Raw genomic sequence first — 57,671 nt, 5'->3', positions numbered from 1 at the left:
TCAAATATCCCCTTAAATTGCCCTCTAGGGTACTACTATATTTGAGATAAACGGTTTACAGTAGAGTTAATTAACTCAAGCAAACGCGAGAGTTCTAGTAGTTCTAAATAAGTTTACTCTGGTAGCAACGCAAACTGGAACATGCATCGGTTCCAGAAAAGACCGAATGATTTTGCCATGCCTGTATAGCCCCATACAGCAGCATTGAATCGAATTTACAGCTTAGATCGACATTGCTACATCTGACTGGATCAGCGAGTATTGGGCTGTTCAATGGGTGTGCAACCACCTGGGGCTCTTACCCCGCGGTACGCACGGATGCAAAGCAGATCCGCAGCAAACCCTGGCTAAAGCCAGTTGCACGTTATAGAACCTGACTTTCTCTATCTACCTCCAGCATCTATACAGAAAGCTCAGCGATCGAAATATTGAACGAAAATTGGCGTTGCTGCACGACGCGATGAAGCGGTGCGTTCATTCCTGCTATAGGGGCAATCCCATGCCTTTATAGACACTTGTACATCAAAGCAGCAACACCGAAACATTGGCTGCAACTGCGGTTTCAATTAACGCTAACGTGCTGCTCCATCTTTGGCAGTCTCATCCTAATTTTCTAAAAACTGAACCTGACGGTATCGGTAATGGTAGCGATCGCATTTCATCACTGCGTTATTTCATGTTCGTTAATTTCCTGAATGGAGAGAAACCATGACACAGGCCATACTGGTTCAAAGCAGCAAGAGCCAACGGGATGTAAGGTTTGACATTCTTAAAGCAATTGGCCTCTTCTGCATTATCCTGGCTCATGCCGAGCCTCCAGCCTATATTGCTCAATTGCGAAATTTTGATGTTCCTCTCATGGTTCTTGTTTCGGGGGCTCTGTTTTATTGCACTGCTCAAAACAAGACCTATCTATTTTTCACGTACATTCAAAAACGAATACCTCGGTTAATACTACCCGTATGGTGCTTCTTGACGATTTTCTTTCTGTCAACCTTCATTGTCCATTCAGTTTGGATAGAGAACACCACACCCTCTCTATCAACCATATTGCAGACCTTTCTTCTGGTGGGCGGCATCAAATACTTTTGGATTATTCGAGTATTTGTTTTGATTGCGATCGCTTCACCCCTGTTGCTCAAACTGTACAGAGCAGTGGAGACTCCAAAGCGGTTTTTGCTCACATTGCTGTTCATTTACCTGTGCTATGAAGCCATCCTGACCGTATTGGGAGATGTCAATATCCCTATCATTGGCAGCTTAATTCACGAAAAGGTGTTGATGTACGTGATTCCCTATGGCTGTCTCTTTGGCCTGGGAATGATGTTGCCCCAGTTGAATAAGCGATCGACTGTAGCCATTTTATTGGTTACATTTGCGCTGTTTTCTAGCCTGCTCATTGGCTATAGTCTCCGCAACGGAGAGATTGTTTTAACCCAGGCATACAAATATCCACCCCGGTTATTTTATTTGTCGTACGGCATTTTTGCTTGTATGCTGCTGAGCCTGCTGATTCGCAAGCTGAAAAACGCCAGTGGTATCTTGACCAACTTTGTAGTCTTCGTTAGCCAATCCTCTCTGTGGATTTATCTCTGGCACGTTTTTTTCTTGTATTATCTCGATCTGGCTTCGTATCGCTTACCTGGAATGGATGACTATTTTGTGGCTACCTTTTTAGGAATTGCATTCATATCCATTCTGGTCACTTATGGGCAAAAGCAACTGGTTTCAACCCTCATTCAAAAAACACAGTTCGGACAGAATTACTCTGAACTCCTGACCACCATGTTTTTGAGATGACCGTCAGAGATTGTTTGAACTGTATCGAATGTTCTGCATTAACCCCTGAATGACCTCAGTTCTGGTGTAACAGTTGTCGTTCAAGCTCACGGCTGGAGGCGCAGTTCCCGTTGAGCTTCGTCAAAGCAAGCTCTGAGGAGTAGAGGGCGAAGGCTATTCGCCCTTTGTTCCGCTCAACTAATCCTGAGCCGAATACCTCGATTCGACAACGCTAAAAATGTCTGCAAGATGTAGACGTTTTTTAACCAGGCACTTGAACTGTATTCCATGATGACGTTGGTCTTTGTCCGATACAAACCACTTAGTTTGTATCGGATATTGCTGTGAAGTATAAATGGGTATTCAACTGTCTGCTGTAGCGGGCTTCATTGCAATATCCCAAATGCGTACCTGTATTCGGCAACGCCCGAAGGAACGGCTCCAATAACTGAGCCGTAATGATGCCAGGTTCGAGACATCGTTACGGCTCAAAGACGTAAACAGTAGCAATAGAGCGTATTAAAACAGGGATTGAAGCGACTTCTGCTAAACTCTCTTACCCTTCTTTAAGAAGGTGAGGAAGGGAATGGCGCGATCGCCGTTCTCATCTGCCGGATTGCTCACTGTCTCGCTTTCATTCGGCACATCCTGAACGTAATACCGCTGGTAATTGCCGTACAGACTGGTGACCACATGCCCCCTGGCACCATTCGCCACTGCACCCAAAATAGGAGTACCTGCCACTCTCAGTTCCTCCAGCGCTTGCTCCAGCAGAGGCCGCTTGATTTTGCCCAACCCACTGACAAACAGCGTGCCATCAGCATGTCCCGCCATCAAGAATACGTCTGCAAATCCCAGGATAGGAGGCGCATCATAAATCACCAAATCAAAGGCATCTTGCAATTGCCCCATCAGTGCTTGCATCCGGTTGGACGACAGCAGACGGGTGGGGTCGGGTGGAATATGTCCCGCCGTCAGAACAAACAAATTGTCTTCAATGGGCGATTGCTGAATAGCGTTTAGCAAACAATCTGTGTAGAAATCGAGGTCGCTGGAGATAACGTTGGTTAAGCCCTGAATGTTCATCAACCCCAGGCGATCGTGGATTTGCGGACGACGCATATCAGCATCCACCAGCAAAACTCGCTGCCCCATAGCGGCTGCCGCTTGTGCCAGGTTTAAGGAAACGGTTGATTTACCTTCACTGGCGATCGCAGAACTGACCACAATTGAGCGAATGGCTGTATCCGACCCCAACAGGCGAATGTTGGCAAACAGCGATCGGAACGATTCAAAGAATGGCGTAATCCGATACGAGCCTCGCCCATTGGAAGACGCTCCCAGATGTTGGTTCGCCTGCTGCACCCAATCCGATGCATCAATTGCGTCGGCTGCTTCTCGGAGTTCCTCACGGAATGGAACAATGCCAAGCAACGGCAAGCGGGTAATGTCTTTGAGTTCTTTGGACGTGTGAACCACATTGCTGAGGCGGTCAACCATCAGAGCTGCTCCCATGCCTAGCAACAAGCCAAGCATACTTCCCAAGGCGACATTGCGCTTGACACTGGCCGCCGACGGCTTAGGGCTAGAGGGCGGAGACAACAGTTGCCAGGGTGTTTCTCGCTGAGCCGCATCAATTCTCAACGCTTCTCGCTTTTCCAAAAACTGATTCAGGTTAGCGGTGGCAATCTGCAAATCGCGCTGGATGCTGGCAAACTGACGCGCATAACCGGGGAAAAGCCGCAGTTTGGTGTCGAGCGAACCAACAGCATCATCCAGGGCGCGATCGCGTGCCTGCAACTCTCGGATGCGGCCAGCTACTTCTTCCTGAACACGCTGTGCTTCCCGCGTTAGTAGAGGCAACAAGTTTTGCCGCTGCTCGCGCAGCACATCAATGTTGGGAGAGGTGTCAAAAAAGATAGCGGACTCTTGGGCAATCTGGCTATCAATTTCAAGCAACTGGCTGAGTAGCTGCTGATAACGAGCATTATCACTCAAGGCACTGGAGGCAGCCGATTCAGTCGTGTCACTAAATTGCGACGAAATCTGACGTTGCAAATCAGCATAGAGCGCCTGTGCTTGCCGCAATTCAACCTGCGTCGTTAGCTGCTGTTCCGAGAAGCCTGTTAATTGGTCAGAGATCTGCTGTCCCTGGGTTTCAGGATCAATCAAACTAAACTGCTGCCGAAAGTTTTGCAGCTGATCTTCCAGCGTTCTCACTCGTTGTTGCAGCCCCGGAAGCTGTTCTTCCACAAAGCTAATGCCCTGTCGCACATCAGCTTGCCGCTCATCTAAACTGTAGTTTAGATACGCCTCAGACAGTTGCATCAGCACCGCTCTCACCATCTCTGGATCACCGCTTTGGTAGCTGATGGTTAGAATATTTTGCCCATCCGATTCAACGGTTAGATTGCTGGCGATCGTCCCATAGTTGACATTGGGATACTCAGCCTCCAAGCTTTCAATCACCGGATTGATCACTTTTGGGCTTTTTAGCACCCTAACTTTAGTTTCAGCATCATCTAAAACCGTTCTGGTTTGGCCGTTGCTGCCGCTCAAACTTTCAGGAATAGACGAAAGCACTTGAGACTCTGCGGTAACGGGCTGAGTCAAAATTTCAAAGTTGGCCTGATAAACGGGGCGGTCGGTCATCGCTTTGAAGCCCGCTGCTGCCGCAACAACCGTCGTGACTCCCGCAATGAGTAAAACCCTGCGGCGCAGTGCAGATAACGCCTGACCTAAATCTAGTCCCCCTTCTTCGCCCTCATCAAACTGAATCATTCGAGTCGGCGGCATTACTTGAGATTGCTGTCCAGCCTTCATTTTGATCCCCAACAACTTGGTTGACTGGTGCTCTAAGAGCAGTAACGGGTTAAAGTCGTAGCCGATGATAGATGCTGTGTATACAAGCGTGTTTCGCTTTGATGTAACCTTGACGTGACCCTGATTCAACCGACATTAAAACACGTGAAGCAACCGTCAGCGATCGCTTCAATCAAACAGTCCGAAGATTCGGAATGGAAGGCTCAAGATACTGAAGAAACTGCCGAGCGGACGTAAAACGGTGTCTAGCGTATCGGATGTCGCTGCGATACCCGAACGGCCAACCACCAGCACATCGTTATTTCGCAGGATTGGATTGGATTCTTCATTGATGCCCTGAGCAAAGTCAACAGGAACCTCACGTTCGGATACCGTACCGTTTGGGTTGAGCCGAACCAGATTCACTTCTCCCCGTCGCGCCCGTGTGTTGAAGCCTCCTGCGGCCAACAACGCTTGATTCAACGGAGTGTTAGGCGGAACTTCAATAATTCCAGGACTGTCTACCTCGCCCACCACGTTCACTCGGATGGTATCGGGAGAGAAACTGGCCGAAGCAATCTGAGTGGCTTCTTCTGGGGTGATGTCTGCGGCTAGCGGCACGCTAATTGTATCTCCCTCCTGCAAAATGATGTCTTGCCGCAAATCACCTGAGGCAATCAACTCTTGCAGGTTGATGTTGATGACTTGCTCGGTTCCGGTGCGGGTCGGGCGACGAATTTGAATGTTGCGAATGTCGGCTAGCGGTTTAATGCCGCCCGCCCGTTGAATCGCCTGGGTAACGGTGGATAGGTTGCCACCGCTCTGCCCGCTGCCTGGCACGCCTGCTTCTCCGGTTCTGGGAGTGCCACCAGTCAGGGTATATGGTCCAGGTCGAAAGACTTCGCCAACAACGGCTACATTAATGGGTTGGTTGAAGCTGGCAAAGAAACTGGCGGCAGCAATCTGGCTGGTTTCTTCTAAGCTGATGGTTTCGGCGGTTGGGATAAAGATGTTATCTCCGTCACGCAACACCAGGTCATACCGTGGATCGCCCGTTTGAATGAGCTGCCAGAGATTCACCGTCAGGACTTGCTCGGCACCTTGCCCTTGCATTCGTCGAACTTGAACCTGGCGCAGGTTGGCCGATAGTCTAATTCCTCCGGCGGCTTGTAGCACCTGGGTTAGCGTTGGAAACTGGGCGTTTTGTACCGGAACCGCATAGGAACCGGGACGCTCTACTTCCCCGGCAATACCAATCTCTAGAGGACGCGGAGCCAGCAAGCTCACTGTAACCAGCGGACGACGGAGTAAGCGGGAATAACGAGAGGAGATAGCATTGGCCGCTTGTTCCAGGGTGAGTCCTTCAACCTGGACCGCACCAATTTGCGGCAGGTTAAGGGTGCCGTCAATCAGGACTTCATTTTCGCCGCTAAACTGCTCCACGCGAAAGACATCAATGCGAATGCGATCGCCAGCTCCCAGGATGTAAGAATTAGGTACCTGCGCTTGACCGGATGCTGGAGCCGTTGGGGTAATTTGAATCGGTGTCTGAGCAGCAGCAATAGGTGGGGATGCGATCGCAACTAAGCTGAGTAACGTCAATCCGGCAATGGGCTGCTTCAGTTGTCTGTGGAATTTGGCTAAGCCTTGATAAAGCATAACGTCCAGTTCTAATGCATGATGAGGAGAATCGCTGCGACAGGCACCCTACTCAATTGTGCTGCGTATACCTATATCTCTTCAGAGAAATCCCTTACTCATCCATACGTTTTACACAAACTTTTTAAAAGGGTTGTGGGTGTAAAGCCGTAGCAAAGGACAAACGCACACACTGATCGAGTTCTACAGAGATGGATTCCCCTTTGTCTTCCAATGTTCCATTCCTAATTCCGTAAATTTGCGGTTCCCGGCTAAATTCGAGAATGTTTCAGCATAGCAGACAATTAAAGTTGACCAAAAATGCAAATTAATTTGCGTTTTTTCCTGAAAAAGATAGTGTGGATTGAAGATTAATTAATGCCTATTTTTAAGAGATTATTTGAAACATCCTGAGTACCGTTCGAACCCTTTCCTGAATCCTCTAATCGGGGACTTCAAAACCAGCAACGGCTCGGAAGTGCCCCAGATATGGCAACCAGTTAGCTTATCTTGGCTGAAGCTTGCTTGATGGGAATCCACCGTTACTAATCTTTCTGTTGGCAAACCCTGACGTTTATGAAAGCACTCATTCTTTCGGGTGGAAAAGGGAAACGGCTGCGACCGCTCACCTACACGGGGGCGAAACAGTTGGTGCCGATCGCCAACCAACCCATTCTTTGGTACGGCATTGAAGCGATCGCCGCCGCCGGAATTACCGACATTGGTATTATTATTAATCCAGAAACAGGCGAAGAAATTGAAGCCAAAACGGGCAATGGCGATCGCTTTGGTGTCACAATTACTTACCTGTTACAAGCCAACCCCGATGGGTTAGCGCACGCTGTTAAAACGGCTCAACCGTTTTTGGGTGAATCGCCTTTTCTTCTATATCTTGGAGACAACTTAATTGAGGCCGATTTGCGTCTCGTTTTAGACGAGTTTACCGTTAACCAATTTGATGCGCTCACCCTACTGGCTCCGATCGCCAACCCATCCGCCTATGGTGTAGCCGACTTAGATGCAGAAGGCCGCTTAATTCGGTTTGTGGAAAAGCCAGCCGTGCCGCCCTCTAACTTAGCGCTGGTGGGCATTTACTGCTTCTCTGCCGCAGTCCATGCAGCCATCGCTACTCTGCGCCCATCGGCCAGGGGAGAACTAGAGATTACCGAAGCAATTCAAGCCTTAATTGATGCAGGCAAAGCTGTGGAAGCACGGCATCTGGCTGGATGGTGGATTGATACGGGTAAAAAAGATGACTTGCTGGAGGCCAACCGCATTGTTTTGGACGATCGCCTCCATCCGCAAAACCTGGGAGATGTGGATAAGCAAAGCCGCATCATTGGCCGGGTGGGGATTGGGGCTGGCACTCAGGTCACAAACTGTACTATCCGAGGTCCGGTGGTAATTGGCGAAAACTGTCGGTTAGAAAACTGCTATGTCGGCCCCTACAGCAGCATTGGGAATCAGGTAACGCTCATTGATGTTGACCTGGAGTACAGTGTTGTTTTACAGGGAGCAACGGTGATTCATATTCACCAGCGCATTATTGATAGTGTAATTGGTCAACGGGCTTACATTTGCTCGGCACCGCCACGCCCAAAGGCCATGCGCTTCATGATTGGAGATGACTGCCAGATTGAACTATGCCATTAACCGACACGGTACACTCTGCATTGGGCACAACCGATCGCCCACCCCGTCGGTTGTTAGTGACCGGGGGAGCTGGGTTTATTGGCTCTAATTTTGTTCATTACTGGTGCGATCGCTACCCTCAAGATCGGCTGGTCGTGCTGGATGCCCTAACCTATGCGGGCAACCGCAACAACTTGGCAGGGCTAGAGCAACAGGCTCGAATTCGGTTTGTGCATGGCAATATTAGCGATCGCCCGCTGCTGAATCGGCTTCTAAATACAGAATCGATTGATACCATTGCCCATTTTGCGGCGGAGTCCCATGTCGATCGTTCTATTCTCGAACCGGATGCCTTTGTTCAAACCAATGTTGTTGGTACATTCACCCTGCTGGAAGCGTTTCGGCATCATTGGCAACGGCGCGGCCAACCCGCAGGCGATCGCTTCTTGCACGTTTCAACAGATGAGGTCTACGGCAGTTTAGAACCAACCGATCCGCCGTTTACAGAGTCAACGCCTTACGCTCCCAACAGTCCTTATTCCGCGTCGAAGGCGGGCGGCGACCATCTGGTGCGTGCCTATCACCATACCTATCACCTGCCCACGTTGATTGGGCACAGTTCCAATAACTATGGCCCGTATCATTTTCCTGAAAAGCTAATTCCGCTGTTGTGCGTCAACATTTTGTTGGGGAAGCCGCTGCCCATTTATGGTGATGGTCAACAAGTTCGAGACTGGCTGCACGTGAGCGACCATTGCAGCGCTCTTGATGCGTTAATTCACCGGGGGCAACCGGGACAGACCTACAACATTGGCAGCAACCATGAGGTGAAAAATATCGACCTGGTTTATCAGATCTGTGACCTCATGAACGAACTGGCTCCAACTCTCTCTGTTGCCCCGTGTCAACAGCTCATTACGTTTGTTCGCGATCGCCCAGGGCACGATCGCCGCTATGCCACCGACTCCAACAAACTCAAAACCCAGGTAGGATGGTCGCCAGCCTACACGCTAGAGAGCGGGTTGCGTCAGACCATACAGTGGTACTTAGACCATCCACATTGGTGGATACCATTACTGTCACCGACCTATCAGCAATATTACGCCAAGCTATATGGTGAGTAAGGGATGCTGAGCGGGTTGCCTGCCAAAGCTCTCAAAAAGGTGAATTTTTGCCTTGGTTGGCCTGACGCTAGCACATCCCAACAAAACCTGGATGAATGCATAAGTGTTGTAGTGTTCAATCCAACCTGCAACAGCAGATTGATTAGCCAACCAGGCTGGTGAGAGACTGCGCTAAAAGGATTAAAAGTAGCCATTTGCAGCTTTTCAAACAACCCACAAAGGTGGTCGGTACTGATTACGGGCATTGTATTAGAAATTGCTCCCCCGCGATCGGTCATAACAGACTACACTGAAGGGAGAAGAAAAAAATATCTTCTGATGCTTCATACAAGCAAGAATTGAATCGAGTTCAAGTCTTTAAGTCTTTATGTAGTTCTTCTCTAGTGCGGTGAATCCTGTGCTAGTGTCTCTATGTAAGGTTTATTCGGTTGTGTAATGCGTTTTTTAAGCGTTTCTCCGAATCTAACTCTCTACACTCGCTGATTCTGGAGATATTCCATGTCAATTTACGTCGGTAACTTATCTTTTGAGGTCACACAGGATGACCTTACCCAAGTCTTTTCAGAGTACGGAACGGTTAAGCGGGCGCAGTTGCCTACAGACAGAGAAACCGGTCGCCCCCGTGGATTTGCCTTTGTCGAGATGGGATCAGAAGCCGAAGAAGCGGCTGCGATTGAAGCCTTAGATGGTGCCGAATGGATGGGGCGCGATCTGCGGGTTAACAAGGCTAAGCCCCGTGAGGAAAGAGGTTCCTCCGGCGGTGGAAGCTGGGGCAACAGAGGTGGCGGTGGCGGTGGCGGTGGTTCCCGACGCTACTAGAGCTTGAACCCCAAAGAGTTAAGTCTGCGGTAGAAAGGGTAGACACTATGTCTACCCTTTTTACTGATGGCTTGCTGAATAATTCACCGTTATTCAGCTTAAGTTGAGTCCACTTATGAGGAAACAGGATGACCCAAGTAATTCTTGGCGAAAATGAAGGAATTGAGTCAGCGTTGCGGCGATTCAAGCGGAAAGTGTCCCAGGCTGGTATCTTTCCAGATATGCGAAAAAATCGCCAGTTTGAAACACCCATTGAAAAGCGGAAGCGCAAGGCGATCGCCAGACAAAAACAGCGTCGTCGCCGCTCTCGCTACTAAACTTGATAGCACGTTGCTATTAGACTCGTTGGTTGAACCCGCTGGTTTAAAAGCGCTGAAGCAAGGCGCAGGTGTTGAGGGAACTCTTTGAACTCACTAGCAAAGGTTTCCTGTTGCCAGATTGGGTCTATCAACCCTGATTCGGTAGGATATTGCTCAACATTTCTTTTCTAACCGAAAGCTCTTAGCACTTACCTATCACCTGCCGCTAAAGAATTGAGACTGGGTTGTGGTATGTCTTTAGCCTTCTCAAGTAACCCCACAACTGTTAAAGGACTCGTAAGCCGATAGTGGCAGGGTACCGAATCGTTAGAAATTGGCTCTGCTTACACGGGTTGGTCATGGAGCCGCTGTTCTGACCACCATTTGATTAGCCTGATCTGTGTAGTTGACATAGGCGAGTGTGATCAACAATTGGGTTAGCGCTAGATTTAAGCCCTTTGTGTATGACTAAGGGCTAGATGAGTCATTTCAACATTAGCGATGCCATCCGTTGTAAGGGGATGGCATCATTTTTGCAGTTTAAAATCTGCGGCTGGTAAAACGTGAGGCCAATGCTGGGGCGATCGCTTGTTTCCCATCGGTTTCCAATTTTAATTGATACTAAATAGCACCTTGCTTTAGATAGATATCATCTATTCTTTCTTCTGCAACACTGTTCAAACGTCACGAAACGTTGATGAGATGCGGCATTCATTGGGTTTTAAGGTGGAGTTCAAGTCGCGGCAATAGACGGGTCTAATCCGTCACCGTTGGGTAGGACATGGCCTGTGAATGACACCGTTGATTGTGACGACAAACCAGTTACAACATCAAGATTGAGAATCACGCTGATGCAAACGACTAATGGTGATAGTCTGACCTCCCAGCCTATGGCTGAACTGTTTGCCTTTGGAGACAGTCTGGTTGATACTGGAAACCTTTTCGCAGCGACGATTGGTCTAGTTCCTCCCAGTCCGCCTTACTTTGATGGACGTTTTTCCAATGGGCCGCTGGCGGTTGAACGACTGGCCGCACAACTGGGGTTGCCCCTGTCCGATCGTACTAATTTTGCCGTTGGTGGAGCCAGAACCGATCGCACCAACAACCTTGATAATCCACTGTTAAAACCTGGCGGCTTACTCGATCAGCTTGATCGGTTCACCAGTCAGGCCGCTGAGTTGGGAGCCGGGGCAGAGGATTTGTACTTTATCTGGGCAGGCGGTAATGACTTTTTGAACCAGCCAACCGACCCAGGTGCAGCTGTGAATGCGGCTGTGAATAACATTGCCACTGTAGTATCAACCCTGGCACAGGCTGGAGCCAGAAACATTGTGGTTGCTAAAACCCCTAACCTGGGGCGAACGCCTCGTAGTCTTGAAGCGGGACTGTTGCAACCTTTAACTGTTTTGAGCACCACGTTTAACGCCGCTCTGGAGTCTACACTGACTCAACTAGAGGCCACATTTCCGGGTACCAATGTAATTTTGACCGATCTGTTTTCTCTGGGTGAAAGCATTGCTCAAGACCCTTCTGCGTTTGGCTTTTCTAATACAACTTCCCCCTTCTTGAATGGCCTGACTCCTGCCGATCCGGCTGCCGACCCCAACCAGTTCTTCTTTTGGGATGAGGTGCATCCCACCGCACGCAGCCATAGCCTCTTTGCCAATGCGTTTCGCAGTAGCGTTATTTCTGGCATTACAGACGATGTGACTCGCATCGGGACGCTGGAGGACGATCGGCTGGTGGGCTTCAGCGGCAACGATCGCCTCAGTGGCCGGGGAGGCAGCGATTTTCTTCAGGGTAATGCAGGGAATGATGTTTTGCTGGGTGGCGAGCAAGCAGACACGCTGGTGGGTGGCGGCGGTCGGGATGACCTGACTGGTGCAGAAGGCGCAGATCTGCTGCGAGGCGGGTTAGGGCGCGATCGCTTTCTCTATGGCAACCCTAACCACGGTAGAGACATCATTGCCGACTTCCAGATCGGTCAAGACCTGATCGACCTGACGACGATTTTCAACAAACCAGAGTACGGTGACTCAAATCGGTTTGCGGCGTATATCCGCGTGGCACAGGTGAGCGAGGGCGCTGTCGTCCGCATTGATGCGAATGGGGATATTGCAGGCGGGTTCAAGCCCCTGGCCGTTTTGTCCAATATCAGTGCGGGCGATTTAACCGCTGCCAGTTTTCTTGTGGCCTGAACCACCGCTTGCAGCAGTACCAGACCTCTGGTTTGATGAACGGTTGTCTCTTGCTGAGCGGATACAGATGTTGAGCAAATACAGAGCGCCGATCACACTCATTGATGCCAACAAAAAGAGAGAGTTTCTGAGATGAAACTCCCTCTTCTTGCAGTGAAACCATAAGAAGGGCGAACGAGGGGACTCGAACCCCCGAGTGGCGGAACCACAATCCGCTGCCTTAACCACTTGGCTACGCTCGCCATAGCGTTTCTGACTATATCACATTCTATCTAAGGGTGAACACTACTGGCAATTGGAATTGTGGCAAATCTGGTAATTGCTCGACGGGTTGGTAATCGAAGGTCTGCCAACTAATATTCCAGGGATGGTGGCTGAAATAGCTGGCTATCATCAAACTTACAGCAGTTCTTAATCGAGTCAGCTATGGTCTCGCCAAGATGGATGTGGGGTGTATGGGTTGAGGTGTGGTGAATGCAAATAAAAATAGCTGTAAATAGCCTGCGGCATAGGGAAACGTCGCCCTACCCAGGGTTTTTGTCGGGTTCAGCGGGACGGCTCTCGCTGTGTGGGTACCTCGGCTAAGCTTCTTCATCCATGACAGCGGCGCGATCGAGCAACAGCAGGTTTCGCAGTTGTTCGGTATCAAAATCGGTGAGCCAGTTTTCCCCGGCTCCTACAACCTGCTCAGACAGAGCTTTTTTGCTCTCGATCAATTCGTGGATGCGTTCTTCCAGGGTTCCGGTACAGACAAATTTGTGAACCTGAACGTTGCGAGTTTGACCGATGCGAAAGACGCGATCGGTTGCCTGATTTTCAACCGCCGGATTCCACCAGCGATCGAAGTGAAAGACATGATTGGCGCGGGTGAGGTTAAGGCCAACACCGCCTGCTTTCAGCGAGAGGATAAAGATTCGTGGCCCTTGCGGGTCGTTTTGGAAGCGATCGATCATTTCTTCTCGCTGCTTCTTAGACGTGCTGCCATACAGAAACAGCACTTGCCGCTCAAACTTGTGTTGCAGGTAAGCTTGCAGCAGTTTGCCCCACTCCGCAAACTGGGTAAAGATCAAGCAGCGATCGCCCTCTGCCAGCACCTCTTCTAGCATTTCCTCTAGCCGTTGCAGTTTGCCCGACAGGTTGCGAAAGGATGGAGCCTGGGGACCTTCTCCCTGCTCAATGGAGGGTAGGGTTGAGACCTCGCTCGAGCTGTTGTGATCGGCGGCGTTGGTTTTACCCGGTTTGAACAGCGTTGGATGGTTGCACACCTGCTTGAGCTTGGTCAGCAGTGCCAAAATCATGCCGTGTCGCTGAATGCCTTCAGCCGACTCGATTTCGCTCAGGGAGTGGTCTACTAGCTTTTGATACAGTGCGGCCTGCTCGGCTGAGAGGCCGCAGAACACCGTCATCTCCTGTTTCTCGGGCAAGTCCTGGATGATGTCGCGATCGGTTTTTAACCGACGCAGGATAAAGGGTTGAACCAGCGATCGCAGCGTGTGCAGCGAAGCGGTATCGCCATACCGTTCAATCGGCACGGCAAAACGCCGCTGAAAGAAGTTGCGTGGTCCCAAATATCCAGGGTTGAGGAAGTCGAGAATCGACCATAGCTCCGACAGGCGATTTTCGATTGGGGTGCCGGTTAGGGCAATGTGAAATTGGGCATCCAGTTCTCGCACCGCTTGCGACTGTTTTGCCTCTGGATTTTTAATATTTTGCGCTTCGTCCACAACCACGCCCTGCCAGGAAACACTTTTTAGATCCTTGGCATCTCGATATACCAGCGCATAACTGGTAATCACCAGATGCAGTCCTTTCACCGTTTTGGCGAAGGCTTTGCCCTGCGATCGCTTATCACCGTGATGCACCAACACCTTAAGACTGGGGCCAAAGCGTTTTACCTCCCGCTCCCAGTTTCCCAGCACCGATGTGGGGCAGATCAAGAGCGTCGGTTGGTCTAACCCTTCCTTTTCTTGCAGATGCAGCAATAGGGCAATGAGCTGAATCGTTTTACCCAGACCCATATCATCTGCCAGACAGGCTCCTAAGCCCCATCGCTCCAGAAACGCCAACCACGACACGCCCCGCACCTGATAAGGACGCAGTTCGCCGCGAAAACCCTGGGGAATCTCAATCGATTCCACGCTCTGGTTGCCCGTGGTGAGGGTGTTGATCAGCTCTTGCAGCGAGCCGGATGCCTCAAAGTTCAGTACGGGCAGTTTTTCAATCATCTGCGTATCGCCCGTGCTGATCCGCAGCGCATCTTCCAGGGAGAGCGATCGCTGGTCTTTGCGGTTTTCAAAAAACGCCTGAGCCGCTTTGATATCTTGCGGGCGCAGTTCCACCCACTCGCCGTTAATTTCGACCAGCGGTGTATTGAGCGCAACAAGGCGATCGAACTCGGCTTTCGACAATCGCTGCCCGCCAATGGTGAGTTCCCATTTAAAGTTCAGCAAGCTTTGCAAACCCAACCGCTGCTTTTTGTTGGCGGGTGGCTCGGCTTTGATTCGCAACCCCAGGCGATTTGCCCACCCTTGCTGGTTGGCTAAGCTCGGCGGCAACACAACACCAAAACCGCTGTCTTGCAGTTTCCAGGCCGTTGTCCGAATAAATTCGTAAACCTGGAGCGGTGACAGGTAGCACGACTCTGGTTGTTGCGTTTGCAGGCTGGGTTCCAGCACGGGATAAAGGCGAGAGGCCAGCCCTAATCCAGCCAGAAGCGTTTCCTGAGGATGATCGATCGATCGCCCCTGATACATCAGCCGATCCACCGGATTGCTCCAGATCGTGCGGGCACCAACCAGAAAATCAGGATCGTAGGTGGCTTGCAGATAATATTCCAACGTCCAGTCGGCCTGTTTGGCAACAGCCGGTGGCTGCAAAACAAAGCACGTCCGAAACGAGACTAACTGCTGGGTAAGCTGATGCTGTAGCGGTGCAATCCAGACAGACAGCGTTGCTTCAAGGTGTTCCAACGGTTCCGGGGGGGCAACCAGTTCGGTCGAACGGTTTTGCGGCAAAGCGCTGGCTTCTGCCCCCAATGCCTGTAGCCACTCGCGCAGCGGCACATCCTTGGGAAATTGGGTGGGTGGAATCGGGCTAGAGGCGATCGCTGCTCGAATTTGGGCATCGGTGGTGTGATGCAAAAAGTCGAGCAGCAGGGCAGGTGGGCTTAGAAAACTGGCCTGCTCCGAATCGGCCACCGCCACCGGGTCGATCGCGTTTTGATAGGTGCGACAGGCGGCAGGCATATGGCGGGCAAAGTACTCTAACCGCGTTTGGTCGGTAGCACTGTCCATTAAGGCTTGCCAATGGGCGATCGTGCTGTCTGGGGTTGGATGCTCCAGCACGGGCAAAAACTTGGCTCGCGCTAATAAATCTAGCTGCCACCGCGACACATGCGACCAGAAGCGCAGATCACCCCCCAGCCACGAATCTTCGGCGGTCACTGAACTCAGGGGTAATGCTTGCAATAATTGAGTGGCCTCAAGCGGGGTGAGGCAAATGCCGTAAACTTGCCAGGGTTGCAGCGCCAGCGATGACGCAGACGCCTCATTGGACGGTTCTAATACTTGAGCGGCAGAATGTTGGGGAATCGCCATCACGGGCGACTCTGCGCTGGAGTCGCCGTCTGTGGTTGCAACCGGGCTGTTTGCTGTATCCGCCGAGTCCTCGTTCATCAGGCTGGAGGGCAAACGGTACGTGGGCAGCGTTAACGTGAGCGATCGCCAGCGGGCTAACGGCCTGGTAGACGAATGGGTTGAGGTCGCTTCAACCTCCAGGGTCTGGCTAGATGCCCCTCGCTGTGACGATTTGCCCTTGCTGGCACGTTTGGCTGATGCTCTGGACGCATTGGCTGCCACCAGCGGCAGGTCGGCAACCGCCCATTTGATTTGACCGGCCTGCTGTAATGGGTACAGAAAAGCAGTCAGTTCCTCCAGCGTCATCGCAAAGGGATGGGGCAGGACGGCATTTGGTTGAGCAATATCGTTAACGGCATCAATCCTGCGCCATGTTTCACCCCAGATAAAGAAGCAACGGTCTGTACCGTTTACGCTACCGTTTACGCTGGTGTATCCATCTGGTTGAGATGCACCGTTGGCGCGATCGTGGGGATGAAGAAGCCAGCTACCGTGTAGAATTGCCATGCAAGTTACAATCTCTCAACTTCGCTGCAACAAAAACGATTGGAGAAACAGGCTCACGCTTTTGCATCTTTAGCGTTGGGAGCAGCCATGCCGCTAAACGATGGGGTTCTGCAAAGCCTGCTCGGGTGATTACAAGCGCAAAGCACGCCTCGTTGGTACGGTGCCAAGAAATTTTGTGCCCGCTTACTCCAGCAAACAAAGCCTATTCGCAGATGCAGACCGTCCCATTAGAGAAATAGATGAATGTCTCGATCGGTCAAAATTCATGTGCGGTTTGGGTAGTTAACAGTCTGTTGAAGACAACACAGAGTGTTACTAGCAGCAGAAAAAGCCTGGTCTTGAAAGCTTGGCACCTCTGGACAGTGCCGTTCTGAACCTTATTGTACAACCTACCTCATTGGCGGTGAGAATAGACCTGCCCATACAACGGAAGCCAACTACTGAGTACCGTGAGGTTAATGCAGCAAGGTCATTCGACAAAATGGACTGATTGGCTAGCCACTGACTCAGAAAGGAGCCTAGGAGTAGGGATGAATTTTGAAGGTGGAGGGTTAGAGGTGGAATACCCAACGCTCAACCGGGCAAAATCCGCGCTAATTTCCCTAACTCCTAATGCAGGGTACTAATGCAGTGTGGCTAACAACTGATCAGGTTGCGGCTGCTTCACGGGCAGCAGCGGCTTCGTCTGGGTGAATGCCCAAACGGGTCAGGTTAATTCGTCCTCGACCGTCGATTTCTCGGACTTTAACAATCACTTCATCGCCGATCGCGACTTCATCTTCAACCTTGCCCACTCGATAGTCGGCCAGTTGCGAGATGTGGATCATGCCTTCCTTGCCGGGAAGAAACTCAACAAACGCGCCGATGGGAATAATGCGCGTCACGCGACCCGCAAACACATCGCCAGCGCTGAGTTTTTTCGTCATGCCTTCGATAATGGCACGCGCTTGCTTGGCTTTTTCACCTTCAACGGCTGAGATCGTCACCGTACCGTCATCTTCGATGTCAACCTTGGCTCCGGTTTGTTCTGTAATCCCCTTGATGGTTTTACCACCGGGACCAATGATCATGCCAATCAAGTCGGGGTCGATCTTGATGGTCAGCAGGCGCGGCGCGTAGGGAGACAGGTCTGGATTGGGCTGGTCGATGGTCGCCAACATCTTTTCGAGGATGTGCATCCGAGCCGATTTGGCTTGATGAATCGCATCCGCGATTACCTTAATTGGCAATCCGGTGATTTTCATATCCATCTGAAGCGCCGTGATGCCGCTGTCGGTGCCAGCGACTTTGAAATCCATGTCGCCCAGAAAGTCCTCAATGCCCTGGATGTCGGTCAGAATGCGAACTTCATCGCCTTCCTTGATTAACCCCATTGCAGCACCGCTCACGGGCTTCAGGATAGGTACACCCGCATCCATCAGAGAGAGGGTAGAACCGCAAACGGAACCCATTGAGGTGGAACCGTTGGAGGACAGCACTTCAGAAACCACCCGAATTACGTAAGGGAAGGTTTCTTTGGGAGGCAAGACGGGAACGATCGCCCGTTCAGCCAGCGCCCCGTGACCAATTTCTCGACGACCGGGCGATCGCATTGGTCGGGTTTCCCCAACCGAGTAAGGCGGGAAGTTGTAATGATGCAGATACCGTTTTTGTTCGTCAGGATGCAGGTCATCCAACGCCTGAGCATCGCCGGGAGTTCCTAACGTCACCACCGACAGCACCTGGGTCAGCTCGCGCTGAAACAGGCCGCTACCGTGGACGCGAGATGGCAAAACCTTGGTGCGGCAAGTAATTTTCCGTACCTCATCCAGTTTGCGACCATCTACCCGCACACCATCTTCGACAATTTGGCGGCGCATTAGCTTTTTGGTGATGCTCTTAAACGTATTGCCGAGGGCTTTAGGGTCAGCCGCTGCCGCCATATGAGCCGGATCGGTTTCGGGACGCTCGGCAATCTCTGCGGCGATCGCCTCTTTAATTTCGTCTAAAGCCGCATCCCGTTCGCCCTTGGTGTACTCAAAGTGAGCCAGCACTTTTTTAACCGAGTCGGTTACCCGTTCGCTGATGAACTGCTCCAGTGTCGTATCGACTTCTGGTGGTGCTTCTTGCACCATTTCAATTCCTAATTCGGCGATTAAATCTTGCTGTGCTTTGATTAGATCTCGTACGGCTTCGTAACCAAAGTCGATCGCTTCAATGATGTCTTGCTCAGGCAGTTGATTTGCTCCGGCTTCCACCATAATGACCCCATCCGGGGAACCAGCCACCACCAGATCCAGATCACCCGATTCGATTTCGCTGTAGGTGGGGTTAATGATGAAATCATCGCCAACCAAACCGACGCGCACGGCTGCCATTGGTCCTTGAAATGGAATCTTTGCTAACAATGTAGCGATCGATGCACCCGTTACCGCCAGAACATCTGGGGGTACCTGTTCATCCATCGATAGCGTTGTCGCTACGATTTGAATGTCGTCTCGCAACCAGGATGGAAATAGCGGTCTCATCGGGCGGTCGATCAAGCGGCTCACCAGCGTGGCCTTCTCAGGCGGACGCCCTTCTCGTCGCAGAAATCCTCCTGGAATTCGTCCTGCTGCATAGAGTCTTTCTTCGTAATCTACTAGCAGGGGTAAAAAATCAATGCCTTCCCGTCCAGAGGCTCGTGTCGCGGTGACAAAAACAGCGGTGTCTCCTGATTGAACTAACACCGAACCGCCTGCTTGGGGTGCAAGCAGACCCACTTTCAGCCTAATATCCCGTCCATCAAAGGATATTGACTTATCAATTTCCTCTACCATGTAGTGCTTCGTCCTTAAACTATTTCCTCTTTTTTCTTCTGTGGCAATCGTAGCATTGATACACTTGTGCTGTTGTGGCTACCAGTTACCTAAAGAAACCGCACGGGTCTGTTTTTAAACTAGTTTTTAGATTTCGGGATCAAGTGCTTGATCAAGGCCGTTGCAACTTGTTTCTCTCGCAGAATCACTCCTCAAATTCACCGACAAACTAGCGTTAGTGCTGATTAAGCTAACCCGAAAACGTCAACCCGTGCCTTATTACAGCACAAACTTAGTAGCAATGCTTAGCAAACGTTTGAGCTTTTGCAACTGCCGTAAAGATATTTAACGTCCTATCTAACGGATAGTTTACATCAGTTGCTTCGGTTCAATCGGGCAGCATTTTGCGGAATAGTCGTGGAACAACAGGTGGTTAACTTACTGTTTTATAGGGTTGAGATGATGCAAATTGCGTTGCAGTAACTTACCTCTGTTAAGCAAAACCGATGGTGAGTAATGCCGGGCTTGACGATGGACATTGGGTGCAGTTTCAGGTTGGCATTCCTTATGTCGGTTCATCCCGTGGGGGGATTCCGTCCTCTGGAAAAACCCACTGGGGCGGCTGCGTTGCTTTTTTACGAATGGCTTCTTCTGCGATCGCCAGCATGTCATCTAATGATGTTTCTGAAATGAACTTGGACGCTTGCGCTCCATATTCTTTCTTGGGGCACTGGTCGCCCAACATGCAGCCATTAACGCAATCAACCGCACAATTTACATCAGCCGGATTCATTGAATTGGTCTCCTCTCTCGTTAAAACTTGCATTACAAAGCAGATGAAACCATAACCTTCAGCGCTATTGGGCTTAAAGTTAGTTACCTGTCTTGAATGTCATGGTTTCACGTGAAAAACTCAACCCAGATCGTAACGCAATCCTTCCACTGTGATTCAGCACCAGAGGAAAGGGAAAGACTGGGCATCGGTCAGATTTTTAGTTCGGCTAAGCCCAAATAGCGAAGCCCAGTGGGGGTAACGTCGAAGCGGCAGGGCAGCACTGTTAAACCGAGAGCGATCGCCTCTCGCAGTAAACGGGCATAAACTGGGTCGGCGCTTTCGCCAGGGGCAAAATAGGCGCAGTCTCCCCGATTGATGAAGTACAGCATGACCGATCGCGCTGTCGGTAGCAGGGCGGTCAGTTCCAGAAGATGCTTTTGGCCGCGAGTGGTGACGGTATCTGGAAACAAAGCAACTGCGCCCTGTACCCAGGTCGTGTTCTTCACCTCTACATAGGTGAGAGCCTGGTTGTCGGCTTGCAGTAAAAAATCGACCCGGCACTTTTCGCCATAGCAAACTTCTCCCCGCACCTGGCTATAGGCTCCCAATTCGGGAAACAGGTTTGCTTCTAACGCCGATTTGATCACCCGATTGGGCAAGGCTGTGTTGACTCCAGCCCATGTGGGTTCGTTGTCGTTAACTTCAATCAGTTCCCAGGTGTAAGCCAGTTTGCGCTTTGGGTTATTGCTGCGCGACACCCAAACGCGGCTCCCCAGGGTGCAAATGCCAGTCATAGGGCCAGTGTTAGGGCAGTGGGCTGTAATTAGCTCGCCTGTGTCGAGGGTGATATCGGCAAAGAAGCGTTTATAGCGGTTGACCAGCACACCGGGATAAAGCGTTGGGTAGGGATAAAACCAATCAGACATTAGGGGCGTTTTAGACTGGGTAGCCGGAGTGTGTGAAAAAATTGAAGCGCACTTGACCGTTTGACTTGACCGTTTGTTAGTTTAGCGTGATTCGGCTCTTTGGCTGTGTTTTGGATTTATGGTGTCCAATTCTGAACCATCCAGGGTTAAATAGTGAAGCTTAGATTGTGTATTCAGCCATGATTTGTCTGATCAATCACTGGTTGCGAATGCCGGTTGAGGCAACATTAACGTGCTGGTGATTCTGTGGCTAAACCGTCTAATTCACAAAAGCCGACTCGCTCCCTGGCTGGCATTGCTGGCATTGTGGCCGCCGCCACGCTGATCAGTAAAATCTTTGGGCTGGTGCGGCAGCAGGCGATCGCCGCTGCCTTTGGTGTTGGCCCGGTAGTGGATGCCTATAATGCTGCGTCGATTATTCCAGGGTTCTTCTTGATCATCCTGGGGGGCATCAATGGCCCCTTCCATAGCGCGATCGTCAGTGTGGTGTCAAGGCGCAAAAAAGAAGAGATTGCGCCGCTGGTTGAAACCATTACAACGCTGGTGGGCTTACTGCTGCTGCTGGTGACGGTGCTGTTGGTGGTCTTTGCGGCTCCGCTGATTGACCTGGTGGCTCGCGGATTTAGCGAAACGCCGGAAGGGTTGGTGAGTCGGGCGATCGCCATCCAGCAGTTTCGCATCATGGCACCGATGGCGCTGTTTGCCGGACTGATCGGTATTGGTTTTGGCAGCCTCAATGCGGCAGATCACTACTGGTTGCCGTCCATCAGTCCGCTGCTGTCTAGCGTTACAGTATTGATTGGCTTAGTGGTGCTGGCGCTGCAACTGGGGCCAGAAATTACCGCACCAGAGTATGCGCTGCTCGGTGGCCTGGTTTTAGCGTGGGGCACGTTGGCTGGAGCGGTGCTGCAATGGTTGGTGCAAATTCCGGCACAGTGGCGATCGGGCTTAGGAACATTGCGATTGCGGTTCAACTTCCGCCGTCCCGGTGTGCAAGAAGTAGTGCGGATTATGGGGCCAGCCACGCTGTCGTCGGGAATGTTGCAGGTCAATGTCTATACTGACTTGTTTTTTGCTTCAGCGATTCCGGGGGCAATCTCAGCGCTAACCTACGCCAATCTACTGGTGCAAACGCCGCTGGGTATTGTCTCTAATGTGATTTTGGTGCCCTTTTTGCCCATTTTTTCGCGTCTGGCCGAGCCAGCCCAATGGGACGAGTTAAAGGTGCGGATTCGGCAGGGGCTATTTTTAACGGCGCTCACCATGCTGCCGCTCAGTGCCATCATGATCACGCTTGCCTTTCCGATTGTGCGAGTCATCTATGAGCGGTTTGCATTCGATGAAGATGCGTCTCAAATTGTGACCCCTGTGTTGATCGCCTACGGCATTGGCATGTTTTTCTACTTGGGGCGGGATGTTTTGGTGCGGGTTTTTTATGCCTTGGGCGACGGTGAAACGCCGTTTCGCATCAGCATCATCAACATTGTGATTAATGGGGTGCTGGATTATGTGCTGGTTGGGCCGCTGGGTGCCCCCGGTTTGGTGCTGGCTACGGTGGGGGTCAATCTTATTTCAACGATCGCCCTTCTGGTGTTGCTCGATCGCAAACTCAACGGCCTCCCGTGGCGAGACTGGAGCCTGCCAACGCTGCAACTGACGGGAATTAGCGTCCTGGCAGGAATTGCCTGTTGGGGAACGCTGCAAGGCTGCGAACGGCTTTTGGGAACGGAAGGGTTTCTGGTGCAACTCCTTCAGTTGGGCGCATCGAGCCTGGTGGGTCTGGCTGTTTTTGCTCTCTTATCGACCCGGCTTAACTTACCGGAGGTTGATATGCTGGTCGGTCGTTTGCGTCAGCGCTTCTTCAGACGAGAGGGCTAAATGTAGACCAATTGTGGTCAACCATCGCTAGTCTTTGCTGCGGGAATCGCTTTTAAGGAATAATTGCCCTCTCGATGCGGCGATCGGGGATGAGCCACATCACCGCAACAAGAGTGTATAACAGACAGGCCAACCACGAGTTGGCAAAGGAAAGCAGAATGGCTACGGCATAAATGACCACTGATACTTTGCCTTTAAAGTCTCGACCCAGGGCGATCGCCAACGCAGAATCCTTGCCGTGGCAAGCAATCAGCCTGCGCGCCAGGATGAAGTAAGCGATCGCATTGCACAACAGCACTGTGCCATAGAGGGCAACTGGCAAGGCTGCGAAGCGGTTTTCGCCCATCCATGCCGTGACAAACGGAATCAGCGACAGCCAGAACAGCAGATGCAGATTAGCCCACAAGACGGAACCATTGACATGCCGAGCCGCCTGTAGCAGGTGATGGTGGTTATTCCAATAGATACCGAGATAAATAAAACTCAATACGTAACTTAGAAATACTGGAATGAGCGGACGCAGTGCCGCTAAAGCCGCTTCGTGAGGCGCTCTCAACTCCAGCACCATGATGGTGATGATGATGGCGATCACGCCATCGCTGAACGCCTCTAACCTCCCCTTGACCATTGATGTGTATGCTCCTTGTTGGCTGTCTTCAAGCGGGTTTGGATATGCGGTACTGTACTGCACCCAGCCATCGTTAACACGTTTGGCTATGACCCTGTGTCCTTGACTAAACCACCGATATCTAGACCGAACAATCGACTGCAAGCTGTATAGATCCGCGATCGCCTGAAAACCACAGGCATCGGAAACGGTGAAGCCAGTCTCAAACGGAATGAGGTAATGACATGCATTACCTCACAGACGATGAAAGAGATTGTAGTAGATAGACGAGGAACGGCTAATGCAGTGCTACATTCACGATCAGACTTTAGAGATACTTTAGAGATTGCGTTGATACTCTTCGATCGTATCCATTAAGTGAACCTGGGACTGCATCGGCAACAAATCCACCAGCGGCACTTCACGTTTGCCGCCGCCCAATTTCACGGAAATCCCCTTTAAAACACCTTCGACCTGATCTTCATTGAGCGTGCCTTTCCCCAACAGAGGGTAAAGTTTTTCGGCCAGAGCCGTATGCAGGTGGGCATCTCGTAGATACAGATGCCACTTGGCAATGTCCATGTAAACGTTATCGCCAATCTCCGCCGCCAGGGCTTCGATCGCTTCTGATGTAGAGGAGTACGTCATAATTGGCTTGTTAAGGTACTAAAAAAGTTTTTTACAAAGGGCTGAATGCAAACAGGCGATGCCCAGCCAACTTAGTTTGAGCCAGTTGTAGCCGTGCGATCGCCCTACTCAAGACAGAGTTACGTTGATTTGTTGGGCAATTTGCCCGATGCCGTTACAGGCGAGTAGTCGGCGATCGCAAAAATATAAACGGCATGAGCCAGCAAAGCTCCTAACCAGACCCCAGTGACCCAAACCGTCCAGGTCCAGTCGTGGTACTGAAATAACCGAAAGAACCAAAGTCCAGAGTTGGTTGCCGCAAAAATAGCGACATGCATGGCAAAATTCATCCGGTCGTCGAGCTTACGGTAAGCAGGGTCGTTGCGATCGGGTTGACGAGGCCAACGAGGAGGCATAGGGCATTCAGTGAGGATACAGTGTACAGACCAGTGGTAGACGGTTTCACCCGTTTCACCTGGATCAAAGGCGGTTTCGCGCTCGAACGAGCCTTTCTTCAATTCTAGAATCAGTTGAGGATCGTCGCTTGACGGTTCAGAGCCAGCCGCAGCATAGACAAGCTCAAAATCAACAAAAACAGCACCAGGCCAATGGAACAGGCGTAGCTAATTTCCAACTCCTGAAAGGCAAGCTCGTAGACGTAGTACACAATGGTTTTGGAGCTGTTGAGCGGCCCCCCTTGCGTCATGATGTAAACTTCTTCAAACACCTTGGTGGCTGAAATAGAAGAGATCACCGCCACCAAAAATAGATAGGGACTCATTAATGGCACGGTGATATCTAAATGCTTTTGCCAGCCGTCTGAGCCGTCGATCGCCGCAGCCTCATATAAATCGGCAGGAATAGCTTGCAGCCCCGCCAAATAGATCACCATGTAGTAGCCCAATCCCTTCCAAATGGTGACCACCATCACGCTGTAGAGGGAGAGACTGGGGCTGGTAAGCCAGGGAATGCCGTCTGAGGACAGGTGCAGCCAGCGCAGCAGTTGGTTTAGCAATCCGGTTTCGGCATAGAGCCACCGCCACGCAATGCCAGCCACCACCATTGAAATGACAACAGGGGTATAGTACGCCGCCCGGAACCAGCGAACGCCTGGCAAAGCCTGGTTAACCAGAATAGCTAACCCTAGCGGCAGTACTACCAGTACCGGCACAACGCCAATCAGGTAAAGCACCGTATTACCCAGGGTTTTCCAAAATACCTGATCGGCCAGCAACCGCTGAAAGTTATCCAGCCCAATCCACTGCGGGGGTTGCGTAATGTCGTACTCGTACTCGGTAAAGCTCAGGAAAAAGGCTTGCAGGGCAGGGTAAAAGACGGTTAACCCCAGGATGAGCAAAGCGGGAAACAGAAACAAATAGGGCGTTGCCCCTTGACGAAGCCCTGCCCAATGCGGAAAACGACTCTGCATTTATACGCTCCGGCGATCGCCACCAAAAAGGATTTCTAAAAACATTAAGAAAACGGTTAAGAACGACGTGACGTTTTTTCCAACTTGCTTTATAGTACATGTGTACCAATAAGATAGTACACCTATCAGCCAAACAGCGGATAACGGCAGAGCTTGCCGAGTTCAGCTTCAGTTTTTGCTGGGTTCCACTCTTATAGCGTGATTCAGCCTCGTTACGAACAGCAGAATATCACCTTTCCATCCCTTTAACCCCTATCTTGAACAGGCTTCAGATGGTGTTTGGCGGCGACTGCATGGCTCAAGGCAGTCAGGCCAGGCCGATCGAAGTTTGCGTTTGCGTATCCATGCGTATCTATTTGCCTATCCAGGAGTAAAACCGACATGTACACCAGACAAGCTCCCTCCAGCAAGATTCAGTCCAATCGGGTTGATAGAACCACTGATTCGTTCAAGACAGATTGGCAGGGATGGCTGCATCCCCCATCTGGATTTGTTAATGCCCTTGCCGAGGCGATCGCCTGGATGGGAGCCGCTGCCGCGGTTCGCCTCAGCCTTGGTGTGTTGTTAACGGCTTCCTCCCCCTTCTGGCTGCCCGTTGTGCTGTTGCTAATTGCACCAGCGATCGCCGCCGCCTATCTCTCCACATTGATGCCGCAGATGAGCTTGATTTTGGGATATCGCTCTGTCTTGCTGATGCTGGGGTTGCTAATAGGAGGTCGGCTATGACCATCATGCTAGGCGTTGGCTGGCTCGGAGTGGTTGCGTTCTGTCTATGGCTAGCCCGGAGGGAGTGCTGAGATGAATCGTCCTAATTCATATTCTTCCCCGTCTCGTCCGTCTCGATCGTCTCGCCCGTCTCGCCGCAGGGCTGCTGGTCATCCTCCCAGTGCCACCTACTTGATTGCAGGCGGATCGATGCTGGCGATCGTGGGGTTGCTGGTTGATTTGCGAACCGTTTTTCGACCAGAACCCGTTGCTGATGTGTGTCAAACAATAGTGCAGCGGCAATCGGTTCTATCCCGTTCGGAATTGTCTCGGTTGCTCGATATTCCAGAACGCAGCAGCAAGGCCACCGTGCAGAACGTAGTGAGTGAGCCTTACTGCGTGTTGCCCAGCGTCGAGGTACGAGCCAATGTGATGGCCGAACGGGAGGCGTATCCGCTGGAGTTTGACCCCCAAACCTGGTTCATTATTCTCTACGAGAATGGCGAATACGCCGGATATGACTTCAGCTTTAAGCGATAGGCGCATCCCATTTGCTACCTGCCGCTGTTTTGTACTGGTTTGGCCAATGAAACGCCGAGCAAATCTGGGTTGGGCGATCGCACTCTTGCTGACCAGCATGGGGTGTACGCAAGCCCAACCGAACCATCCACCCCGCACGCTTCAGATTGAACAAACCTGGCAACTGCAACCGGGACACTCGATCGCAGGCCACCGAATTGTGAGCGGCTTGGGCGACATTTCCGTTCAGGTCAAAGGGAACCGTGTCTATGCCCCGTTTGACGGCACAGTAGAACCGCACGCAACGGACTGCGTTTTTTTTTCCAGTTCGCAGGTTCCGGCCTATTTGATCAGGCTTTGCGGCATTCAACGATCTCGGTTTGGCGATGTGCGTGAAGGCGAAGCGATTGGAAACAGCACATTGCTTCAGGTGGCTGTCTTGCGCCGACAGCCCAGCGGCCAGTGGGCATTGGTAGAACCTTCAACCAGCATTTTAGAACGAACCTTGAGGAAGCCATGATTGATTTAAAACACTATTATTGGGTCGCGGTTGGTTTTGTTGCGATCGCCCTGGGCGTTGCCCCTGCCGCTAAAGCAACAGACGCTAGTTCGATGGCGCTTAGCTTCGATTTATCATCCAGTTCATCGGCTGATGCGGTGGATGATGCGATCGCCCCGGCATCGAACTCTTTAGCGCAAGATGGCTCCGGGACGGCCTCGCTAGCTAATATCAAACCGTTAGAAATTCCGTCCACGGCTGGCAACATTCCCAAAGGCTCGTCTGATGCGCGAGCGTTAGCGGAATTGCCCCCGCCCCCTACCGTAAAAGCAACGGCTGCGGCTCTGCCCGATGCTGAACCAGAACGGCGCATTGCGGCAGTAGAACCACCTGCTTCTTCAGGCTCTTCAGACTCTTCAGGCTCTTCAGACATTTTGAATTTTGATCCGGGGGCGATCGCCGCCTCGGTTTCATCTCCCTCGCCCCACCAGGCCGCAGCCCCACCTGCCGTTCTGCCGTCCTCCCCACTGCTACCCGTTCCAGCCGACCTGGAAGCCATGTTCGTGGGTAATTCTGATTCGCTAGTGGCAAGGGCGGTTGGCAGTGCTGAAGGCACACGCACACCGGATGGTGGCAAAACACAAGCCTATGGCGGACATGTTGATCCGGGAAACCGAGCCTGGAACTTAGGCACCTTCTCCTATCAGCACGGGGCGCGATCGCCCGAAGACGCGGATGTGAAACAGTTGATGCGTCTACGTCAGCAGGCGCAAACGCTGCGGCAAAAAGCAGCGGCGCAGGGTGTTACCATGACGGTAGAAGAGGAGCTGAACGGCATTGACCTGGCCAACCAATCGCCTCGGGCGGCACTGAGCCGAGGTGGGTATGTCGATCGGCTGAAGCAAGCGCGTGATATGGGACTCAGCGGTACTGATGCGGTATTGTGGGCGCGGACTCGCTCGTATCTTAATCCTGATACCGGACGGTGGAACGCTCCTGGATTGGGCAACACAACCTCTGGCATTACCCACGATCAATCGAGACGGTTACGGGCGATCGCCCAGGCAATAGAAGCGCAACCGATACCCCAGGCGAACGATCTGCCGCTGGATGCGCTGCCGGAGATGCAATCGCCATTTCCCACCAGCGATTCTTCAATTGCCCCATCTCCACCCCCGGCAGACGCTAACGCTGCGGTTCAGGAGGCCATGATCGATCAAATGTTGTCCCTTGATTTGCCGCCAAACTAACGGCAGAGAGTAGGGCATCCAGCGCATGGTTCTAATAGCAATATTTTCCGTCGGCCTCGGGCGTTGGCCGATTAGCGGCTTTTCGCAATGTTCCTAAAATAGTAGAAACATAGACACAGCGTCGCATTCCGCCTCCATTCTCCACTTGAAGCGTGAGCCGCCCAATTTGGCCGTTGCTTTGGCCTTTGGAGTTGAATTGAATGCGATACACTCCATTGGTTTGAGCCAACGTTGTTTCTGCGGGATCGATCTGGATGCCGCTTGCCAATGATGTCCAGGCCGCGTGAACCGGAAGAGTATTGGCCGAAAAAGTGGCGACTTCCACGATGCCATTGTTTTCGCGAAAGCCTGCCTCCCAGTCGATAGAGCGATTGCTGGCTTCAATTTGTGCCTGCCGCATGACCTGATAAACCCGGTCTTGTGCCGAATTGAGGCGTTGTGCATTGAGCATGGCTAACCAACTGGGAGCGGCGATCGCCGCCAATGCGCCAACAACCGTGACGACCGTAAGCAGTTCAATTAAGGTAAATCCCTGGACTCTAATGGGTATGGCGATCGCGCGAGGTTTTAAGCGGTGACGAAGGCTGTGTTTTGCTGTCCACATAGCGTCTGCACCCTAAACTTCCTGATAATTCTGTGGCTAGGATGCCCTTAGAAATTTTGCTTAGCATCGACAGTTTCACTGAAATGGGGTGAAGAGGCTGAAGCAAGAGACAATGATGCATGGTGATGAGTGGCAGTGAAGCTATGCGGTTAGAATTTGTTCCGGTTGAAGAGTTTTATTTTGCGCTGACGTTAGCCGTCAGAACGTTGGAGGATGTGGGGAATCCCGATCTGGTCGAACAAATGCGATCGCGCCTTGCTGCAAAGTTGGGTCAACCGTCAACGGTGGCAGCGGCGAAACAAAACACGTTTAACTATGTGTTTCGTGTTCACGAGTATGACAACAGCCCTGCACCGCAACTGGTGGTGTCGATTGCCGATTGGCAGAACAAACTGCGCCTCAGCAGCGATTATGGCTGGACGCTAGATGAAGAACGCAAACCGACTCGTACGGAACGATTTAGCCAGCGAGATCAGTTTACACAGGAGTTGCGATCGTATTTAACAGAATGGCTGGGTGTGGTGATTGAGTGAAGGGCGATCGCTAAAGTGCTAGAGGGTTCGGGGCATTTTTACAGCAGTTCTCAATCAAGTAAGCCACAGTCTCGCCAGGATGGGGGTGGGCTGTAGGGTTTGGAGTGTGGTGAATGCAAATGAAAATGGCTGTAAGAAACGCCCCGACGGCTCAGTTACGAATTCAAGGTTTGGGTGGCAACATCCAACTGTGCTACATCTTCGGCATCAAGCCGCCAACCGATCGCACCGGCGTTTTGTTTAGCCTGACTCGCGTTTTTGGCTCCTGGAATCGGAATCACATTTCCTTGCGCCACCAACCAGTTAAGCGCAACCTGGGCAGGTGTGCGGCCATGCTTTTGGCCAATCTGGGTTAGGAGGTTAACAACAGGTGCGATCTTCTCTAAACCGCTGCGGCTAAAGCGAGGGTCAATTTGGCGGGCACCTGTGGGAGCCGTGTAATTTTCTGGCGTATATTTTCCGGTGAGCAAGCCTTGAGAGAGGGGACTGTAGGCCAGGATGGTAATGCCCAATTCACGGGCGGCATCCATTACCCCATTTTTCTCAATGCTTCGCCCCAGCAAGGAGTATTGCATCTGGTTGACCGCTAAAGGAACGCCTCGTTTTGCTAGCAGGTCATAGGCTTTTCGCATTTGCTCTGCTGAGTAGTTGCTAACGCCGATCGCCCCGATTCGGCCTTGCTGGACTTCATCGGCCAGGGCGTTCATTAGCGTTTCTTGCCCCATAAAAAAGTCGAAGGGCATGTGAACTTGATACAGCGGCACGCTGGGCAATTGCAGCCGTTTGAGGCTGGCGGAGAGCGCTTCGGCAACGGCATCGCCCGAAAACCGCCACGGTAATGGAATGTATTTGGTTGCAATTTGAACGGGCTGATTGACCTCTTTGATGAATTGGCCGAGTAGCTTCTCGGATTCGCCAAATCCGTAGATCTCGGCGGTATCGAAAAAGTTGACTCCAGCCGCTAGAGCAGCATTAAATGCGTCTCGAAGCTGCGCCTCGTCGTAGTCTTTGCCGTAGTTCCAAAACAGTTTGTCGCCCCATGCCCATGTTCCAATTCCCAAAGGAGGGACGGCAGGGCCATTGGAGCCGAGTTTGATTGTTTCGGGTTGAGAAATGGTTTCCATTTAATCTCTTAACTTAACTTCATATTTCTTCCAGTTTATCGTTAGCAATTAAGATGCACAGTGCAGCAGGGTAGATTTTACATGGCTGGGTTGGTGCCGTAATTGGATGCAGGGGTGTAGATGGCAGTGGGGTTCAGCAGAAAGGGGGTATAACGGTCGAATGATGCGATCGCCCCCTCTGATATGAGCAATGCGGAACCAGTAGATCCGAAGAACTTTTTCATCAGCTACAACAGAGCCGATCGCCAGTGGGCGGAGTGGGTGGCGTGGACGCTGGAAGCTGCCGGATATTCGCTGATCATCCAAGCCTGGGATTTTCGTCCGGGTGGCAACTTTGTTTTGGATATGCACCGTGCTGCAAGAGAAACGGAAAAGACGATCGCCATTCTGTCCCATGCTTATCTCAATGCAGAATACACACAACCTGAGTGGGCAGCGGCTTTTGTGGACGATCCGCAAGGCTTACAGCGCAAACTGATTCCGATTCGGGTAGAAGAGTGTACGCCGGAAGGGTTATTGAAGCCGATCGTTTATGTGGATTTGGTCGGGCGTTCAGAAGCAGAGGCGCAGCAGGACATCTTAAGTGCGCTGAAAGACCGGGCGAAGCCTGCTCAAAAAACTATTTTTCCGGGCGATGCGAAACCAGCAGACTCTAATCCCATTGCATTCCCAACAGAGCCGAACGTTTGGGCAGTACCGCACGATCGCAATCCCTTTTTTACGGGACGAGACGCGGTGTTGCAGGACATCCAGGAGACATTTGCTAAAAGCAGGACAGCGGCGTTATGCGGAATGCGTGGGGTGGGCAAAACCCAAACGGCGATCGAATTTGCCCATCGCTATCGCTATGACTATGGGTTTGTGTTCTGGGTCAGAGCCGAGACGCGAGAGGAGTTGATTTCGGGGTGGGTGGAGATCGCCTCAGAATTACAGTTGTCCATTAGCCGAGAACCAGACCATAACGTGATTGTGGCGACCGTAAGGCAGTGGTTGGCAACGCATTCGGACTGGTTGTTGATTCTGGATAATGCGGATGATTTGAAACTCGTCCAGGAGTTTTTGCCAAAGGGCAATCGAGGACATATTCTGTTGACGAGTACGGCTCAGGCTACGGGAAGGATGCCTCAAATTGAGCTAAACAGAATGTCGCTGGAAGAAGGCGCACTGTTTCTGCTGCGACGTGCCAAGTTAGTTTCGGAGCAAGTGGCTTTTGCGGAAACCGATCAGGGCGATCGCACTCTAGCAGAAACCATTTGCCGAGAAATGGACGGATTGCCGCTGGCGCTGGATCAGGCGGGTGCCTACATTGAGGAAACGCCGTCTAGCCTGGATGGATATCTGGAGCTATATCGAGACGAGAAAACGGCTCTGCTGACCGATCGGGGCGAGTTGGTGGTGGATGACCATCCCTGCGTCACGGTGACGTTCTCATTGGCCTTTAGCCGAGTCGAAGAACGCAGTTTGGCGGCGGCGGATTTAATTCGAGTGTGCGCGTTTTTGGCACCCGATGCGATTCCTGAAGAGATTTTTACGGCAGGTGCCGCAGAATTGGGCGATCGCCTCAGTGCCTCTGCCAGCCGCCGCCTGGAATTTGACAAAGTGATCAAAGAAGCAACCCGCTTTTCCTTAATGGCCTACAAGCCCCAAACCAAGACGTTCAACATTCATCGCCTGGTGCAAGAGGTGCTGAAGGCAGAAATGGATGAAGCGACTCAACGGGTGTGGGTGGATCGATCGATCAACACACTGGCAAAGGTATTTCCTAATCCTCAAGAGTTTGAGAACTGGGGACGGTGCGATCGATTCTTGAACCATATCCTGATGGCTTTAGATGCCTCCGATGCTGTTGAGTCTGAAAATAAAGCATTCTTGTTGAATCGAACAGGTGTTTTGCTAAAGGAACAGGGGCTTTATCGTGAAGCAGAACCGCTCTTGGTGCAAGCGTTGGACTTGAGACGTGGCCTGTTAGGGGAGGAGCATCCCGATGTCGCTGCCAGTATGAATAATCTGGCAGGGTTATACGAGTCGCAAGGGCGATATGGAGAAGCAGAACCGCTGTATGTGCAAGCGTTGGACTTGAGACGTGGCCTGTTAGGGGAGGAGCATCCCGATGTCGCTGCCAGTATGAATAATCTGGCAGGGTTATACGAGTCGCAAGGGCGATATGGAGAAGCAGAACCGCTGTATGTGCAAGCGTTGGACTTAAATCGTGGCCTGTTAGGGGAGGAGCATCCCGATGTCGCCACCAGTATGAATGATCTGGCAGTGTTATACGAGTCGCAAGGGCGATATGGAGAAGCAGAACCGCTGTATGTGCAAGCGTTGGACTTATATCGTCGCCTGTTAGGGGAGGAGCATCCCTATGTCGCCACCAGTATGAATAGTCTGGCAGTGTTATACAAGTCGCAAGGGCGATATGGAGAAGCAGAACCGCTCTATGTGCAAGCGTTGGACTTGAGACGTGGCCTGTTAGGGGAGGAGCATCCCGATGTCGCCACCAGTATGAATAATCTGGCAGGGTTATACGGGTCGCAAGGGCGATATGGAGAAGCAGAACCGCTCTATGTGCAAGCGTTGGACTTATATCGTGGCCTGTTAGGGGAGGAGCATCCCGATGTCGCCACCAGTATGAATAATCTGGCAGGGTTATACGGGTCGCAAGGGCGATATGGAGAAGCAGAACCGCTCTATGTGCAAGCGTTGGACTTGAGACGTGGCCTGTTAGGGGAGGAGCATCCCGCTGTCGCTGCCAGTATGAATAATCTGGCAGTGCTTTATTGCTACCAGCACCGTTTTGCCGAAGCGGAGCCTTTATTGATTCAGGCTTTAGAGATGTGCGATCGCCTTCTAGGAGCCAATCATCCGGATACAATTAGCACCCGCCAAAGTCTGGAATATTTGAGAAAAGTCATGAACAGCGATGATCACGAATGATTGCCCCTTATTGTATTAAGGGGGCGATCGCCCCTCACGGTAATTGAATACGCCACAATAAAACTATCCCAAATCGAGATTCGGGGCATGGAAGAACTACTCGACCTCAAATCGTTGTTGTTGCAAGGCGATGTTGTTGGAGCATTGGCGATCGTCGAAGAATTAGAAGAGATGAGTCGGGATGACAAAATCAATAACATTCGCAGTTATGCGGTCGTTCTACTGCTGCATCTAATCAAACAGCAAGCTGAAAAGCGTACAACTCGTTCTTGGGAAATCTCCATTCGTAATTCAGCCCTGGAAATTAAAAACAAGAACAAGCGCCGTCGAGCTGGTGGCGTATATCTCCCAGCAGAAGAATTGAGATTGACGTTAGAAGAAGCCTTTCCGTTAGCGATTAACTCTGCATCCCTAGACGTTGAAGAAGGGCGATACACACCCGAAGAGTTAGAACAGCTCGTTGATCAAAACGATATCATCCGTCAAGCAATGGTGCTGATTTCACCCGATAGTTGAACGGTATCCGGCAGAACGCGATCGCCCCGCTTCTACTGTTGTTGTAGACCTCGCAGCACCCGTTCTAAATAGGCTGCTCTCCATTGCTCGCGTTCCTGATCGGCTTGAGGATCGGGTTGGTAGGATTCAATGTCGTCTTTTAAGATCAGCCCTTTGGCTTCTGCCAATCGTTCGATGGTATCGAGGCGATCGCGCAACACCGAGACTTCTTCCATCAAGGCAATGGCGATCGTCAGCAATTGATCGGTTTGCTGGCTTCCCAGATAAATCGGGCGCTTTCCCTTGGCGGTTTTAAGCATAGAGATGTCCTCATTCATTTGCGTGCTGCCAGCACATACCAGCTTCCTCGACTGCCAAACCCCTGCTTTGCTTGCCCTGCTGGTTGCACGATCGCAGAAATAGCGGTGGGGGTGATGCGCTCGGTGGCAAATCCGGCATCGGTGGCGATCGCTTCCAAATCCAAATCCCGCATGGCGCTCCAAAAGGGTTCGTTATTGTTGGCGGTTTCCCAGTCAAACAAAAATGCCCGGAAGGGGTCCATGTGTTTGTAGAGAGACGCTTCTAGATGCGCCATGAGGCCACCCGGTTTCAGCAAGCGATGACACTCCTTCATCACATTTTGAATGGCAAAACCGGGCATTTCGTGCAGCAAGATGTGAGACACAATCAGGTCAAACGAGGCATCGGCAAAGTCGGTTTGTTCAGCGTTCTGCTGAGCAAAATGAACTCGTTTGCCCAAGGCTTCTGCTCGCGCATGAGCATAGCGCAACAGGGATGCCCCGACATCGATCGCATGAACTTCGGCATTGGGATAGGCATCGACGTAGGGCAGGGTGCTGTGCCCCACAGAGCAGCCCAAATCGAGAATGCGAATCGGTTGCCAGTCTGGATCATTGGGTTTGAGGTAATTGTGAATTAGCGCTTGCCCCAGGCCATCATTGAGTGGCCCCAGCCGACCCTGTACATAAAGATAGACACCGCGATCGTACACCGCACCTGCCGCCACATCATCATTGCCCAATTCGTGATGGTAGCTTCCCGGCATACAGTGAATGTCTACGGCTCGCTGATAGGCAGGCAGCTCAAAGTCTGGATGGAGAGTTAGTGAGCCGAGCCGATGGGGATGCTGTAACTGAGTGTAGCGGCTGTTCAGTTCAGCGAGTTGGCGATCGACGCTGGTCATTACCGACTCCCACATTACTTCTTGCGTGGTGCGCCGCAGCGCTCCCCACCAGTGGTAGTCTGGGTTGTCTTGCATCAGTTGCCGCACTTCGTGGCGATCGTGGGGCGGACGCTGATGCTGTTGCTCAAATTGGGGTTTGGCTCGTTCGTAAATGCCCTGCAATTTAGGCGAAACCTGGCTACCAATGTAGGCTTGCAAGCTGTTGACAAATTTCTGACGAGCTAGCTCATCGTGCGTGGTTTGCGGTAGCATTGCGTGCTGAAATTGTTGAGTCATAGCCCCATACCAATCAACCCATTGATTAGAAATTAGCGACTTTTTCGCTATTGCTGCAATCTCCTGCAACATAGCTTGAACTATCGCTGCTTAATGTCTCAGCGTAACGGGTTTCAATCCAAAAGGGGGACGCGATCGCGTCCCCCTTCTTACCTAACTGGACTGTACTAACTGGACTGTTGCTTCAGCAGAGGTTTTGGTTTTTTAATTGCAATCCGCATCTCACACTTTTTGAGCTGCTGAAGTAATGCCATGACTCTGGAATCGACTTGGGCGAGTTGCGAGGGCAAACACAGCGTTTGACGTTGACAAGAATCGCAAAGCATAAAAGAAATAGGATGATTGCAGTGGTGTTGCAATGGCTGAAGGGGTGACTCACCCCTATGTTGCGGTATCGGCAACCGGGTTAGCCGAATTGATACTAGCCTTCTTTTTCTTTATATTTTGTTAACTTAGCTTCACTTTTCTTTACCTGCTCAGGGAAAAGGCCACTTGTTGATCGCGCAAAAATGAAGAATAACGGATTTCAATTCGGTTCATTCCCCTTAGTGGCTGGAAGACACGATAATTCAAACAGGCTGGCAAGCAGGTTTGCAATGCAGCAAGCACGTTTTGGAGTTGAGTTGAATGGCGATCGGCGATTTTTCAGATTCACAGGTACCGAGCAAAGCACTGCCCAAAGTCACTCTGTTTACTATGTTTCGGCTGGGGTTGTTTCAAATGGGATTGGGCATTATGTCTATCCTGACCCTGGGTGTGCTGAACCGCGTTTTGATCGATGGCTTAGCGGTTCCGGCGATCATTGCAGCGGGTATTTTGGCTATGCACCAGTTTGTTGCACCGGCTCGCGTCTGGTTTGGGCAACTGTCCGATTCCAGGCCAGTTTTGGGGCTGCACCGCAGCGGTTATGTATGGTTGGGTGCCATTACATTTGCGGTTGTCTCGTTTTTAGCGGTGCAAATCTCCTGGCAACTGGGTGGCACCATTGAGGCGATCGGCAGTTGGTCATGGACGCTGCAAACCGCTGGCTGGGCGGCACTGTTGGCTTTACTGTTTGCCATCTATGGGTTAGCGCTTAGCTCTAGCTCAACGCCCTTTGCGGCTCTGCTGGTCGATGTGTCGGACGAAGAAGACCGCTCCAAACTGGTGGGTGTGGTTTGGTCGATGCTGATGGTTGGCATTGTAGTGGGTGCTATTATCAGCGGCGGGTTGCTGCGGCAACTGGAAGCCGATGCCCCAATTGAACTGTTGCAAGCGGCCATCAATCGACTGTTTTTGATTGTGCCGCTGATGGTGATTGGGCTGGCGTTTTTGGCGACCCTTGGCGTTGAGAAAAAATATTCGCGCTACTCTACCCGTTCTACCCTGGCCGATCGCGAAGATAAAATTACCCTGGGGCGATCGCTGCGAGTGTTAACGGCCAATCGCCAAACCGGAATATTCTTCACCTTTTTGCTGGTGATGACCGTGAGCCTGTTTATGCAGGAACCCGTGCTGGAACCCTATGGCGGGCAGGTATTTGGCATGAGTTACTCTGAAACAACGCTGCTGAATGCTTTTTGGGGCATGGGAACGCTGATTGGATTAAGCAGCACCGGATTTTTAGTGGTTCCCCGGTTGGGTAAACAAGCCACGACTAAAATTGGCTGTTTCCTGGTGTCGTTTTGTTTTTTGCTCATTATTCTGTCTGGTTTAACCCAGACTCCAGCGTTGCTCAAAGGGGCGCTGTTTCTGTTTGGGTTAGCGTCGGGCTGGACGACCACAGGAGCCATTAGTATGATGCTGGATCTAACGGCGGCAGAAACCGCAGGCACATTTATTGGGGCATGGGGGTTGTCGCAGGCCATTGCCCGGGCGATCGCCACCCTTAGCGGTGGAGCCGTGCTAACCGTGGGCAGGCAGCTATTTAGCAACCCAATGCTGGCGTATGGGTTGGTGTTTGGTTTACAGGCGATCGGCATGTTAATTGCGGTGTGGTGCCTGAGCCGCGTTGATATCCAGGAGTTTCAGACCAACTCCAAACGGGCGATCGCTACCGTATTAGAAAGCGACCTGGATTAACCATGACTGAATTTTGGACAGATGTATTAACATTTGCTGAAACCACCACCGCGCGAGTCGGTGCCCAATTGCTCAATGAATTTGGACAGGTAACAGCGGCAGAAAAGGCCGACGGCAGTTTGGTAACGCAAGCCGATCGCTGGGCAGATGAGGAATTAAGGGGGGCGATCGCCCAGGCTTTTCCCGCCCATGGCGTTTTGAGCGAAGAAGTAGAACATATCTTTCCAGACCAGGACTGGTGCTGGATCATTGACCCCATTGATGGCACCACCAACTTTGCGCGCGGTGTCCCCATTTGGGGAATTTCCCTGGGTTTGCTGTACCAGGGCACTCCTGTGTTTGGATATGTGCATTTGCCGCCGATCGCCCAATCGTTTTACGGCTACTGGTATGGCACCTCTGGCTTAAGCGGGCCAACCGGAGCTTTTCTGAACCATCAACCGATTCATGCCAGTACGGATGCGCCGTCGGCGAATCACTTCTTTAACCTTTGCGCTCGCAGTACTTCGGTGTTGCAAAACCCGGTTCCCTGCAAAATCCGGATGCTGGGGGTGGCGACCTATAACCTGCTTACCATTGCCGCCGGGATTGCTTTGGGTGGAGTGGAAGCCACGCCAAAAATTTGGGATATTGCAGCGGTGTGGGCGATCGTGCAAGCGGCAGGTGCGGCCTGGGTACCGCTAGAGACTGACCCTATTTTTCCGCTGAAGGTGGGTGAAGATTACAGCCAGCGATCGTATCCCACCCTGGTTGTGAGCCAACCTGAACTGACGGAGACGTTTTTGCCGTTGGTGCGATCGGTTGCCAACCGTTCAGCCAATCCTTCACCGCCAACGCATTAATAAGTCTTATACCGCGTTCGGTAGTGCTTCCTACCCTTAGGTTTACTACTAGCATGGTGGAATGTTGCTCGATCCTGCTCAAACCAACTTCCGACAGCGGCTTTCCAAAACGATCGCCATGCCGATTGTTCTATTGTTGTTGTTTTCGGGGGTTTCCGTTTGGCAAATTACTCGCCTGCTGTCGGCAATACAGTGGCTAGAGCATACCGATGCGGTCATTGCTCAAGCTAACCATACTCAAAAGCTGCTGCTGGATTCGGAAACGGGAATCCGAGGCTATTTTCTGGCTCAGGAGCGAGAGTTTTTGCAGCCCTATGAAGATGCCAGGGGCGCGATCGAGCCAGCCATGAATACGTTAGAGCAGTTGGTTGACGACAACCCCCTCCAGGTGCAGCGGGTGATTCAACTTCGATCGCGCTACCAGGAGTGGGAAAACTATGTCCCAGCGCTCATGGTGTTGGTTCGTCAACAGCAGGACGAACCCCTATCGGTTCTGCGGGCACGAAAACAGCTAATGGACGGAATGCGTCGTCAGGTTGCTACCTTTATAGCGACCGAAGAAAGCCTGCGAGATCAGCGCAGTCAACGGGTGCGGCAGACTACCGTATCGGTTGTTGCCACCAGCATTGTGCTGGCGATCGTGATTGGGGCGATTCTGGCTTACTATATCCAGCGTCAGCTTTTCCAGGTTTCTGATGTTTATGAGACGGCACTGCAAACGGCTCAGGTGCAAACTGAAACCGCCCAGCGCTCGGCGCAGCGCTTAGCCGCCTTACACGACATTGACCGAGCTATTTTAGCAGCACAATCCCTTGAGTCTCTTGCCCATGAAGCGCTCTCGCAATTAATTAGCAAGCTGCCCGGACGGGAAGGTGGCATTACCCTGCTGGATGCTGAGGTGAACGAAATCCAGACCCTCATCAAGCAAGAGGCGGGTGAGATGATAAGCATGGTTCTGCCGCTGGACGATCGCCTATCGCCCGATCTGCTGACCCATCGAGACCCTGTTCTGTATGTTGCAGATCTCGCCAGCCTCAATCCCCGTTCTGCCACCCTGGAATTGCTGCTATCACAGGGGTATCTCAGCGTTCTGAGCGTTGTGATGATGGCTGAGGGCAAACAGATCGGCAATCTCAATCTGTTTGCTAAAACCACGAACGGTTTTAACCAGGAAGACCAGGACATTGCCCGTGAAGTGGCCGACCAGTTGGCGATCGCGGTTCAACAATCTAAACTGCGCGAACAGCTTCAAGGCTACACCGAAGAACTGGAAAGACGGGTGGCAGAACGCACCATACGCTTGCAAGAGAGCAATGACGACCTCGAAGCCTTTAGCTACTCGGTTTCCCATGATTTACGAGCGCCGTTGCGAACCATGCAGGGCTTTGCTCAGGCATTGCTAGAAGACTATGGCGACCAACTTGATGCGGTGGGGCAGGAATACACCCACTACATCATTGAGGGTGCGATCCAAATGGACACCCTGATTGCCGACTTGCTAAATTACAGCCGCTTGAGCCGCACTCAAGTTCAACTGCAATCGGTGAGTTTGGAGACCGTCGTAAATGATGCGCTAAAGCAGTTAAATGCCCAGGTGCAGGAACAGCAGGCCGAGATAAAGGTGGACTCACCGTTGCCCCGGGTCATGGCTCACCGCTCAACGCTAACGCAAGTGGTGACGAACTTGTTAACCAATGCCATGAAGTTTGTAGAGCCAGACCAATCGCCATCTGTGCAGGTGTACGCGCAGGAGCACCCTGATTCGGTGCGCCTGTGGATCGCCGATAACGGCATTGGCATTGCTCCAGAACACCAGGATCGCGTGTTTCGCGTTTTCGAACGGCTGCATGGTGTAGAAATTTATCCTGGTACGGGCATTGGTCTGGCGATCGTTCGCAAAGGGATAGAACGAATGAACGGTCGTGTTGGGGTGGAATCGGCACCGGGGCAGGGTAGCCGTTTCTGGCTTGAACTGCCAGCCGCTGAACGGACACGCATTGTTCATAACCAGGACTATAAGCAAGACCACAACCAATTTGATGAGTCAGGGATTTAGCATTCTGTTAATTGACGATAATCCGGGCGATCGCCTCCTGGCGATTCGAGAGCTAAAGCGAGAATTTCCGCAGGTTCAGATCCAGGAGATTCGGGAAGCCGAGAGTTTTGCCCAGGCGGTAGCCACAGGGACGTTTAACCTGGTGATTACCGACTACCAGCTAGGCTGGAGTAACGGTTTAGAGGTGTTACGCACGCTTAAAGCCCGCTATCCTACTCGTCCTGTGATTATGTTTACCAACACAGGCAGTGAAGAGATTGCGGTTGAGTCTATGAAAGCGGGATTAAATGACTATGTCCTCAAGCAGCCAAACCGCTATGTTCGCTTAGCGGCTGCGGTGCGAGTGGCGTTGGAGCGGGTTGAGGCTGAGCAAAGAGCGGCTCGGCTGGATCTGCGTCTTCAGGCTCTTTTAAACCAGTTGAATGTGGGGGTTTTCCGGTCGGATGCCAACGGAAACCTGCTGGAGTGCAACCCGGCCTTGCTGAACGTGTTAGGTGTAGATTCGATCGCACAAGCACAGGCTGTTTTGCCATTAGACCTGCGCCAGCAGTATCTACAGCTCGCTCGCCTTGTGCCCCCCCAACATCAGCACCAGGAAACGCAGATCCAGGGAAGTGATGGCAAGCCGATGTGGGTCGTGTTTAGCACAATGCTTAACCCGGTGGATGATGAAACTGTTTTGGATGGGTTAATTGAAGATATTACGGAGCGCAAACGGGCAGAAATGCAGCTCCAGCACCTCAACGAAGTGCTAGAGGGACGGGTGACAGAGCGCACTGCCCAACTAGAGGCCACCAACCGTGAACTCGAATCGACCAACCAACGGTTAGCCACCGCTAATCAAAATCTGCAAGACTTTGCTTACTCGGTATCCCACGATTTGCGTGCCCCCCTCCGCGCCATTCAGGCGTTTGCTCAAATCTTGCTGGAAGAGCACACCAACCAATTGGATGCCATCGGTCAGGACTACCTCCAGCGGATTTATGTCGATACCCAGCAAACCGATCGCCTGATCCAAGACTTGCTCGCTTACAGTCAGCTCAGTCAGGCCGATATCCCGCTTCAGCCGATCGACCTGGAACGGGTGGTAACCAGTGTCTTAATGCAGCTTGCACCTGAGTTAGAGCAACGTCAGGCTCGTGTTGTAGTTGAACCGTTTACCGGGATGGCGATCGCCGATCGCCTGACTCTCACCCAGGTGCTAACAAATTTGCTGACCAACGCCATCAAGTTTGTGGCTCCCGGTGTACAGCCCCAGGTCAGACTATGGGCAGAGACACGGGGCGATCGCATTCGGCTATGGATCGCTGACAATGGTATTGGGATTGCACCCGAGGCGCAGCAACGCATTTTTAACGTGTTTGAGCGTTTGCACGGGGGAGAGGTGTACCCCGGCACAGGAATTGGGTTAGCGATCGTGCGAAAAGGAATCGAGCAGATGAATGGGCAAATTGGCGTAGAGTCGCAGCCCGGACAGGGCAGTCGGTTTTGGATAGAGTTATCCCTGGCCTAGAAAACGTATGAGTACTGCACAGGACACCGTTTTGCTGGTGGAGGACAATCCTAAAGATATCCTCCTGATCCGACGAGCCTTTAACAAGGCCAATATTCCAAATCCGCTTCAGGTGGTTACGGATGGAGATGCTGCCGTTCTTTACCTGTCTCGACAAGCGCCCTACACCAACCGCGATCGCTATCCTTTCCCTGTGCTGGTGTTGCTCGACCTAAAACTACCCCGGCGATCGGGTGCAGAAGTGCTAATGTGGCTGCGCCAACAGCCCGACCTGAAGCGGCTACCCGTCGTTATGTTAACGGCTTCTAGAGAGTCTTCTGACATTAATCGAGTGTATGACCTGGGTGCGAATGCCTACATGACCAAACCGGTCGAGTTTAATAGCCTGGTCGATATCGTCAAGACGCTAAACCTGCATTGGCTGATTTTGAACGAAAATCCACAAATTGAAGCAGATTAAATACAGATTGAATCTACCTTGTAACAGTATTCGGGAACCGTAAATGGCTGTAATACTTTCAAGTACCTGATTGTGCAGTTATCTCAGCCGTTCCTTCCTGTCACTCATGTTACGCATTCTCTTGGTTGACGACAATCCTCACGATCGCCTTTTGGCTATCCGAGAACTAGAGCGAGAATTTCCAGCAGTACATGTAACTCAGGTGATTCAAGCTGCCGATTTAACGTGGGCACTGGATGCAGGGCAATTTGACCTGACCATTTCAGACTATCAACTGCGATGGAGTGATGGCCTAACCGTTGTTCAAACTGTGAAGTCGCGTTATCCTGACCGTCCGGTGATCATGTTCACCAATAGCGGCACCCAGGAGGTTGCCGTCGAGGCGATGAAGTCTGGATTAGACGACTACATCATCAAGTCGCCGAAGCACTATGTTCGCTTGCGGGGTGCGGTTCGTGCGGTGCTAGAGCGAGCCATAGCGCAGCGCAAAGCCGCAGGGTTAGAAGTTCGGTTCCAAACCTTGCTGAATCAGCTCAATGTTGCGGTATATCGTCTCTCGTCGGATGGTGCATTGCTGGAAGGTAATGCCGCTTTTTTGCGGTTACTGGGTTTAAATTCATTGGCCGAGCTGCCAGCCAACCAACCGCTGGCTGGCTATTTTCAATCGGAGGACTATGCGGAACTGCTGAACCAGCTTAAACAAAATGCCCAGGTGCGAGAGCGAGACCTGCAACTGCGACGTGCCGATGGCACCCAGATCTGGGTGCGGGTCAGTAAGACGTTTACGCAGGTGGAGGGCATTACCATCATTGATGGCTTGATGGAAGATATTAGCGATCGCAAACAGGCCGAACAGGCGCTACGCCAGAGTGAATTGCGCTTTCGGCAACAGGCTGAGGCACTGGATCGAGCCAATCGCGTTAAAGACGAGTTTTTAGCGGTGCTGTCCCATGAACTGCGATCGCCCCTGAACGCTATTTTGGGTTGGTCAAAGCTATTGCGATCGCATTCCTACGATGCAGATACCCTGACACGGGCGATCGCCACAATTGAGCGTAACGCCTCAACCCAGGCACAACTGATCGATGATTTGCTCGATATTTCCAGCATTGTTCAAGGTAAATTGAGCTTGAACGTTAAGCCAATCGATCTGGTATTGGTGATTGAAGCAGCCATTGAAACCATGCGGCTGGCGGCAAATGCCAAGTCTATCGATCTCAAGTTTGTGGTGGATTCTGTGCCAGGGCCGGTAGTGGGGGATGAAACCCGCTTGCAGCAGGTGATCTGGAATTTATTGTCGAATGCCATCAAGTTCACACCAGCAGGGGGGCAGGTCTGGATTTCACTCGCCCATCAGGATACTCAGATTCAAATTCGAGTCCGGGATACCGGGCAGGGCATCAGCGCCGACTTTCTGCCCCATGTGTTTGACTACTTCCGGCAGTTTGATGCCTCTATCACCCGTGTGCATGGTGGGTTGGGGTTGGGGTTGGCGATCGTGCGTCACCTGGTTGAACTGCACGGCGGCACCGTATGGGCAGAAAGTTCGGGGGAAGGAAAAGGTGCGACCTTTACGGTGGAGCTACCGCTGATGCGGAACCCGGCTGCTATGGAGGATGATAAGCCACCCTATGAACCATTCACCAACTTAGACGGCATCAGAGTCTTGGTGGTAGACGACGAAGCGGATACCCGTGAGTTTATCGCCTTCCTGCTAGACCAATATGGCGCAACCGTGAGGGTCGCAACTTCCGCCCTCGAAGCACTTGCCGCTTTAGCCGAGTTTCAGCCAGATATACTGTTGAGCGATGTGGGTATGCCCGAAATGGATGGATACATGTTGCTGCGGCAGGTGAGAACTCTCCCCCCTGAACAAAGCGGGCAGGTTCCGGCGATCGCCCTCACAGCCTATGCTGGGGAAATAAACCAGCAAAAAGCCATTGCGGTTGGCTTTCAAACCCACCTCTCTAAACCGGTGGACCCAGCTGCACTAATAGCTGCGATCGCTCAGTTAACGACAGCGGGATAACCCTCAGCCGCTAGTTCACAGCCACCGCCGATTCTAAAATTGGTACCAGCGTCAGGTTATATTCAGCCTCGAAGCAGTCTTTCTTTTGATCCAGACTCCACAACTCCAGGGCGCAGTCGTCTTCTGGGTGGGTAGCTTGCAGCCGCAGGTGCATTTCTTTGGTGTCGGCATGATAATCGCACGTGACCTCGGCAATGGCTCCAATTTGACGGCGATCGAGTGCCACAGCCAGCCGCAGCAGGCAGCTCAGCTGATCTACAACGCGACGATGCTTTTTGCTGTTGATGTTGCGGTAGCTGTCGTGCTTCTTTTTGGGGCTGCTCTTGCGGTGATACCGAGCCAGATTGGCGATCGTCTCGACCTCAATCTCGTTGTACCCCAGCAGTTCACCATTGCGAATCAGGTAGTAAGAGTGTTTGTGGTGGGAGGAGTGGCTCACAAAATGACCTGCATTGTGCAGAATGGCGGCTGCCCACAGCAACTCCCGCTCTTCATCGTCCCACTCGTGCAAGCTGCCCTGAATTTGATCAAACAAATTGACGGCAAACTTGGCGACCCGCTCGGCGTGTTCCAGGTCGATCTGATACTTTTGCGCCGTTCTGATGACGCTGCGTTCGCGCACGGAACCCTGATAGCGCAGCCGGTCTTCGATTAGCCCGTGGGTGAGCATCCAGTCTACAACCACCCCTTCTCGTAGCGATCGTTCACAGATGGTTAGCGTCTCAATGCCGAGCAAATCCATTGCTTCTTGCAAGATGATGGCTCCCGCCACAATAATTTCAGAGCGGCGGTCAGACATGCCGGGAATGGCTTGCCGATCGGCGCAGTTGAGCTTACGTAAACGACCAATGATGTCGCGTAAGTCTTTCAAGCTCAGTTCGTACCCGTGCAGCGGTGTCGGTACAAACCCCAATGTTTCGCGCGCATGGATGCTGGCAAGCGTTTCGATCGTGCCAGAGGTGCCTACCAGTTGCGGCTGTTCACCGGGTTGAAGGTGCGCCTGCAGTTCCTCGGTAGGCCGCTCTAACATGCCACGCACGTAAGCTTTCAGGTAGTTAAACTCGCTGTTGCTAATGGGGTCGGTGGTGACAAACTCTGAGCTGAGCCGTACCGCCCCCACCTTTGTGCTGCTTAAGGTTCTGGGTTCGTGCCCATCGCCCAAAATTAGCTCGGTTGAGCCGCCGCCAATGTCGATCATCACATGGGGCTGGTTGCTAAACTCCATGCCCGACAATACGCCCAGGTAAATGCGGCGAGCTTCTTCCTGACCCGAAATCAGGTTGATGGACAACCCCAGTTCGTCTTCTACCTGCTGGAGAAAGGTATGGCCGTTGGGCGATTCCCGCACAGCACTGGTGGCAACGGCCACAATGTCTTCAGCGTTGAGGCTATGGGCAATCTCTTGACAGCGTTTCAAGGCTTCGATCGCTCGTTCAATGGCATCTGGCGTGAGCTGCCCTGTTTTTTTGTCGCGATCGCCCAATCGAACGGTCGCTTTTTCTTTGGCAATAATGGTGAAGGATGGCAGCGTTGGCTCAATTTGCACCACTACCATATGAATCGAATTCGTGCCGACATCGATCGCAGCGAGGGTACGGTCACGCGGCACAGCCCGAATTGGGCTATTGAGAAGCCGATCTTTGCTTTTGTAGACCAGGTTAACCATTCAGCCACCCAAAATAACACTGCTGGCATGAACTCAAGTTCGGCTCAAACTAAGGAGATGGCGAAGACCGCAAAAATACTTAGTTAGGCCGCAATAATGTGCCTAAAGCTCTTTAATTGTTTCAATGAACAAAGCGCCAATCCGGCAACTTTGTACCACTCAATACAATCAAGGACGGGGTTAAGAGTTTGTTTGAATACAGAGCAAATGTGCTGCATTTGCCCCGAAATTTCATCTAATGAAAAATTTGTCCTGATTTTATCGTGGTGGGTTCCCCATGCCACTACTGAATTGGGCAGAGATCCCAGGGGGTTCTCAATTCTTAGGATAGAGGTTTATCGCAAGGGATTATCAAAAATTAGCCAGAAGTTCATGCCCAACCTGCTGATAGTCTTGCCAGCCTTCCTGGGCTTTGGCATCTTTAACGGCATACACCGGAACACCCAGCCGCGCTGCTTTTTGAAACACGGCAAGGCGACGAATGCCCGTTGAGAAGACTGGCAGCCTTGCTTCTAGCAACATGGCTCTAACCTGCTCGCCATCTCGATTGGGTTTAGGTGGAATGACGTTGAGCAGAATGCGGTAGCGGTTTGCCTCAATTTTGTGCAGATAGTCTAATGTCAAGACCAGGGCTTCTAACGACAACACATCTGGAGTGGTGGGAACCACCAGCAAATCGCAGCCATCGGCTAACAATGCCAGATCGGCTTCAACGGGGCGAGCCTGGGTATCAATCACAACATGGTGATAGCGTCGATTGGAATGGGGCGATCGCCACTCATCCACCACGTCAAAAGGCAACTGCCCCCGACTCGCCCATCCGGTTGCCGAACGGTTGGGGTCGGCATCGATGAGCAACGTTTCCGCCTGGGTTTGCAGAAACGCCGCCAGGTGAATAGCCGCCGTGGTTTTACCAACACCGCCTTTAAAGCTAGCCACGGTAATAATCATGAGTTAGGCCATATGCCGTTAGCCAATTACACACCCCCTGCCCCCGTTTTGGGTTGCTCAACCACTGCCGTACGGTTCTCTAAGTTGAACCCCTGCGCTTCCTTACCCTTTTAATCCTGACCGTTTACCCCCTAACCGCCAAGCCACAACTGGCGTTATTCTAGAGTGCAGCATTCCTCAATCTTTCCTGCTTTTGCCATGCTGACGCAGCCTCAACGCAAATCTGAACCAACCTGGTTGACTGTGGCTCGACTCTTGCGCTGGGACAAACCAACCGGACGGCTGATTTTAATGATCCCCGCCCTATGGGCCGTCTTCCTTGCCGCTCGCGGAACGCCGCCGTGGCCGTTAGTCGGCGTGATTGTGTTAGGTAGTTTAGCAACTAGTGCCGCTGGATGTGTCGTTAACGATTTGTGGGATCGAGATATCGACCCGCGAGTGCAGCGGACTCGCAGCCGACCACTAGCCTCGCGGGCGCTTTCCATCAAAACGGGACTGGTGGTGGCGGTGGTTTCGTTTGCCTGTGCCTGGGTACTGGCTTCCTATTTAAATGCCCTCAGCTTCTGGCTCTGCGTGGCGGCGGTGCCTGTGATTATTTTGTATCCGCTAGCAAAGCGGGTGTTTCCGGTGCCGCAGTTGGTGCTGTCGATCGCCTGGGGGTTTGGCGTGCTGATTAGCTGGACAGCCGTTACAGAGGCACTGGAACTGCCGACGTGGTGGCTTTGGGGCGCAACCGTGCTGTGGACGCTTGGCTTTGATACCGTTTATGCAATGGCCGATCGAGACGACGACAAGCGGATTGGAGTCAATTCGAGCGCTTTATTTTTTGGTTCCTACGCCGCCGAAGCGGTTGGTCTGTTCTTTGCCGGAACAACGCTGTCGCTGGTTGCCGTTGGGATCACGATGGGATTAGGGGTTGGGTTCTGGCTGTCGCTGGCGATCGCCGTTGTCGGTTGGGCGTGGCACTACTACCAGTTGCGTCCCGCGAAACCCCATCACTCGGTATATACCCAGGTGTTCCGTCAAAATGTTTGGCTTGGGTTTGTGCTGCTGATCGGAATGGTGTTGGGCGTGCTGATCTAGAGAGCCGTTTATGGCAACGTTGGTTTGTCGGCATCTGAGGGACGTAGAGGAACATTCAAATGTTTTCTAGCGGTATCCTCAGCGGTTTTCTGGTCTTCTTTGCTAGTAAACTGGCTCTCTTCTAGCAGATCACCGCTTTTTGCGGCCTGATCTCGGCTGGGTGGAGCGCCATTTTTCCATCGGTACTTAAAATCCATAGCAGTCACTTAAAAGGCTTCTAGGTGTATTGACCTATCCTAAAGAGCTGCCGAGGGTGATGCCTCTACCCTAAGGGGTTGAATCACAAGGGCATCATTGTTAGTGGGTCGTGAGGCGATCGCGTCGGCATCGAGCGGTTCTGCTGGCCGAACGATTGACATTTACAACGCCAGGGCAACATAGAGCCTAACTCAAGCTAGGCTGAACGTGTAACAAGCTAGATTTAGTTTGTTCTTTAAATCGTTCTTTAGTTTGCGGTCAGCCACCGCCATGAAAATTTTATTGGTTGAGGATGATGCTCTCATTTCTGAACCATTGACCAAAGCCCTGATCGATCAACATTACTCGGTTGAGACGGTTACGGATGGTCGAGTGGGGTTAGAACGGCTGGAATCCTTCACCTATGACTTGATTTTGCTGGATGTTATGCTGCCCAACCTGGATGGCATTAGTTTGTGTCGGCAGTTGCGATCGCAGGGCAATCAAACGCCCATTGTTTTGTTAACGGCTCAAGATACCAGCACCAATAAAGTGATGGGTCTGGATGCAGGGGCAGATGACTATGTTGCTAAACCGTTTGATTTGCAAGAGTTATTGGCTCGAATTCGTGCCTTGCTGCGGCGTGGAGGGGCTGCTTTGCCGCCGCTGCTGGTATGGCACAACCTGACGCTTGACCCCAGTGTGTGTGAAGTCACCTGTCACGATCAACTGCTGCGGCTAACGCCCAAAGAATATGGGTTGCTGGAGCTGTTTTTACGCAATCCGCATCGTATTTTTAGTACCAGTGTGCTAATCGACCACCTCTGGTCGTTTGAAGAATCGCCAACCGAAGATACTATTCGCTCTCACATCAAGGCGTTGCGCCAAAAGCTCAAAAGCGCCAGGGTTTTGGCTGATCCGATCGAAACGGTTTACGGTATTGGCTACCGCCTCAAGCCCACCCAAGCGGTTAGTAAACGAACCAAAACCGCTAAACCGGTTGATGGTCAAGAGTCCAAGCAAGCCGCAGACTCTCAGCATCCGCCAACCTCGAGTTCAACCAACGCGGCATCGCAGTCTCCACCCGGAATGGCTAGCATTTGGCAACAGGTTAAAGAGAGTATCGATCGCCGGGTGGCTATCCTTGAACACGCCATCCAGCTCTTGCTCCAGAATCAACTGAGTGAGGAGGTGCGGCATCAGGCTGAATGGGAGGCGCATAAGCTGGCCGGTTCCTTGGGCATGTTTGAGTCCGATGAAGGGTCCCGTCTGGCTCAAGCAATCGAACCCCTGTTTGAACTGGGGCTGGTGCTCACCCCACAACAAGTGCAGCAGCTCTCGCAACTGGTGGTGGCGTTGCGTCAGGAAGTGCAGCGTATGAATAGCCCACAGCCGCCTGAACCGCCTGCGACTGGTGCATCTGGCGACGGGCACTGGCTGCTGATTGTTGGTTCAGACGCGACACTAGCCGAGCAACTGGCGACAGAGGCTACCCATTGGGGAATGCGATCGCGCGTTATCTCTAACCCCGTGGCGGCAAGGGAGCAAATTTCGGAGCAGCGCCCCGACGCGGTTTTGCTGGATTTTGCGACGACTGATTCTATGCAGAATCACCTCACCTTGTTAGCCGAGTTGGGTGCCTGTACGCCCCCCGTACCCACTGTGGTGCTGGCTACTCAGACTAGTTTGATCGATCGCGTCAGAGCGACTCGTTTGGCTGGATGCCGGATCTTACAGCAACCAACCCCGGCAACGCATGTGCTCGAAGCCGTGCATCAACTTCTGCAACAGACGCATCCAACCGAAGCGATGATTCTGGTAGTAGACGATGATTCGCAGGTGTTAACTGCACTACAGCGGTTGTTGCTGCCCTGGGGGTTTTATGTGTCTGTTCTCGACAATCCGCTGTTGTTTCTGGAAACGCTAGAAGCGACGCTGCCCGACCTGTTGATTCTGGATGTTGAAATGCCTCACATCAGCGGCATTGATCTGTGTCAGGTGGTTCGCAACGACCCTCGCTGGAGCGGCTTGCCTATTTTGTTTCTCACGGCTCATACCGATGCTGAAACCATGCATCAGGTCTTTGCTGCCGGAGCAGATGACTATGTTTGTAAGCCGATTGTGGGGCCAGAACTGCTGACTCGAATTCTCAACCGCCTGGAGCGATCGCGCCTGCTCAGAACGCTATCGGAAACGGATGCGCTCACTGGCATTGCTAATCGCCGCAAATCAATGCAAACCCTGACTGAGTTTCTCCTATGGAGTAGACATTGCCAGCAGCCCATTTGCTTTGCCATCCTCAAGCTAAACGGTCTGAAGGATATCAATCAGCACTATGGTCATGCGGCAGGAGATGAAGTACTGTCGCGCTTTGGAGAGCTGTTGCGCCACACGTTCCACCGTGAGGATGTCGTTTCGCGCTGGGCCGGCACCGAATTTGTGGTGGGCATGGCTGGTATGAGCAAAGCTGAGGGCACGAAGCGCCTCTTTACTCTGCTGGAGAAGCTGCATCAATATACGTTTAGAGCTGCAAATGGCGCTCGGTTTCAAGCTACCTTCGGTGCTGGTGTGGTGCAGTATCCCCAGGATGGCACCGACCTCCACGCTTTGTATCAGGCGGCAGATACCTTACTGGCGAACGGCACAGGGGGCATCTCTACCTGAGTTTTGGTCGCAACGGTGGCGCTCAATTGCATCGGTGGAGGGGTGCCATGGGTAGGGGCATGGCATTGCCCCCACTGTTAACCTGCTATAACCTGCTAATGGAAACGCTTATTTCCCCCAGCGGTGGGACTCGCCCGTTGCGCCCACTGGACTGCTAGACGAGAGAACACCCGCAAACGTTAACAAGTCTGCCAGCGTAAAGTGTCCAGATTGGGCACAGGGTAAGGATGGTGTCCAGTCGGTATGGCTGAGGATGGAGTCTTCACTACGACGTATCAGGCCAATTAGCACTTCTGCGACAATGGTGCCGCCAACGGGGCCAAGATGTTTGCCATCTGCGATCGCCGAAGCCTCTGCCAGAATGTAATACCAGAGCGGAGTTTGCTCCAGGAAGTTAGCTTCTTGAAGCACGTTGGCCTGCTCGTCGCTGGCGGCTCCCTCAATCAGTTGCTGTGGGGTCAACACTGGAATGGTGCGTCCCTTCAGCTTTTGTTGCAGGGCACGGGCAACTGCCTGTCCGGTGGGCATCCGCAGCAAGTAACCGCGCAGCAGATTTCGCACCGCCAAACGGGCATTATCTCCGGGCTGTTGATTGCCGCGCAGATCGGTTAGCTCAAACAGAGGTTCAACGAGCTTGGTGTCGAGGCGACGCGCTTTGTTAAAGGGCTTGCCAGCGTCAATCAGGTTTTCCCATTCAACTATCCAGTTTTCAGGCAGCGTATCATTCTCCCCGGTTTGCTGGTTGCCGAGTTGTCCGCTCAATGCGGTGAAGGTAAACAGCAGCCCAAGTGTGGCTGGAACCGTACCGGGTTCACCGCTGGTGTTGAAATTGAGGTTAAAGTCGTAACTGGTTCGGATCATGCTGTGCCCAAACCGATAGGCCGCCACGGTGAACTCTAGCGGCAGGAAGAAGCGTTTAGCGTTCGCGTCATACACTTGGTTGCCGTTCTCAAGGATGTCGTCCACAATCTGTGGGTCTACAATTCGTTTGAGAAAATCGTGAAGGACAATGTGTTGGTAATGCTGACGCAGCAGCGTTTGTGCCTCACTGAAGGTTTTGCCTTGATCGACCAGGGCATTGTGCGCCCGCAGAAACGCGGTGTGAAGTTGGGCAATAATTGTATTTTCGTCGTTACGCGGGTCGCCAATTAGGGCGGCGCGATCGCGTGCTGGGTCGTCGTTTTTTGGTTCACGCGGCACATCGTTATCATCCTCTTTTCCGGGTGGACGAAGCAACGGTTTTGCATTGCCATTAAGCTTCGTTACCGTACCCACCTGCATCTTCTCGTTGTTAGCCGGGTCGCGAGGTGCGGGTAAACCGTAAACATTATCTAAATCCAGGGTTGCGGTGCGGCTGTTGCGAATTTTGGCCTGTACTTCGCTAAGCGGCAGCGGTTTCAGGTTTGGATCGGTGACTTTTTGTAGCTGCTCTGATACCGTTTCGAGGGTAACATCGTGATCAATAAATTGCCCCAGATAAGTGTAGGCGGCAGGAATATCAGAATCACCTGTACTGGCTACGTTCTCGCCCGTATCGCGCATGGTTTGCCCCAGGCGGACGAGGTTGTTTCGGGTTTCGGGTGATTCGGGCAGTAGATTGGCCGGATCGTGCTGAAGATGGGGAAATAGGAAGTCAAAGTCTTGCAGGTCAACCGGCAATACCGCAGCAAACACAAGCGGCACATCTTTGCTACAGTTGGCAAGGGCATCAACGGCACGTTGATACGCTTCCAGCGTAATGGTCGCGCCATGAAGTAAGCGTGGCATAGTGATTCCTCTGTATATGCTATTTTCGCGTTTTGAAATGTAGCTTTTGAGTTCAGCAAACCCAGCGGTGGGTTGTAACCCGGGCAGGAATTTTGCGGTGTTGGTTCGTGTGGTTACGACGAATTCCTGAGGGAAACTGTATAAAAACGGACTAAATCATCTGCTTTTCATCCTAGAGTCCGAACCCGAACTCTAAAATTACCCGCGAGGGTACCTTTGACAGTGGGTTAGTAAGCCTCAAGCCGTGGGGCGTAGCAGAAGGGTTTATGTTGCTGTAGCAGCGCTTTATTACGATCGCCCCCTTCCCCGCTATCAGCCACGATCGCTTCTACAGTAGGATCAACACATACACTCGGATGTAATCAGATGTAATGCAGCTTTGCATGGATGGCATGGATGCCACAGGGGTGCCATGAATTGCCCGAACGGTTCGATACATTTCAATGAAGGTGACTTGAGCATCATGAATTGAGAGCAAAATACACTGAAAATGAACCTCGCACCGAATGAGCCTCGCACCAGGTAGTACAACTCAGGTGAACTGGGTGAAGACGAAACGATGAACGCTCCATTACCAGATAACGAAGCAGCAAGGCTGGATATCCTGCGCCAGTACGAGATTCTGGATACGCTTCCAGAAGCGGCGTTCGACGATCTAACGCAGCTTGCCGCTTATATTTGTGGAACACCGATCGCCTTGGTGAGCCTGATTGATGATTGTCGCCAGTGGTTCAAAGCCAAAGTGGGTTTAAGCGCAACTGAAACCCCCCGCGATCTGGCGTTTTGTGCCCATGCAATCTTGCAACCCGATGATGTATTGATTGTGCCAGATACATTGCTCGACGAGCGGTTTGCAACGAATCCGTTGGTTACATCTGAGCCGAATATCCGGTTTTATATTGGTGCGCCTCTGGTCACCCCCGATGGGTACGCTCTGGGAACGCTGTGTGCGATCGATCGCGTCCCACGACACCTCAGCACAGAGCAAGTTGAGGCATTGCGGGCACTGAGCCGTCAGGTGATCTCGCAACTGGAGCTACGGCGCAACTTAGCTGACCTGGCCGCAACAACGGCTGAACTGCAACAGACAGAACAAGAGTTACAGGAGACAACGACTCTCTGGCAGGCGATTCTGGATAGCGCCAACTATTCAATCATTTCTACAACGCTGGACGGCATGATCCTGACATTCAACGCAGCCGCAGAGCGATGGTTGGGCTATACAGCCGCAGAGGTTGTGGGAAAAACGACACCAGCTCTAATCCATGATTGGGATGAAGTGGTGCAACGGGCAACTCTATTGTCTGCCGAGTTAGGAGAGGCGATCGAACCCGGTTTGGATACTTTTGTAGCAAAGGCCAAACGGGGAGAAATAGACGAGCAGGAATGGATCTACATTCGCAAAGACGGTTCGCAGTTTCCAGTGCTTTTATCTATCACGGCTCTGCGCGATGCCCAAAATACTATCACCGGATTTTTAGGTATTGGCAGTGACATCACCGAGCGCAAGCGATCCGAGGAGGCTTTACACCGCTCGGCAGCAGAGATTCATGATCTGTATAACAATGCTCCCTGCGGCTATCACTCACTAGATGAAGATGGCAACATCGTGGGCATGAATGATACGGAACTTCGGTGGTTGGGCTACGCCCGCGATGAGGTGGTTGGCCAGAAGAAATTCACTGATTTTCTCACGGCTGAAAGCCAACTCGTTTTCCAGGACAATTTTCCTCGTTTTGTCGAGCAGGGCTGGATCAATGATCTAGAGTTTCAACTGATCCGCAAAGACGGCACAACGATGCCTGTATTCCTGAATGCGACAGCGATTAAGGATGATGCCGGGCGCTTTTTAACCAGCCGCTCGACCCTGTTTGATATTAGTGAACGCAAACGAGCAGAAGAGGAACTTCATAACCTGAGCAATGCCCTTGAAAGTGCAGTAGAAGGCATCTCTCAGTTGGATAGACAAGGACGCTACATCCAGGCTAATTCTGCCTATGCCAGGATGCTAGGCTATTCGCCCAATGAATTGATCGGGATGAAATGGGAACAAACAATTTATCCCGATGATATTGAAATGTTGAAAGCAGCCTATCAACAGATGTTGACCCACGGCAAGGTAGAGCTGGATACCAGAGGCATCCGCAGTGATGGCACTGTGTTTGATAAACAGGTAATGTTGATTGCCCGCTTTGACCCGCAACAGCAATTTATGGGTCATTACTGTTTTGTTAAAGATATTAGCGATCGCCGTGAAGTTGAGCGGTTGAAGGATGAATTTGTTTCGGTGGTGAGCCACGAATTGCGAACCCCTCTCACGGCTATTTCGGCTGCATTAGACCTGCTAGCGGAGGGCGTTTTGCACAACCAGCCGGACGACGCTCAGCAGATGTTAACCATTGCCGCGAGTAATACCGATCGGTTGGTTCGTTTAATTAATGACATTTTGGATATTGAGCGCATTGAGTCAGGCAAGGTTGTTATGACCAGGCAAGCCTGCAATACATCTGAGTTGATTCAGCAGACGGTAGAAGCACTGCAAGACATCGCTGAAAAAGCAGGAGTGTCGCTTGTAGTTTCTTCCCTGGCTATGCCTCTCTGGGCTGATCCCGATCGCATCATTCAGGTACTCACAAACTTACTCAGCAACGCCATCAAGTTTTCGCCGCGCGGCAGTACGGTTTGGCTAAAGGCTGAGGTCACGCAGCAGGCAGCGGGAACCGGGGCGATTCGGTTTCAAGTTAAAGACCAGGGGCGCGGTATTCCGCCTGATCAACTTGAGTCTATTTTTGAGCGCTTTCACCAGGTTGATGCGTCCGATTCGCGCCAGAAAGGTGGAACGGGGTTAGGGTTGTCGATTTGTCGCAGCATTTTGCAGCATCACGACGGCCAAATTTGGGTTGAAAGCACTCTGGGAGAAGGCAGCACCTTCTACTTCACTCTTCCCCTTTCCCAACCGGTGCAGCCTGCACCTCTGGTTTTAGAGTCAACGAGCGATCGCCGTTTACCCCAAGAGTCTTCCTCCCTGCCTCGATCTGCCATCCGCCACCGTCAGCCGTTCGTGCTGCTTTGCGATGATGATGAGTCCATCCGAACGGTGGTGAAAGTGATGCTAGAACGGCAAGGCTACCGGGTGCTAACGGTTGCCTCAGGGTATGAAGCGGTGGAACAGGCTGCCATCCACCCACCCGATGTGATTTTGCTTAACCTGATGATGCCCGACATGGATGGATGGGAAACGCTGGCTACTTTAAAGCAACAGTCGGCAACCCAAGCTATTCCAGTCATCATTTTGAGTGGAGTCTTTCCAGATGCTAAAGCTGTTCCTCCTGCGGGCGTTAGTGACTGGATTGTAAAACCGCCCAACCCGCGGGTGTTAGACCGGGCCTTGGAGAAAGCGCTGAGCAGCCCCAATCAGACCATCAAAGTTCTGGTGGTTGAAGATGATATGGATTTGGCACAGTTGCTCGTGGCGATGTTTTCTCGTCACCGCGTTGAAACATTTCATGCTCAAACGGGGCAGGAGGCGATTCAGTTAAGCCAGCGTATCATTCCCGATTTGCTCGTGCTTGACCTGGGGCTGCCCGAATACAATGGTTTTGCGGTTGTAGACTGGTTGCGGCAGCACAACCGGCTGTGTCAGGTGCCTCTGGTGGTGTATACGGCGCATGATCTGGATGATGGCGATCGCGAACGGTTAAAACTGGGGCAAACACTCTTCTTGACGAAAGGACGCATTACTCCGCAAGAGTTTGAACAGCGAGTGATCAACCTGCTCAACCGCATTGTTCAAGGTAAGAAGGAAGACGGTACCCATGACGACTAAACGTATCCTGATCATTGATGATGAATACGATATTCGGACGGTTGCTCAACTCACCCTCAAAACGGTTGGCGGTTGGGATGTGTCGATCGCCGCATCTGGAGAAGAAGGGGTCGCCAAAGCTGTCGATGAGCAGCCGGATGTCATCTTGCTCGATGTCATGATGCCAGATATGAACGGCGTGCAGACGTTCCAAGTGTTGCAAGCTAATCCTGTTACTCAATCTATTCCGGTTATTTTGATGACCGCAAAGGTGCAAGCTGCCGATCAGCGACGGTTTGCGGAACTGGCCGTAGCGGGAGTGATTGGCAAGCCGTTTAAGGCGATGAAGTTACCCGGTCAGATTTCGGCCATTCTAGGTTGGGATGAGTAACCCCGTTCCAACGGTTGCAAAGTCAGTTTATTGTGCGAATGTTGAGTGCTGCCCGAATCGCAGACCCAGCACCATTTCTACTCGTCATAGCAGCAACGCACAGCAATCTTTTTTTGGCTCTACACAAGTTCTGCATTTTTCAGTTCTACCTTGGAGACCATCGGACGAGAAATGAAATGGTCATTCTTTCATCTATCGTTTGGATGAAATTCTCCACACATGCCACTCAGCCATTTACTGTGAATAAACCAACTGTCATTCGTGTTGCTCTCTTCGTTCAGCCTGTGCGCCAGTGGCTAAACTCGATTGAAATCCGTAATCCTCAAGTAGCGCGATCGCTTTGCCATCTCATTCCAGCTCGTTGTCCGTTCGAGCGAACTATTAAAGTTTTCAACTGTACGATTGTTCGCGTTCCGCCGCTTTGTAAATGAAACCCGTTTTACGAGCAAGTGGTTGGTCTTCGCTTCAAATCGTTGACTTACTTAGGATCGTGAATTAAATAACCTGTAATTCTGGTTTGGCTGTGTAATTCCATTGCGGTAGAAGCTCGTCGAAGACAATCTTCATATTGGCTTTGAAACCTTCAGCAACTTTTCGACCTTTTTGATACA

44 protein-coding genes, 1 tRNA gene and 1 pseudogene are annotated in these 57,671 nt (G+C 51.9%); 25 read left to right on the top strand and 21 right to left on the bottom strand.

Features of this window, described 5'->3' with window-relative positions; all coding sequences use genetic code 11:
- The first annotated feature begins 708 nt into the window (after positions 1 to 708).
- Complete coding sequence (locus tag IQ268_RS09670; RefSeq protein WP_193877896.1) at positions 709 to 1,800, top strand: acyltransferase; 1,092 nt, start codon at positions 709 to 711, stop codon at positions 1,798 to 1,800.
- Positions 1,801 to 2,325: 525 nt separating this feature from the next.
- Here the strand turns inward: IQ268_RS09670 and IQ268_RS09665 are convergent.
- Together IQ268_RS09665 and IQ268_RS09660 are read right to left on the bottom strand one after the other, a co-directional pair.
- A complete protein-coding gene (locus IQ268_RS09665) occupies positions 2,326 to 4,602 on the bottom strand; it encodes a polysaccharide biosynthesis tyrosine autokinase (RefSeq protein ID WP_193877894.1) in 2,277 nt (758 codons plus the stop codon).
- 168 nt (positions 4,603 to 4,770) lie between these two features.
- On the bottom strand, positions 4,771 to 6,240 hold the full coding sequence (locus IQ268_RS09660) for an SLBB domain-containing protein (RefSeq protein WP_193877892.1): 1,470 nt from the start codon (positions 6,238 to 6,240) through the stop codon (positions 4,771 to 4,773).
- 555 nt (positions 6,241 to 6,795) lie between these two features.
- On the opposite strand from IQ268_RS09660, the gene IQ268_RS09655 reads away from it, so the two are divergent.
- The 5 genes from IQ268_RS09655 (at position 6,796) to IQ268_RS09635 (ending at position 12,291) form a co-directional block, all read left to right on the top strand.
- Complete coding sequence (locus tag IQ268_RS09655; protein WP_193877890.1) at positions 6,796 to 7,872, top strand: glucose-1-phosphate thymidylyltransferase; 1,077 nt, start codon at positions 6,796 to 6,798, stop codon at positions 7,870 to 7,872.
- Positions 7,863 to 8,975, top strand: a complete 1,113-nt coding sequence (gene rfbB / locus IQ268_RS09650; protein ID WP_193877889.1) for a dTDP-glucose 4,6-dehydratase — start codon at positions 7,863 to 7,865, stop codon at positions 8,973 to 8,975. The genes IQ268_RS09655 and rfbB overlap by 10 nt, the downstream gene beginning before the upstream one ends.
- A 498-nt stretch (positions 8,976 to 9,473) precedes the next feature.
- Complete coding sequence (locus IQ268_RS09645) at positions 9,474 to 9,794, top strand: RNA-binding protein (protein WP_193877887.1); 321 nt, start codon at positions 9,474 to 9,476, stop codon at positions 9,792 to 9,794.
- Between the two features lie 128 nt (positions 9,795 to 9,922).
- Positions 9,923 to 10,111 (top strand): 30S ribosomal protein S21, encoded by a 189-nt coding sequence (gene rpsU / locus IQ268_RS09640; RefSeq protein WP_193877885.1) that lies wholly within the window; start codon positions 9,923 to 9,925, stop codon positions 10,109 to 10,111.
- An 833-nt stretch (positions 10,112 to 10,944) separates the two neighbouring features.
- Positions 10,945 to 12,291 carry an SGNH/GDSL hydrolase family protein gene (locus IQ268_RS09635; RefSeq protein ID WP_193877883.1) on the top strand — a complete coding sequence of 449 codons (1,347 nt, stop codon included), beginning with the start codon at positions 10,945 to 10,947 and terminating at the stop codon, positions 12,289 to 12,291.
- A gap of 169 nt (positions 12,292 to 12,460) precedes the next feature.
- On the opposite strand, the gene IQ268_RS09630 is transcribed toward IQ268_RS09635, so the two are convergent.
- From IQ268_RS09630 to sfsA, 5 genes are all read right to left on the bottom strand, one after another.
- Positions 12,461 to 12,533 (bottom strand) — tRNA-His (locus IQ268_RS09630).
- Between the two features lie 339 nt (positions 12,534 to 12,872).
- Positions 12,873 to 16,433: a DEAD/DEAH box helicase gene (locus IQ268_RS09625; RefSeq protein ID WP_193877881.1), complete on the bottom strand. Its 3,561-nt coding sequence runs from the start codon at positions 16,431 to 16,433 to the stop codon at positions 12,873 to 12,875.
- A gap of 647 nt (positions 16,434 to 17,080) precedes the next feature.
- Complete coding sequence (locus IQ268_RS09620; protein ID WP_193877879.1) at positions 17,081 to 19,231, bottom strand: polyribonucleotide nucleotidyltransferase; 2,151 nt, start codon at positions 19,229 to 19,231, stop codon at positions 17,081 to 17,083.
- Between the two features lie 544 nt (positions 19,232 to 19,775).
- The gene (locus tag IQ268_RS09615) at positions 19,776 to 20,003 is read right to left on the bottom strand and encodes a hypothetical protein (RefSeq protein ID WP_193877877.1); all 228 of its coding nucleotides are present in this window, start codon (positions 20,001 to 20,003) and stop codon (positions 19,776 to 19,778) included.
- 191 nt (positions 20,004 to 20,194) lie between these two features.
- Entirely contained in the window at positions 20,195 to 20,911 is a 717-nt protein-coding gene (gene sfsA, locus IQ268_RS09610; protein ID WP_193877874.1) for a DNA/RNA nuclease SfsA, read from the bottom strand.
- A 246-nt stretch (positions 20,912 to 21,157) separates the two neighbouring features.
- On the opposite strand from sfsA, the gene murJ reads away from it, so the two are divergent.
- Complete coding sequence (gene murJ, locus IQ268_RS09605; RefSeq protein WP_193877872.1) at positions 21,158 to 22,789, top strand: murein biosynthesis integral membrane protein MurJ; 1,632 nt, start codon at positions 21,158 to 21,160, stop codon at positions 22,787 to 22,789.
- A 52-nt stretch (positions 22,790 to 22,841) separates the two neighbouring features.
- On the opposite strand, the gene IQ268_RS09600 is transcribed toward murJ, so the two are convergent.
- The 4 genes from IQ268_RS09600 to IQ268_RS09585 all read right to left on the bottom strand — a co-directional run bounded on the left by IQ268_RS09600 (position 22,842) and on the right by IQ268_RS09585 (position 25,452).
- The gene (locus IQ268_RS09600) at positions 22,842 to 23,417 is read right to left on the bottom strand and encodes a TMEM175 family protein (RefSeq protein ID WP_193877870.1); all 576 of its coding nucleotides are present in this window, start codon (positions 23,415 to 23,417) and stop codon (positions 22,842 to 22,844) included.
- Positions 23,418 to 23,735: 318 nt separating this feature from the next.
- Entirely contained in the window at positions 23,736 to 24,044 is a 309-nt protein-coding gene (locus tag IQ268_RS09595; protein ID WP_193877868.1) for a DUF3181 family protein, read from the bottom strand.
- Positions 24,045 to 24,163: 119 nt separating this feature from the next.
- Positions 24,164 to 24,439 carry a 2TM domain-containing protein gene (locus IQ268_RS09590; RefSeq protein WP_193877866.1) on the bottom strand — a complete coding sequence of 92 codons (276 nt, stop codon included), beginning with the start codon at positions 24,437 to 24,439 and terminating at the stop codon, positions 24,164 to 24,166.
- 110 nt (positions 24,440 to 24,549) lie between these two features.
- Positions 24,550 to 25,452: a carbohydrate ABC transporter permease gene (locus IQ268_RS09585; protein ID WP_193877864.1), complete on the bottom strand. Its 903-nt coding sequence runs from the start codon at positions 25,450 to 25,452 to the stop codon at positions 24,550 to 24,552.
- Positions 25,453 to 25,833: 381 nt separating this feature from the next.
- Between IQ268_RS09585 and IQ268_RS09580 the strand changes: the two genes are divergently transcribed.
- From IQ268_RS09580 to IQ268_RS09565, 4 genes are all read left to right on the top strand, one after another.
- Entirely contained in the window at positions 25,834 to 26,178 is a 345-nt protein-coding gene (locus IQ268_RS09580) for a hypothetical protein (protein WP_193877862.1), read from the top strand.
- A gap of 72 nt (positions 26,179 to 26,250) precedes the next feature.
- Complete coding sequence (locus IQ268_RS09575) at positions 26,251 to 26,697, top strand: hypothetical protein (protein WP_228035230.1); 447 nt, start codon at positions 26,251 to 26,253, stop codon at positions 26,695 to 26,697.
- A 46-nt stretch (positions 26,698 to 26,743) separates the two neighbouring features.
- On the top strand, positions 26,744 to 27,196 hold the full coding sequence (locus tag IQ268_RS09570) for a hypothetical protein (RefSeq protein WP_193877860.1): 453 nt from the start codon (positions 26,744 to 26,746) through the stop codon (positions 27,194 to 27,196).
- Positions 27,193 to 28,425: a hypothetical protein gene (locus IQ268_RS09565; protein ID WP_193877858.1), complete on the top strand. Its 1,233-nt coding sequence runs from the start codon at positions 27,193 to 27,195 to the stop codon at positions 28,423 to 28,425. Before IQ268_RS09570 ends, IQ268_RS09565 begins: the two co-directional genes overlap by 4 nt.
- A gap of 31 nt (positions 28,426 to 28,456) precedes the next feature.
- Here IQ268_RS09565 and IQ268_RS09560 read toward each other — a convergent pair whose 3' ends face one another.
- Positions 28,457 to 29,029, bottom strand: coding sequence for a Tfp pilus assembly protein FimT/FimU (locus IQ268_RS09560; protein ID WP_193877856.1), 573 nt, complete (start codon positions 29,027 to 29,029; stop codon positions 28,457 to 28,459).
- A 143-nt stretch (positions 29,030 to 29,172) separates the two neighbouring features.
- Here IQ268_RS09560 and IQ268_RS09555 point away from each other — a divergent pair, with 143 nt between their 5' ends.
- Positions 29,173 to 29,562, top strand: coding sequence for a hypothetical protein (locus IQ268_RS09555; protein ID WP_193878055.1), 390 nt, complete (start codon positions 29,173 to 29,175; stop codon positions 29,560 to 29,562).
- A 155-nt stretch (positions 29,563 to 29,717) separates the two neighbouring features.
- Here the strand turns inward: IQ268_RS09555 and IQ268_RS09550 are convergent, their stop codons facing one another.
- Positions 29,718 to 30,686, bottom strand: a complete 969-nt coding sequence (locus tag IQ268_RS09550; protein ID WP_193877854.1) for an aldo/keto reductase — start codon at positions 30,684 to 30,686, stop codon at positions 29,718 to 29,720.
- A 183-nt stretch (positions 30,687 to 30,869) separates the two neighbouring features.
- Here IQ268_RS09550 and fxsT point away from each other — a divergent pair, with 183 nt between their 5' ends.
- Positions 30,870 to 33,620: an FxSxx-COOH system tetratricopeptide repeat protein gene (gene fxsT, locus IQ268_RS09545; protein ID WP_228035228.1), complete on the top strand. Its 2,751-nt coding sequence runs from the start codon at positions 30,870 to 30,872 to the stop codon at positions 33,618 to 33,620.
- Between the two features lie 87 nt (positions 33,621 to 33,707).
- Positions 33,708 to 34,136, top strand: a complete 429-nt coding sequence (locus tag IQ268_RS09540) for a DUF29 family protein (protein ID WP_193878051.1) — start codon at positions 33,708 to 33,710, stop codon at positions 34,134 to 34,136.
- 32 nt (positions 34,137 to 34,168) lie between these two features.
- Here IQ268_RS09540 and IQ268_RS09535 read toward each other — a convergent pair whose 3' ends face one another.
- Both IQ268_RS09535 and IQ268_RS09530 read right to left on the bottom strand, forming a co-directional pair.
- Positions 34,169 to 34,453: a hypothetical protein gene (locus IQ268_RS09535; protein ID WP_228035226.1), complete on the bottom strand. Its 285-nt coding sequence runs from the start codon at positions 34,451 to 34,453 to the stop codon at positions 34,169 to 34,171.
- Entirely contained in the window at positions 34,450 to 35,595 is a 1,146-nt protein-coding gene (locus IQ268_RS09530) for a class I SAM-dependent methyltransferase (protein WP_193877850.1), read from the bottom strand. Before IQ268_RS09530 ends, IQ268_RS09535 begins: the two co-directional genes overlap by 4 nt.
- A gap of 627 nt (positions 35,596 to 36,222) precedes the next feature.
- Between IQ268_RS09530 and IQ268_RS09525 the strand changes: the two genes are divergently transcribed.
- The 6 genes from IQ268_RS09525 (at position 36,223) to IQ268_RS09500 (ending at position 44,556) form a co-directional block, all read left to right on the top strand.
- Positions 36,223 to 37,656, top strand: a complete 1,434-nt coding sequence (locus IQ268_RS09525; protein WP_193877848.1) for a BCD family MFS transporter — start codon at positions 36,223 to 36,225, stop codon at positions 37,654 to 37,656.
- Between the two features lie 2 nt (positions 37,657 to 37,658).
- Positions 37,659 to 38,498 (top strand): inositol monophosphatase family protein, encoded by an 840-nt coding sequence (locus tag IQ268_RS09520; protein ID WP_193877846.1) that lies wholly within the window; start codon positions 37,659 to 37,661, stop codon positions 38,496 to 38,498.
- Between the two features lie 61 nt (positions 38,499 to 38,559).
- A complete protein-coding gene (locus IQ268_RS09515) occupies positions 38,560 to 40,554 on the top strand; it encodes a CHASE3 domain-containing protein (protein WP_193877844.1) in 1,995 nt (664 codons plus the stop codon).
- Positions 40,538 to 42,067: an ATP-binding protein gene (locus IQ268_RS09510; RefSeq protein ID WP_193877842.1), complete on the top strand. Its 1,530-nt coding sequence runs from the start codon at positions 40,538 to 40,540 to the stop codon at positions 42,065 to 42,067. The genes IQ268_RS09515 and IQ268_RS09510 overlap by 17 nt, the downstream gene beginning before the upstream one ends.
- Before the next feature lie 7 nt (positions 42,068 to 42,074).
- Positions 42,075 to 42,527 (top strand): response regulator, encoded by a 453-nt coding sequence (locus IQ268_RS09505; protein WP_193877840.1) that lies wholly within the window; start codon positions 42,075 to 42,077, stop codon positions 42,525 to 42,527.
- 106 nt (positions 42,528 to 42,633) lie between these two features.
- A complete protein-coding gene (locus IQ268_RS09500; RefSeq protein ID WP_193877838.1) occupies positions 42,634 to 44,556 on the top strand; it encodes a response regulator in 1,923 nt (640 codons plus the stop codon).
- 10 nt (positions 44,557 to 44,566) lie between these two features.
- On the opposite strand, the gene IQ268_RS09495 is transcribed toward IQ268_RS09500, so the two are convergent.
- Together IQ268_RS09495 and IQ268_RS09490 are read right to left on the bottom strand one after the other, a co-directional pair.
- Entirely contained in the window at positions 44,567 to 46,222 is a 1,656-nt protein-coding gene (locus IQ268_RS09495) for a Ppx/GppA phosphatase family protein (RefSeq protein WP_193877836.1), read from the bottom strand.
- Between the two features lie 351 nt (positions 46,223 to 46,573).
- A complete protein-coding gene (locus tag IQ268_RS09490) occupies positions 46,574 to 47,173 on the bottom strand; it encodes a ParA family protein (RefSeq protein WP_193877834.1) in 600 nt (199 codons plus the stop codon).
- A 198-nt stretch (positions 47,174 to 47,371) separates the two neighbouring features.
- On the opposite strand from IQ268_RS09490, the gene IQ268_RS09485 reads away from it, so the two are divergent.
- Positions 47,372 to 48,256 carry a 4-hydroxybenzoate solanesyltransferase gene (locus tag IQ268_RS09485; protein ID WP_193878049.1) on the top strand — a complete coding sequence of 295 codons (885 nt, stop codon included), beginning with the start codon at positions 47,372 to 47,374 and terminating at the stop codon, positions 48,254 to 48,256.
- A gap of 8 nt (positions 48,257 to 48,264) precedes the next feature.
- Here IQ268_RS09485 and IQ268_RS09480 read toward each other — a convergent pair whose 3' ends face one another.
- Complete coding sequence (locus IQ268_RS09480; protein WP_193877832.1) at positions 48,265 to 48,453, bottom strand: bromodomain-containing protein; 189 nt, start codon at positions 48,451 to 48,453, stop codon at positions 48,265 to 48,267.
- 39 nt (positions 48,454 to 48,492) lie between these two features.
- The gene (locus IQ268_RS32820) at positions 48,493 to 48,615 is read right to left on the bottom strand and encodes a hypothetical protein (protein WP_255527164.1); all 123 of its coding nucleotides are present in this window, start codon (positions 48,613 to 48,615) and stop codon (positions 48,493 to 48,495) included.
- Between the two features lie 109 nt (positions 48,616 to 48,724).
- On the opposite strand from IQ268_RS32820, the gene IQ268_RS09475 reads away from it, so the two are divergent.
- Positions 48,725 to 51,097 carry a response regulator gene (locus tag IQ268_RS09475; protein ID WP_193877830.1) on the top strand — a complete coding sequence of 791 codons (2,373 nt, stop codon included), beginning with the start codon at positions 48,725 to 48,727 and terminating at the stop codon, positions 51,095 to 51,097.
- A gap of 108 nt (positions 51,098 to 51,205) precedes the next feature.
- Here the strand turns inward: IQ268_RS09475 and IQ268_RS09470 are convergent, their stop codons facing one another.
- Both IQ268_RS09470 and IQ268_RS09465 read right to left on the bottom strand, forming a co-directional pair.
- Positions 51,206 to 52,864 (bottom strand): heme peroxidase family protein, encoded by a 1,659-nt coding sequence (locus IQ268_RS09470; protein ID WP_193877827.1) that lies wholly within the window; start codon positions 52,862 to 52,864, stop codon positions 51,206 to 51,208.
- 328 nt (positions 52,865 to 53,192) lie between these two features.
- Complete coding sequence (locus tag IQ268_RS09465) at positions 53,193 to 53,342, bottom strand: hypothetical protein (RefSeq protein WP_193877825.1); 150 nt, start codon at positions 53,340 to 53,342, stop codon at positions 53,193 to 53,195.
- 81 nt (positions 53,343 to 53,423) lie between these two features.
- Between IQ268_RS09465 and IQ268_RS09460 the strand changes: the two genes are divergently transcribed.
- From IQ268_RS09460 to IQ268_RS33355, 3 genes and pseudogenes are all read left to right on the top strand, one after another.
- A complete protein-coding gene (locus IQ268_RS09460) occupies positions 53,424 to 56,690 on the top strand; it encodes a PAS domain S-box protein (protein WP_193877823.1) in 3,267 nt (1,088 codons plus the stop codon).
- Positions 56,680 to 57,060, top strand: coding sequence for a response regulator (locus IQ268_RS09455; protein WP_193877821.1), 381 nt, complete (start codon positions 56,680 to 56,682; stop codon positions 57,058 to 57,060). Before IQ268_RS09460 ends, IQ268_RS09455 begins: the two co-directional genes overlap by 11 nt.
- Positions 57,061 to 57,098: 38 nt before the next feature.
- A pseudogene (locus tag IQ268_RS33355) lies at positions 57,099 to 57,554 on the top strand (Mo-dependent nitrogenase C-terminal domain-containing protein).
- Positions 57,555 to 57,671 lie beyond the last annotated feature (117 nt).

The organism is Oculatella sp. LEGE 06141 (assembly GCF_015207605.1).
Lineage (GTDB): Bacteria > Cyanobacteriota > Cyanobacteriia > Elainellales > Elainellaceae > Oculatella.
Note: the sequence above shows the minus strand (reverse complement) of the source record. Positions and strands in the feature narration are given on the sequence as shown.

What these genes read in the sequence shown, in the direction of transcription:
- IQ268_RS09670 (WP_193877896.1), top strand. Translation starts at nt 709, where the DNA reads ATGACACAGGCCATACTGGTTCAAAGCAGCAAGAGCCAACGGGATGTA.
- IQ268_RS09665 (WP_193877894.1), bottom strand. Translation starts at nt 4,602, where the DNA reads ATGAAGGCTGGACAGCAATCTCAAGTAATGCCGCCGACTCGAATGATT.
- IQ268_RS09660 (WP_193877892.1), bottom strand. Translation starts at nt 6,240, where the DNA reads ATGCTTTATCAAGGCTTAGCCAAATTCCACAGACAACTGAAGCAGCCC.
- IQ268_RS09655 (WP_193877890.1), top strand. Translation starts at nt 6,796, where the DNA reads ATGAAAGCACTCATTCTTTCGGGTGGAAAAGGGAAACGGCTGCGACCG.
- rfbB (WP_193877889.1), top strand. Translation starts at nt 7,863, where the DNA reads ATGCCATTAACCGACACGGTACACTCTGCATTGGGCACAACCGATCGC.
- IQ268_RS09645 (WP_193877887.1), top strand. Translation starts at nt 9,474, where the DNA reads ATGTCAATTTACGTCGGTAACTTATCTTTTGAGGTCACACAGGATGAC.
- rpsU (WP_193877885.1), top strand. Translation starts at nt 9,923, where the DNA reads ATGACCCAAGTAATTCTTGGCGAAAATGAAGGAATTGAGTCAGCGTTG.
- IQ268_RS09635 (WP_193877883.1), top strand. Translation starts at nt 10,945, where the DNA reads ATGCAAACGACTAATGGTGATAGTCTGACCTCCCAGCCTATGGCTGAA.
- IQ268_RS09625 (WP_193877881.1), bottom strand. Translation starts at nt 16,433, where the DNA reads ATGGCAATTCTACACGGTAGCTGGCTTCTTCATCCCCACGATCGCGCC.
- IQ268_RS09620 (WP_193877879.1), bottom strand. Translation starts at nt 19,231, where the DNA reads ATGGTAGAGGAAATTGATAAGTCAATATCCTTTGATGGACGGGATATT.
- IQ268_RS09615 (WP_193877877.1), bottom strand. Translation starts at nt 20,003, where the DNA reads ATGAATCCGGCTGATGTAAATTGTGCGGTTGATTGCGTTAATGGCTGC.
- sfsA (WP_193877874.1), bottom strand. Translation starts at nt 20,911, where the DNA reads ATGTCTGATTGGTTTTATCCCTACCCAACGCTTTATCCCGGTGTGCTG.
- IQ268_RS09600 (WP_193877870.1), bottom strand. Translation starts at nt 23,417, where the DNA reads ATGGTCAAGGGGAGGTTAGAGGCGTTCAGCGATGGCGTGATCGCCATC.
- IQ268_RS09595 (WP_193877868.1), bottom strand. Translation starts at nt 24,044, where the DNA reads ATGACGTACTCCTCTACATCAGAAGCGATCGAAGCCCTGGCGGCGGAG.
- IQ268_RS09590 (WP_193877866.1), bottom strand. Translation starts at nt 24,439, where the DNA reads ATGCCTCCTCGTTGGCCTCGTCAACCCGATCGCAACGACCCTGCTTAC.
- IQ268_RS09585 (WP_193877864.1), bottom strand. Translation starts at nt 25,452, where the DNA reads ATGCAGAGTCGTTTTCCGCATTGGGCAGGGCTTCGTCAAGGGGCAACG.
- IQ268_RS09580 (WP_193877862.1), top strand. Translation starts at nt 25,834, where the DNA reads ATGTACACCAGACAAGCTCCCTCCAGCAAGATTCAGTCCAATCGGGTT.
- IQ268_RS09575 (WP_228035230.1), top strand. Translation starts at nt 26,251, where the DNA reads ATGAATCGTCCTAATTCATATTCTTCCCCGTCTCGTCCGTCTCGATCG.
- IQ268_RS09570 (WP_193877860.1), top strand. Translation starts at nt 26,744, where the DNA reads ATGAAACGCCGAGCAAATCTGGGTTGGGCGATCGCACTCTTGCTGACC.
- IQ268_RS09565 (WP_193877858.1), top strand. Translation starts at nt 27,193, where the DNA reads ATGATTGATTTAAAACACTATTATTGGGTCGCGGTTGGTTTTGTTGCG.
- IQ268_RS09560 (WP_193877856.1), bottom strand. Translation starts at nt 29,029, where the DNA reads ATGTGGACAGCAAAACACAGCCTTCGTCACCGCTTAAAACCTCGCGCG.
- IQ268_RS09555 (WP_193878055.1), top strand. Translation starts at nt 29,173, where the DNA reads ATGCGGTTAGAATTTGTTCCGGTTGAAGAGTTTTATTTTGCGCTGACG.
- IQ268_RS09550 (WP_193877854.1), bottom strand. Translation starts at nt 30,686, where the DNA reads ATGGAAACCATTTCTCAACCCGAAACAATCAAACTCGGCTCCAATGGC.
- fxsT (WP_228035228.1), top strand. Translation starts at nt 30,870, where the DNA reads ATGAGCAATGCGGAACCAGTAGATCCGAAGAACTTTTTCATCAGCTAC.
- IQ268_RS09540 (WP_193878051.1), top strand. Translation starts at nt 33,708, where the DNA reads ATGGAAGAACTACTCGACCTCAAATCGTTGTTGTTGCAAGGCGATGTT.
- IQ268_RS09535 (WP_228035226.1), bottom strand. Translation starts at nt 34,453, where the DNA reads ATGAATGAGGACATCTCTATGCTTAAAACCGCCAAGGGAAAGCGCCCG.
- IQ268_RS09530 (WP_193877850.1), bottom strand. Translation starts at nt 35,595, where the DNA reads ATGACTCAACAATTTCAGCACGCAATGCTACCGCAAACCACGCACGAT.
- IQ268_RS09525 (WP_193877848.1), top strand. Translation starts at nt 36,223, where the DNA reads ATGGCGATCGGCGATTTTTCAGATTCACAGGTACCGAGCAAAGCACTG.
- IQ268_RS09520 (WP_193877846.1), top strand. Translation starts at nt 37,659, where the DNA reads ATGACTGAATTTTGGACAGATGTATTAACATTTGCTGAAACCACCACC.
- IQ268_RS09515 (WP_193877844.1), top strand. Translation starts at nt 38,560, where the DNA reads ATGTTGCTCGATCCTGCTCAAACCAACTTCCGACAGCGGCTTTCCAAA.
- IQ268_RS09510 (WP_193877842.1), top strand. Translation starts at nt 40,538, where the DNA reads ATGAGTCAGGGATTTAGCATTCTGTTAATTGACGATAATCCGGGCGAT.
- IQ268_RS09505 (WP_193877840.1), top strand. Translation starts at nt 42,075, where the DNA reads ATGAGTACTGCACAGGACACCGTTTTGCTGGTGGAGGACAATCCTAAA.
- IQ268_RS09500 (WP_193877838.1), top strand. Translation starts at nt 42,634, where the DNA reads ATGTTACGCATTCTCTTGGTTGACGACAATCCTCACGATCGCCTTTTG.
- IQ268_RS09495 (WP_193877836.1), bottom strand. Translation starts at nt 46,222, where the DNA reads ATGGTTAACCTGGTCTACAAAAGCAAAGATCGGCTTCTCAATAGCCCA.
- IQ268_RS09490 (WP_193877834.1), bottom strand. Translation starts at nt 47,173, where the DNA reads ATGATTATTACCGTGGCTAGCTTTAAAGGCGGTGTTGGTAAAACCACG.
- IQ268_RS09485 (WP_193878049.1), top strand. Translation starts at nt 47,372, where the DNA reads ATGCTGACGCAGCCTCAACGCAAATCTGAACCAACCTGGTTGACTGTG.
- IQ268_RS09480 (WP_193877832.1), bottom strand. Translation starts at nt 48,453, where the DNA reads ATGGATTTTAAGTACCGATGGAAAAATGGCGCTCCACCCAGCCGAGAT.
- IQ268_RS32820 (WP_255527164.1), bottom strand. Translation starts at nt 48,615, where the DNA reads ATGTCAATCGTTCGGCCAGCAGAACCGCTCGATGCCGACGCGATCGCC.
- IQ268_RS09475 (WP_193877830.1), top strand. Translation starts at nt 48,725, where the DNA reads ATGAAAATTTTATTGGTTGAGGATGATGCTCTCATTTCTGAACCATTG.
- IQ268_RS09470 (WP_193877827.1), bottom strand. Translation starts at nt 52,864, where the DNA reads ATGCCACGCTTACTTCATGGCGCGACCATTACGCTGGAAGCGTATCAA.
- IQ268_RS09460 (WP_193877823.1), top strand. Translation starts at nt 53,424, where the DNA reads ATGAACGCTCCATTACCAGATAACGAAGCAGCAAGGCTGGATATCCTG.
- IQ268_RS09455 (WP_193877821.1), top strand. Translation starts at nt 56,680, where the DNA reads ATGACGACTAAACGTATCCTGATCATTGATGATGAATACGATATTCGG.